The following is a 54,300-nucleotide window of genomic DNA, read 5'->3' on the forward strand; positions in this document are numbered from 1 at the left end:
CGCCGGACCGGACGGCGCGCAGGAGCGGTGCGGGGCCGTGGCCGCCGACCGCGATCACCCGGGCGGTCGGGGCGACCGCCCGGACCGTCCGCGCGATGTCCAGGACCGCCTCGAACGGCAGGTCGTCGAGCTGGGCGCTGACGTTCCAGCCGAGGCCCGGGTCGGCTTCGAGGTTGTCGCCGACGACGGCGCTCCCGTCGACGAGGAGGACGGGGAGGTCGTCCAGCGGACGTGCTGTGTGCCCGGCCGCGCGCAGTGCGGCGGCGACCGTGTCGATGTGGTCGGAGAACAGGGCGAGGGCCGTCCCGCTCATGTCGGTGCCCATCATCGTCTGGTGGCCGCTGAAGGTGTCCGCGCCCGGGTATCCGAGGGCGGACCGTCCCGCGGACGCCCCGGCGGCGATGGGGAAGGCCAGGCTCTCGTGCGGATGCAGCAGCCCGAGTCCCAGGGCGCCGAGTGCGGGAAGGCGCAGTGTCCCGTCGGCGGTGTCCAGGACGTGGCCGAGGGTGTGCGCGGCGGCGTCGCCCGCGCGCACGGCGGACGCGTCCGGCATGGCGCCGATGCCGAGCCCGTCGACCACGAGGACGGCGACGCGCGTCACCAGGGCCTCCCGTGCGAGTCCGCCAGGCCGAGCAGCCGGGGCTTGCCCGAGGAGACCCCTTGCAGGGCGCCCACCGAGCTGCGGGTGACGAAGATCTGGGTGCGGAAGGCGAGGACGGCGGTGTCGCCGACACGGAGCGGCGATCCCGAGGTCGGGGCGCCCAGAAGGCGGTAGTAGTCGATGTTCTCGGGCGGAGCGGGTTCGACGGGGAGGGTGAACGGCTCTCCCGCACCGGGGAACACGAGGGCCTCGTGCGGCCGGCCCCGGGGGTAGAAGCCGCCGCCGAAGACCGCGGGCCGGCCGTCCGGAAGGATGTGCGCGATCTCGGTGACGTACACCATCGCGGGCAGTTCGGGCTGGGTGAGGTCGGTGGCGTGCAGCGGTGTCGTCGCCGTGAGCGCGTGACCGGGCTCCCCGTGGGTGGCCCCGTGCGCGGCCAGCACCGGGATGCTCGCGGCGGCCGTCGCGCTGGGCGCGCTGAGGACGCTGACGGGCGACCCGGCCGCGGCGAGGCGGGACTTGGCGGTCAGGAGCGTCCGGAGGTTCGGGGTGGGTGCGATGGCCGCGGACGACTCGTCGTAGAGCAGGCAGGGGAACGAGGTGACGCCTTCGAGGGACACGGCGTCCATGTCCCCTACCTCGGCGGCGAACTTCTCGACATCGGACACCGGGACGCCGCCTTCCTGCCCCGGGTAGAACCGGTCGCCGTCGTCGACCACCCGGGCCAGCAGCCGCTGCGTGATCCCGAGGTGCCCCGCGGCGGCGGACACCGCGCGGGCCTGGTCGGTTCCGAAGACGGTGACGTACTCGGGGCGCCGGGACAGCACGTCCCGCAGGGCGCCGACCGGAAGCTGGACGAGGTGGCCGACGTTGCCCAGCCCGGCCCCTGCCTCCTGGATAGCGTGGGCGCCGCGCAGGTCGATGGCCGCGGCGAGCGGGAGGTGCTCGGCCACCGTCCGGATCACGTGCGGGTTGCGTCCCACCTGTTTGAACACCGGCCACAGCCGGACGCCGTTCGCGGCGGCGACCGCGGCGAGCGCCGCGGCATTGGCGCCGACCGCGTCCAGGTCGATGAGGTAGGTGTCGGGCGGGATGCGGCCGGTGCGGTGGAGTCCCGCCGCCGCCTCGACGAGCCGCGGATTGCGGGCCAGCGTCGCGGTCAGGAACACCGCACCTCCCGCAGCGCCCCGGCCAGGATCTTCAGGACGAGGTCCGCGCCCGCCCGCATCGGGTTGATCCGGATCGTCCAGTCGGCCAGCTCCGGGGTGCCGGAGAGGAAGGTCTCGGAGAGCCGGTAGAAGAGCGGCGCGATCTCGTAGCGGGAGTTCGCCCCGACCGGATAGGGAGCGGCCCCGAGCCGTGCCGCCGCCTCGATGACCCGACGGGCCACGGGGGCGTCCAGCCGGACGAGCACGCACAGGTCCTGCGCGTTGGCGACGCGGACCTGGGCGACCCCGGGGACCTCGCCGGCCTCCAGCCGCTCGGCGATCTCGGTGACGACGGCGGACTGCACCGCCCACAGCACGGGGACGTGGGTCAGCGCGCGCAGGGCGTCGAGCGCCTGCGGCCCCTGCACCTGCCCGCCGCCCGAGTAGTTGAGCGCGTGCACGTTGTCGACGAGATCGCGCGAGCCCACGACCAGCCCGACGCCTTCGGGGCCGAGCAGCTTGAACAGCGACAGCGCCGACGCCTCCGCGCCCATCTCGACACCCGTCCGGGGGACGCGGAACGCCGCGTAGTTGTCGTCGACCAGCGCGCGGACGCCCACGGCCGCGTACCGGGCGATCACCTCCGCCGGGTCGTACCGATCACCGGGGCTCTGCCGGGCATGCTGGATGTAGACGTGGGTGGCCGCCGCCTCGGCGGACGAGGTGTTGAAGTCGGTCTCGACCAGGTCGAACCCCATGGACCGGAAGGTCGCCGCGGTCGTCGGGTAGAGGGGCCCGGCGTGCACGATCAGGGGCTCGCCCGGTATGAGGGCCGCGGCGAGCATGGCCCTGATCGCGCCGGTGCCCGCACCCTGCACGAGGGCCGCCGCGGGGGCGCCGAAGAAGTCGGCCAGCGCGTCCTCCGTCCGGCGGGTGGCGTCGGGCCGTCCCCACTGCGGCGTCACCCCGACGTCCGCCGAGAACAGCCGGTGCCCGTCGAAATGGGCCGCCACGCACTCCAGCAGCCGGAACTGCCGGGCCATCGCCTCGTCCAGCGGGACGGTCGGCAGCGGGTGGGTCTCGCGCAGCTCCGGCGCGGTCATCGGGCCTCCCCCGAGGTCAGGAACCGGACGGGATTGTCGTGCAGGATCAGGCGCAGGGTCGTCTCTTCGACGCCCGCAGCCGCCAGCCGGGGTGCGAACGAGTGCAGGACGGTGCCGTAACCACCGCCGCCGTGCACCTCCAGGTAGCCGGCGCGGGAGACGTCCGCGCTGAGCAGGAGCCGGTCGGCCCGGCCGGCGTCGATCAGGTCGAGCGCCCGCCGGAGCCGGACGTCGTCGCTCTGGTAGGACGCCTTGCCGACCGTGTCGAAGGCGACGTACGCGCCGGCTTCGGCGATCTTTCGGTGGGTCTGGGCGTCGTCCAGGAGGTCCTGGTGGCCGATGCTGATCCGGCCGGGCGGCAGGCCCTCGCCGGTCAGCGCGTCGAGCTGCGCGAGCCCGCCGCGGCCGAGGTGGGCGTGGGTGGCGAGCGGCAGGCCCGAGCGGAGGGCGGCGCGGGCGGCGGCCCGCAGGCAGCGCTCCTCGTCCTGCGAGGGCGTCGAACCGCTCGTGCCGATCTCGCCGATCACGCCCGGCCGGACGGCGGTGCCGTCCAGGCCGTTCTCGATCTCGCCGAGCAGCCGGCGGGCCAGGTCCGCGACGCTCGATCCGGCGACGTAGGGCGGGTGGAACGCCCCGTGGTAGAACCCGGTCGCCGCGACCACCGCCACACCGGACCGCCGGCTGATCCGGGCGAGCGCGGCGGCGTCCCGTCCCATGCCGAGGCAGGTCAGTTCCACGACGGCCGCGAGGCCGTGGGAGCGGCGCAGCGCCGCGAGCTCGGCGGCGACCGCCGCCTCCTCGTCGAGGAGCGCCGCCGGATCCGGTGCCCGCCCCGCGGGCCCGCGCAGGTCGACGCGCAGATGCTCGTGGGCGAGCACCGGTCCGTCCGGTACTGGGACCTCCCCGAGTACGGTCCGCAGCCTCATGTCATCCCTTCAGCGGAGTGAACAGGTCGAGCCAGTGCAGGACGTTCAGGACGATCCCGGCGACGACGACCGCGGCCGGACCCGCCGCCAGCCGGACGATCGGGCGCCCGAGTGACTCGTTCAGCAGGTAGAGCCCGCCGACGAGGGCGATGCCGAGCCCGCCGCCCATCTTCGCGGCGGCGGCGATCGCGCCGAACAGGATCGCGATCTCCAGCGTCTTGCCGATCGCGTTGCGCAGGTGGTCGGAGGCGTCCCGGATCGACGGGAGCGTCGCCAGGCCCTTGCCGATGTAGGACAGGGCCAGGATCTCCAGCGTGAGCAGCACCGCGCCGCCCAGGGCGGCCACCGCCACGTTGGGCGCGAGGTAGGCCAGCGGATAGATGAAGGTGAATCCCACGATCTGGTACGCGCCGCTGGCCAGCGCGGTCGTGGCGATGAGGGGCAGGAAGCCGAACGCCCGGTAGAAGTCGACCTGCGCGGCCTCCCCGTAGTCCCCCTTGGCCACCAGGAAGCTCGTCGCCTCGCCGCCCCCGAAGATGTGCAGGTTCACCATCGCGGCGAGGGCGGCGCCGAGCACCGCGAACCACGGCAGGTGGCGGCGGAGCCGCTCGGCGTTCGCGCCGAACAGCGACGCGACGGGGTCCCCGGCGGGCTCGCCGTCCGCCGGGATGGTCGCGGCCCCGGGCGCGTCCGCCTTCTCCGCGGCGCCCGCGGCCCGGGCCGTGCGCCGCTCCCGGACGTCCTTGGCCAGGGAGAACCCGAGCAGCATCAGCACCCCCGCGGCCATTGCCAGCGCGCCGGGGAACTGGTCGGGCCACACGTTCATGGACAGCACCACGATGGCGACCTCCACGACGAAGCAGGCGATGCCGTGCACCCGGCCGAACTGGGTCGCGATCGCGATCACCGGGAAGAGCAGGAACATGAACAGGATCGGCGTCGCCATCTCCTGCATCGCGGTGAGGAAGTCCACCGGCAGGTCGTGCGCCGCCTTGTTCGCCCCGGACAGCCCGAAGACGACCAGCGCGCCCCAGGCCCCGCCGAGGATGGGGGCCAGCCAGCGCCGCGGCGCGAAGATGCCGAGGATGTCGGTCGGCAGGAACAGCAGCCAGGGGTTCAGCACCCCGGTCGACAGCGCCATCGGGGCGCCGAGCCCGAAGACGAACCCGGCCGACAGGCCGAACGACACCGCGGTCATCTCGCCGCGGTTGGTGTTGCCCCGGATGAAGTCCAGCAGGAAGGGGCGGACGCCGTCGTTGAAGACGGCGAGCGCCATGTTCGAGACCAGCGCGGTGAGCGCGCAGACGGCGACGACGGTGAGGGCCTGCGGCACGGAGAAGTCGAGCTTGTCCGCCGCGGCGTAGGAGAGGGCGTAGGGCATGGCTGCCTCCGAGGGGAAGGTTCAGGACGGGCCGATCACCCGTTCCGCCGCCGTTCGCTGATGGCGCCGGCCAGGATCGGGACGACCTGGTCGGCCTGGTCGATCGAGAAGCCGAAGGCGACCCTGCCCTCGGCGAGCGCGGCCTCGGCGTCGGCCGCGGTGGCCTGGCCCCGGCCGAAGGTGAAGCAGCGGGCGGCGCCGAGCAGCCCGACGAGCACGCCCAGGGAGCCCCCCGCCCCGGTGTGGCACGTTCCGACGTAGTAGTCGGCCTGCCCCGCCATCAGCCGCGTCGCGGCGTCCATGTCGTTGGTGACGACGACGTCGAAGCCGCCGACCTCCTCCAGCCGCCTCGCGACGTCGGCCTTGCCGACGCCGCCCACCAGGATCGTCGTCATCGTGTCGCCTCCCGTTGTCCGAGCAGGGCCAGGTGCAGGGCGAGGAAGCGCACCTCCTGCTCGGGCAGGCCGGTGCCGACCACCGACCGGGCCCGTGCCGCCAGTGCCCTCGCCCGCTCCACCGCGTCCGGATGGCCGTCCAGTTCGGCCCGGACGGTCTCGTCCGCGGGGAAGTCCGTCAGTGCCGCGCCGTCGCGGGCGCGTTGCAGGGCCATCAGCAGATGGCTGACCAGCGTCCCGGCGGTCTCCTCGGTGACCGCGCCGCCTCCCGCGTCGAGCGCGTGGAGCTCGTCCCGGACGAACCGGCAGATGTCCGGCGCGGCCTGACCGGTCCGTTCGAAGATGCCGAGCCGCTCCTCCAGCAGACGGTCCATGGTGGTCTCCTTCAGTACGAGGGCAGCCGGTCGCCGGTCAGGACGGCCTGCTGGGTGCGGGTCACGAGCTCGGCCGAGATGCGGCCGCGGATCGCGTCCAGCGCCGGGGAGTCGTCGGCGCGGACTGCCAGGACCGCGCTGGAGTTGCGGTCGGCGAGGTCCGCGGACGTCAGCTCGTCGAACGGGATGGTCGTGCAGTCCTCGTCGATGTGCTGGTGGACCTCGTCCAGGTTCCACACCGAGGCGTCCACCTCGCCGCGGCGGAACAGCTCGCCGAGCTGCATGTAGGAGGTCTCGACGTAGCGGACGGGCCGCCCGGAGAAGACCAGCCGGGTGAGCTCCTGCTGGTCGGCGGAGCTGGTGTCGACCGCCACGGCCAGGTCCGGATCGTCCAGCGACACCCCGGCCCGGAGCAGCACCCCGTGCGCGCCGACGTAGGTCCGCGGACCGAGGTCGGCGAGCCTGGCGATGGGGAAGCCCTCGCCGAACTCCTCGAACGCCAGCCGGGACACCGCGATCAGGTCGACCTTCCCGTCCATGAGCGCGTCGAGCCGCGCCTGCGCCCCGCGCATGAACGTCAGCGCGAACGGGATCCCGGCGTCCTCGAACGCCGCCCGCAGGCCCGTCGCGAGCCCCTCGTACCGGCGCGAGTACGGCAGCGGCATCGCGGCGAGCATCGTCCCGAGCCCGGCGAGCTGCCACAGCCCGGCCCGGTCGACCTCGCGGAGGTAGGTGCCGAGGTGGCCGCGCGCCTCCGTCCGCACGGCACCGGTGTTCTCCAGCAGTTGCAGGGCCGCCTGCACCGTGCCGTTGCCGACCCCGAGCCGCTGCGCGTAGTCGCGGATCCTCGGCAGCCGCGAGTCCGGCTGCTGGTTGAGCAGCTCCGCCGCCAGCCGCCGCGCCGCCAGCCCGTTCCGCGTCAGGAACCGTGCGTCCAACATGACACGGGACAATAACCAGGATCCTGTACAAGCACAAGAGGTGCAGGGACGACGCCGGCGGCGGCTGCTGTCAGGGGGCTGGTTCGTAGGTGGCCGCCAGGGCGGTGGCGCGGTCGTGCAGGGAGGTGCGCAGCCACTGCGGAGCCAGGGCTTCGGCGCTCGTGGCGAGCTGCCACAGCGCCCATTCGGCGTGCCTCGAATCCTGGAAGGTCACCTTCAGCCGTAGCCGGCCGTCGGCGTCGGTCTCTTCGGACACGACGGCCAGCGCGGTGTCCAGCAGCTCCTTCCGCCGTGCCGGGTCCAGCCGGACCAGGACGGCGACCTGGTCGCCGCCGGTCCGGAACCGCGTGCTGCGTTCCTGCCAGGCCCGGTCCAGATCGATCCGGTCCGGCCGCTGCGCGGGTTCGTGGAGCTCCTCGGCGGCCACGACCCGGGACAGCCGGTAGGTGCGGTCCTCGCCGGACCTCGTGGCCAGCAGGTAGCCCTGGTCGCGGACGGTGACCAGGCCGACCGGGTCGACCGTGCGCCACCGCGGATCCTGGCCCGCGGCCGCGTAGCGGATGCGCAGCTTGTGGCCGGCGAGCACCGCGCGCCGGATCTCGGCCATCACCGCGTCCGGCGCCTCCTCGGCGGCCACGCGGCGCGCGAGCAGGTCGGTCTCCGGGTCGATGAGCAGCCGCTCGGTCGCGCCGACGGCGGTGTCCCGGTGGCTCTCGGGCAGCGCGTCGACCACCTTGAGCATGGCCGAGGCGAGCGCCGAGCCGAGGCCGAACGCCTGCGCGCCGCGCCGCGACCCGGCGATCAGCAGGGCGAGCGCCTCGTCGTGGTTCAGTCCGGTGAGCTCCGCCTGGAAGCCGGGCAGCAGCGAGAAACCGCCGTGCCGGCCGCGTTCGGCGTAGACGGGGACGCCGGCCGCGGACAGCGCCTCGATGTCGCGCAGGACCGTGCGGGTGGACACCTCCAGCTCGCGGGCGAGCGCGGCCGCCGGCAGCCGGCCGCGCCGGCGGAGCAGCAGCACCAGCGAGACCAGCCGGTCGGCGCGCATGCGAAAACCGTATCGAAATACGTGACACAAGATGTCGTGATTAGTTGCGAGGCTTCCATCACCGCGACGTCGAACGGATGGAGCTGATGTGACCATGGAACGCACGGCGGTCAACCCGTGGACCTGGTCGATCGAGATGGGGTACAACCAGGGCGAGATCGTCTCCGGGCACGCCCGGACTCTGTACTGCGCCGGGCAGACCGCGATGAGCGGCGAGGGCGAGCCCCTGCATGCCGGGGACATGGCCGCGCAGCTGGCGCTGAGCCTCGACAACCTTGAGGCCGTTCTCGGCGAGGCGGGCATGTCCCTCGGCGACCTCGTCCGGCTCAACGTCTACACCACGGACGTCGACCTGCTGTTCCAGCACTACGGGGTGCTGGCATCGCGGCTGGGCGCCGGCGGGGCGGCACCGGCCACCACGATGCTCGGGGTGACGCGGCTCGCGATCCCCGCTCTGATGGTCGAGCTCGAAGGGACCGCCGCCGCCTGACGCGCGCGACCTCGCGGCCTCCGACAGTGGCGGGGGCCGCGAGGGGTCAGGCGACCCTGGCCTCGGCCTCCAGCCGCACGTCGACGTTCGGGGGCGCGAGGAGCGCGTTGTCCACCGTGCAGACTTCGACGGCCGCGAGGAGGCCGTCGGCGTCGCCCTCGGTGAGCCGGGTGGGAGGCCGCAGCCGCAGATCGATGCGCGCGACCCGGGCGGGGACCCCCGGCCCCATCACGTAGCCGGCGGTGACCTCCAGCCCGGTGGCCGGCAGGCCGCGCCGCGCCAGGAACCGCCGCGCGTAGTACGCCGCGCGGGCGGCCAGCGCCGCCACGAAGAGCTCGACCGGCGTCGGGCCGATGTCCATTCCCCCGGCGCCGTACGGCTGGTCCACATGGATGACGTGATCGCGGACGAGCACCGCGAACGCGTCGTTCTCTCGGTGGACCACCAGCATCTCGCCCATCGGGGCCACCTCCTCCCGCTTTCCGGTTCCCTTTCCGACCAGGTTCGTCGGCGGACGTTTGCGCAGGTAGAGCCAAAGGTCCTTTCCTTCGGGACCACTGGACATGAGGCACCTCACCCTGGGCAGACATTCCGCAGGCACCGCTGACGGAAGACCACCGGGTACATGGCCGAGGGGCAGAGAGGGGACCACAGATGGTGCATGTCGAGGTGGTGGAGACCTCGTCGCTGGGCGACCGCAGCTACCTGGCCCACGACGGGGGCGTGGCCCTGGTCGTCGACCCGCAGCGCGACATCGACCGCTTCCTGGCCCTGGCCGGACGGCTGGGCGTCCGCATCACGCACGTGGCCGAGACCCACCTGCACAACGACTACGTCTCAGGCGGACTGGCCCTGGCCAAGGCGACCGGTGCGGCCTACCTGGTCGCCTCCGACGAAGACGTCCGGTTCGACCGGACGGGCATCTCCGACGGGGACCAGATCGCCGCCTCCGACACGCTGGTCCTGCGGGGTGTGGCCACCCCCGGGCACACCTTCCATCACCTGTCCTACATCCTGTCCGGCCCCGGCGGCCCCGAAGGGGTCTTCACCGGCGGCTCACTGCTGTTCGGCACCACCGGCCGCACCGACCTGCTCGGCGCCGAGCACGCCCGCACCCTGGCCCGGCGGCAGCACGCCTCGGCACGGCGCCTGGCCGACCTGCTGCCCGACGGCGCCCACATCTGGCCCACCCACGGTTTCGGGAGCTTCTGCTCGGCCGGCCGGTCCGACGCCGCATCCTCGACCATCGGCCGGGAAAAGCAGACCAACCCGGTCCTGCGGTTGGAAGCCGACGACTTCGTCACCCAGACCCTCGACGAACTGGACGCCTACCCGGCCTACTACGCGCACATGGGCGTCCGCAACCGCGCCGGCGCCGACCTGATCGATCTCACCCCCGCCCAGCCCGCCGACCCCGCGGAGCTGCGCACCCGCATCGCCGCCGGGGAGTGGGTGGTGGACCTGCGCACCCGCACCGCGTTCGCCCGGCGGCACCTGGCCGGGACCCTCAGCTTCGGCCTGGACGGCTCGATGGCCACCTGGCTCGGCTGGCTGACCCCCTGGGGCCGACCCCTCACCCTGCTCGGCGAGAGCCCCGCACAGCTCGCCGAGGCCCAGCGGGAACTGGCCCGCATCGGCATCGACCGGCCCGTCGCCGCCACACCCGGCACACCCGAGCAGTGGGCCGGCGGCGACACCGCACGGCTGGAGGCCACGCCCGTGGCCTCGTTCGCCGACCTCGCCGCGGCCCGCTCCGGCCGCGTCCCCGACCATCTCCCACCGCCGGACGTCGTGCTGGACGTCCGCCTGACCGGCGAATGGAGAGACGGCCACATCGACGGCGCCCTCCACACGCCACTGCCCGAACTGGCCCAGCGGCTGGACGAGATACCCCCAGGAACCGTCTGGGTGCACTGCGCTTCCGGCTACCGGGCCGCCGCCGCCAGCAGCCTGCTCCAACGCGCCGGACGCCGGACCGTCCATATCGACGGCGCCTACTCCGACGCCGTCACCGCGGGCCTGCCCATCACCGAGTCCCGATGACCAGGCGGCAGCACACGCGAAGCCTTCACGGGCCTGCGGGCCGAAGGTCCCGTCGTCGCGGGACGCTCGGCACTGACCCTCGACCCGTGCCGGGCGAGATCGTGAAGGTGACCGAGGGAGGAGCACCATGCGAAGCCGCACCGCCGGGGCCGTCATGACCGGCGAGACCGGGGTGAGGCCGGCGGACGGCGCGGCCCTCGCCGAGACCCACATCGGCGTCGTCTTCTTCGTCGGCGACCGCGCCTACAAGCTCAAGAAGCCCGTCGACCTGGGGTTCCTGGACTTCAGCACCCGTGAGCTGCGCGAGCGCGCATGCCACGAGGAGGTCCGGCTGAACCAGCGGTTCTCCCCCGATGTCTATCTCGGCGTCGCCGACGTGCACGGGCCCGGTGGCGACGTCTGCGACCACCTGGTGGTGATGCGGCGGATGCCCGCCGACCGGCGCCTGTCCACCCTGGTCGCGGCCGGCGCGCCCGTCGAGGACGCGCTGCGGGACGTCGCCCGGATCCTGGCCGCCTGGCATGCCAAGGCGCCGCGCGGGCCGGGCATCTCGGCCCAGGAGACCCGGGACGCCGTCCGCGGCCGCTGGCAGGACGGTGTCGACCAGGTCCGGCCCTTCCACGGCGAGGTCCTGGACGCCGAGGCCGCCGCCGAGACCGAGGAGCTGGCGAAGGAGTTCCTCGCCGGCCGGGAGGCCCTGTTCGACGCGCGCATCGCCGACGAGCGCGTGGTCGACGGCCACGGCGACCTGCTGGCGGGCGACATCTACTGCCTGGACGACGGGCCCCGCATCCTCGACTGCCTGGAGTTCGACGAGAGGCTCCGCTCCCTGGACGGCCTCGACGACGCCGCGTTCCTGGCCATGGACCTCGAACGCCTCGGCGCCACCAAGCTCGCCGAACGCTTCATGGACCGGTACGCCGACTTCGCCGCCGACCCCGCGCCGGCGTCCCTGCGCCACCACTACGTGGCCTACCGCGCGTTCGTCCGCGCCAAGGTCGCCTGCCTGCGGCAGGCGCAAGGCGCTCCGGACGCGGCCGGGGAGGCGCGCGCCTACGCCGAGGTCGCGCTGCGCCACCTGCGCGCCGGGCGGGTGGGGCTGATCCTGGTGGGCGGGCTGCCCGGTACCGGCAAGACCACTCTCGCCGGCGAGCTGGCCGACCGTCTCGGATGCTCGCTTCTCAGCAGCGACCGTATCCGCAAAGAACTCGCCGGGCTGACACCCACCGAGTCGGCCGCCGCACCGTACGGCGACGGCATCTACAGCGCGGAATGGACCCGCCGTACCTACCGCGAGCTGGCCACGCGCGCCACCCGGCTCCTCCGCCTGGGCGAGACGGTCATCCTGGACGCCTCCTGGACCTCGCAGGAGAGTCGCGACCTGCTCGCCGCGGTGGCGGTGCGGGAGCACGCCCACCTCACCGCCCTGCGCTGCGAAGCCCCGCCGTCCGTGTGCGCCGAGCGCATCCGGACCCGTCCGCGCGGCGGCTCCGACGCCGACGCCGAGGTCGCCGCCGCGATGCGCGCGCACGCCGGGCCCTGGGAGGGATCGACCCCCATCGACACCGCGGGCGCCCTGACCGCCGCGGTGGACGCGGCCCTCGCCACCGTCCGCCCGCACGGCGCCGAGCACCTCTGGCCGCACCGCCCGTACATGTCCCCGGACTGAGCACGCCGCGCTGCGCGGCCGGTCAGGACGGTTCCTCCCGGGCGGCCCGGACGATCCGCCGGACGACCGACACGGCTCGTGCCAGGTGCGGTTCCGTCCGGTCGGTCCGGTGGGCGATCGCGAGATCGACCTGCGCGGAGGGCCGTACCAGGGGCCGGAAGACGACGCCGTCGAGGGCCAGGACCGCCACCGGCTCGGGGACGACCGCCACCCCGAGGCCGCCCGCGACGAGGGTGATCAGGGTGGAGGTCTCGCCCACCTCGTGGCGGATCCGGGGCTCGACGCCGGCGTCGCGGAAGAGCCCGAGCACGACGTCGTACATCACCGAGCGGCGGTCCGCGGAGTGCACGATGAGGTGGGCGTCCGCCAGGTCCGCGACCCCCACCCGCGGGAGGGCCGCCCCGGGGTGGTCGGCGGGGACCGCGACGACCAGCCGGTCCCGCCGCAGCGGCAGGACGGTGAGCGAGAGGTCGGCGATCGGCGGCCGCAGCAGCGCCAGGTCGATCCCGCCGGTCCGCAGCGCGGCGACCTGGTCGGGCACGAGCATCTCGCCGCGGAAGGAGAAGTCGACCCCGGGCAGTTCCCGGGAGAGGCCGCGGGAGAGCGCGGGCAGCAGGCTGTAGGTCGCCGATCCGACGCAGCCGACGGCGAGGTGCCCGACCGCTCCGGCCGCGACCCGGCGGGCCTCGTGCGCGGCCTCGTCCACCTCGCCGAGGATCGTGCGGGCGCGGGCCAGGTAGGCGCGGCCCGCGTCGGTGAGGTCGACCCGGCGCGTGCTCCGGTGGAGCAGTTCCACGCCGAGCTCGGTCTCCAGCCTGCGGATCGCCTGTGACAGCGGCGGCTGGGCCATGGTGAGCCGTTCGGCGGCGCGCCCGAAGTGCAGCTCCTCGGCGACGGCGACGAAGTACCGCAGGTGACGCAGATCCATATCGTGACCGTATTAATCGGAGCGCATATTGATACTTCACTGTATCAAGGCAGGTCTCTAGCCTCGATGCCATGACCTCCTACCTGTACTCCGCCGTCCGGACGCCGTTCGGGCGGTTCAACGGCGCGCTGGCCGGCGTCCGGCCGGACGACCTCGCGGCCGGCGTGATCTCCGCGGTGCTGGACCGGGCGCCCCGGCTGGATCCGGCCGACATCGGCGAGGTCGTCTGGGGCAACGCCAACGGCGCGGGCGAGGAGAACCGCAACGTCGGCCGGATGGCCGCGCTGCTGGCCGGGCTGCCGACCAGCGTGCCGGGCACGACCGTCAACCGGCTGTGCGGGTCGAGCCTCGACGCGGCGATGGCGGGCTCCCGGACGATCGAGACGGGCGACGCCGTCATCGTCCTCGCCGGCGGGGTGGAGTCGATGACCCGGGCGCCGTGGGTGCTGCCGAAGCCCGCCAAGGGCTTCCCGCCCGGTGACCTCGCCGCGGTCTCGACCACGCTCGGCTGGCGGCTGGTGAACCCGCGGATGCCGACGGAGTGGACGGTCTCGCTCGGCGAGGCCAACGAGCAGCTCCAGGAGAAGTACGGCATAAGCCGGGAGCGCCAGGACGCGTTCGCGCTGCGCTCCCACCGGCTCGCGGCGGCCGCCTGGGACGAGGGCTTCTACGACGACCTGGTGGTCCCCGCCGGCGAGCTGAAGCGCGACGAGGGCATCCGGGCCGACACCTCGCCGGAGAAGCTGGCCGGTCTGAAGCCGAGCTTCCGGCCGGACGGCACCATCACCGCGGGCAACGCCTCACCGCTCAGCGACGGCGCGTCCGCGCTGCTGCTCGGCTCGGCCGGCGCCGCCGACCGGATCGGCCTCGACCCGGTCGCGCGCATCGCCGGGCGCGGCGCGTTCGCGCTCGACCCGCAGGACTTCGGCTACGCGCCCGTCGAGGCGGCGAACCGCGCCCTCGCGCGGGCCGGGATCGGCTGGGACGCGGTCGGCGCGGTGGAGCTGAACGAGGCCTTCGCCGTGCAGTCGCTGGCCTGCGTCGACGCCTGGGGCGTCGACCCGGAGACCGTCAACACCCGGGGCGGCGCGATCGCGATCGGGCATCCGCTCGGAGCCAGCGGCGGCCGCGTCCTCGGCACGCTCGCGAAGGTGCTCCGCGAGCGCGGCGAGCGCTGGGGCGTCGCCGCGATCTGCATCGGCGTCGGGCAGGGCCTGGCAGTCGTCCTGGAGAACGTGGAGGCGGGAGCGTGAGCCGTGCGGAGATCCTCGGCACCGTCGACGAGGCCGTCCGGGGGATCGAGGACGGCGCCACCGTGCTGGTCGGCGGCTTCGGCTTCGCCGGCATGCCGTTCGACCTCATCGACGGGCTGATCCGGCAGGGCGCGACGGACCTGACCATCGTCTCCAACAACGCCGGCAACGGCGACGTCGGGCTGGCCGCGCTGCTCAAGGCCGGGCGCGTGCGCAAGGTGCTCTGCTCGTTCCCCCGGCAGAGCGACTCCTACGTCTTCGACGAGCTCTACCGGGCCGGGAAGATCGAGCTGGAGGTCGTGCCGCAGGGCACCCTCGCCGAGCGGATGCGCGCCGCCGGCGCGGGCATCGGCGCCTTCTACTGCCCGACCGGCGTGGGCACGCCCCTGGCCGAGGGCAAGGAGACACGGACGATCGACGGGCGGGTCCACGTGCTGGAGTACCCGATCAAGGGCGATGTGGCGCTGATCGGCGCGCACCGCGCCGACACGATGGGCAACCTCGTCTACCGCAAGACCGCCCGCAACTTCGCCCCCGTCATGGCCACGGCCGCGACCACCACGATCGTGCAGGTGGGCGAGGTCGTCCCCGCGGGCGGCATCGATCCGGAGGCGGTCGTCACGCCCGGCATCTTCGTCGACCGCGTGGTGCGGGTCGAGGAGCGGCACTACACCGTCCAAGGAGCGCGCTGACCATGTCCCACACCCCAGGGCCCCTCTCCCCGGACGAGATGGCGGCGATCGTCGCGCGCGACATCCCCGCCGGCTCCTACGTCAACCTCGGCATCGGCCGTCCCACCAAGGTCGCCGACCACCTCCCCGAAGGCTCGGGCGTCGTGCTGCACACCGAGAACGGCATGCTCAACATGGGCCCCGCCGCGACCGGCGACCAGATCGACCCCGACCTCACCAACGCCGGCAAGGTCCCGGTGACCGAACTGCCCGGCGCGTCCTACTTCCACCACGCGGACTCCTTCGCCATGATGCGCGGCGGCCACCTCGACGTGTGCGTGCTGGGCGCGTTCCAGGTCTCGGCGACCGGCGACCTCGCCAACTGGAGCACCGGCGCCCCCGGCGCCATCCCGGCCGTCGGCGGCGCGATGGACCTGGCCATCGGCGCCAAGCAGGTCTTCGTCATGATGACCCTCTTCGACAAGAAGGGCCGGTCCAAGCTGGTGCCCGAGTGCACCTACCCGCTGACCGGCGTCGGCTGCGTCAGCCGGGTCTACACCGACGTCGCCGTCATCGACGTGGGCCCGGACGGGGCGTCGGCCCGCGAGACCTTCGGTATCACGCTCGACGAGCTGCGCGACCGGCTGCCCGTCCCCCTCAAGGGAGACTGATGCACGCTCTCAGCGGCCGGTCGAGGTCACCTCGCCGAAGACGGCGACCTGGTTCAGCAGTTCGCCGCCGCGCAGCCCGTAGTGGACGAAGTGGCAGCGCGGCCCGACGTACACGACGACCTCGCCGAGGTCGACGCCCGCCGCGCGTCCGCTCGACGCGGGCACGGTGCCGCGGCAGGCGACGTACTCCGACGAGATCGGCCGGTCGTCCGCGAAGGGAACGGACGGTCGCGTCAGGGCTTGCGGCCGACACCGCCGAGTGCCCAGACCGCCCGGGGCTCCGCCTCCCGCTCGGCGGCGTCGGGGCGCCACCGGTTCAGCGGCACCAGGCCGGGGGGAAGCAGCTCCAGATTCCGCATGAACTCCGCGACCTCCGCCGCGGTGCGCAGGTTGGAGCGCGTGGTCGAGCCGCGGACCGTCTTCTTCTCCTGGTAGAGCGTGGCGAGCTTGGCGGTCGTGTCGGGGGCGAGGTCGCTGATGGCGTGCGTGAGCAGCAGGTGGCTGCCGGCCGGCACCCGCGCCAGGAGGCCCTGGACGATGTGGTCGGCGACGTCGTCCTCCGGGATCACCGCCAGGACCGAGTGCAGGATCAGGCCGACCGGCTCGTCCAGCTTGATCGTCGAGGCGACGATCGGATCCTCCATCAGGGCGTCGGGGTCGCGGGCGTCGGCCGCCAGGATCCGGGCCGGTCCGCCGATGCCGAACACCGAGGCGGCGTGGGCCGCCACGACGGGGTCGTTGTCCACGCAGACCAGCCGGTAGTGCGGCGCGGTCTTCTGGAGGATCTGGTCGACGCTGCCCTGCGTGGGCAGCCCGCAGCCCACATCGATGAACTGCCGCAGCCCTTCGTCGACGAGCGCGGTCACCGCGCGGCGCAGGAACCGGCGCGACTGCAGGGCGACGGCCCTCAGATCCGGCGCGATCCGCAGCGCCTGCTCGGCGAACTCGCGGTCCACGGCGAAGTGATCCTTGCCGCCCGTGAGGTAGTCGAGGATGCGCGCCTCGTTGGGGATCTCCGGGTGGAAACCGGCGTGTTCGTCGGACCAGCGCGAGGACATTGCCCGAAGGTAGCGCCTCCCTTGGTCCCCGGGTGATTGATTCCGGCGTATCGCCGAAATGGCCACTTGCCGGGCGGGACGCGCGCTCGCCCTTGCGGCGTGTCGCTTGACATCCCCGCGACGAGCGATGACTATGCGCTTAGTCAGGCATTGCGCCGACCCCTGGGGAGACCCATGCGCACCGGAATCGTGGTGACCGCCCGGCCGGGTGTCGAGGAGCTCGCGGTGCTGGCCGAGGAGCTGGGGTTCAGCAGCTTCTGGGTCTACGACACGCCGATGGTCAACGGGGACCCCTTCATCTCGCTCGGGCTGTGCGCGAAGGCGACGAGCCGCATCAGGCTGGGGATCGGGGTCACCTCGCCGGCGCTGCGCTCGTCCCCGGCCGCGGCCGCCGCCGTGGCGAGCCTGAACGCGATCGCCTCGGGCCGCGTGATCTGCGGGATCGGCACCGGCAACACGGCCCGGCGCACCCTCGGCATGCTCCCGACGAAGATGGCGGAGCTGGAGGCCTTCACCGCCTCGATGCAGGACCTCACCGCCGGGCGGGAGACCGGGTACACCGAGGGCGACCTCACGCGGACGATCAAATTCCTGCACGTCGGGCCGTACGTGAACGTCACCGACCCGGTGGAGTTCGTGGTGGCCGCCTTCGGGAGCAAGGCCGCGGGGATCGCCGGGCGCCGCGGTGCGGGAGTGATCTCCTTCGGGGTGCTCGCCCCGGAGGCGTGGACCGCCTTCGACGCGGCCCGCCGGGAGGCCGCGCGCGAGGCCGGCCGGCCCGAGGAGGCCGATTCCTACGTGATGACCTCGCTGCACGTGCTCGGCGACGGCGAGGACCGCTACAGCGACCTGGCCAGGGACAAGGTGGGGCACATCGCGATGGCCCTGCTGACGTTCGCCGCCGACAACCCGTCGTTCGCCGAGTCGCTGGAGCCGGCGGAGACCGACGCCATGCGGCGGCTGCTGGAGCGGCGCGGCACGGCGGCGGGCGACCCCGGCCGGCACGCCACGCTCTACCGCAACTACCTGGGCCGCATCGAGCCCGAGGACCGCGATCTGATCGTCCCGTCGCTGGTCGACAAGCTGGCGCTGGTCGGCGCCCGCGCCGAGCTGCGCGAGCGCATCGCCGCCCTGCAGAAGGCCGGCATCGACGAGATCGTCATCCAGCCCGTGGTCGATCCGGAGGCGGAGATGCGCGAGCTGGCCGGTCTGCGGGCCTGACCCGAGGCCGCCCCGGCGGCCGGGCTCAGGTGCGGGGAAGCCGGACGGTGACCACCGCGCCGCCGAGCGGGCCGCCGTTCGCGGCGGTGACCGTCCCGCGGTGCGCGGCGACCACGGCGTGGACGATGGACAGGCCGAGTCCGGCTCCGCGCGAGCTGCGGGCGCCGTCGCCGCGGGTGAACCGGGCGAAGGCCGCGGTCGCCATGCCGTCCGGGAATCCCGGCCCGTCGTCGGCCACCTGGAGCGTCGTGCCGTCCCCGCCGGTCCGGACCTCGATGCGGACGTTCCGCGCTCCCGCCGCGGCGCTGTTGCCCGCGAGGTTGGCCAGGACCTGGCGGAGCCGCTCCGGGTCGGCCTCGACGACGACCGGGGCGCCGGACGCCTCGATCGTCACGCCGTGCAGCCGGCCGAGCCTGCGGGCCTCCTCGGCGGCGAGGTCGAGCAGGTCCACCGGCTCCGCCCGGACGATCGGCGACCCGGCCCGTGCGCGGGCCAGCAGCAGCAGGTCCTCGGCCAGCCGGGCCAGCCGGTCGGTCTCGCCGAGCGCGGCCCGCAAAGACCGCCGGACGCGGACGACTACCTCACCAAGCCGTTCGCGCTCGCCGAACTCCTCGCCCGGCTGCGCGCGCTGACCCGCCGCGACCCGCTCGAACGCCCGGCCGTGCTCCGCGCCGGCGACCTGGTCCTGGACCCCGGCACCCGGACGGTGCGGCGCGGCGGCACCGATATCCGGCTGTCCCCGAAGGAGTTCGCGCTCCTTCACGAGTTCATGCGGCGGCCCGGCGACGTGCTGAGCCGCACCCACCTCATCGAGCACGTCTGGGACTTCGCCTACGACGGCGGATCCACCGTCGTCGACGTCTACGTCCGCTACCTGCGCGACAAGATCGACCGTCCGTTCGGGCGCGACACGATCCAGACCGTCCGCGGCGCCGGCTACCGCCTCACCGCCGACGCCTGACGCGCGCCGTACGACAGGGCGTTCGGGCTCTCATCTTTCTCTCATCCGGTGCTCGGCACTCTGAATGCGACCGGCACGTCCGGCCCGCCGGACCCGAGAAGGAGACGCCATGAAACGGCTCGCCGCAACCCACGGCACCCGACCACCCCCCGTACGGCCCTCCGGCTTACGCGTACCCGGCGTACGGGTATCCGGCGCAGGGCCGACCCGCCTACGGCCTGCCCGACCCCCGCGGCACCGGCCGCACGCCGCCCCAGGGTCCTGCGCCGGTTCCGCTGGACGGGCGTCCTCCTGACCGGAGTCGCCCTCTACGTGGCCGTCCTCGCCGCGCTGGTCGCCACGCAGGACCCCGTGTACGTGCCGTCGCTGCTGCTCATCGGCGCCGCCCTCGTCCCGGTCACCTTCACCACCTTCGTCGGCGACATCGGCCTGCGCACCACCCTGCCGTTCTCCCGCGTCGCCGCCGCGGCGGTGCTCGGCGGGGTCGTCGGCACCGTGCTCGCCGGCCCGCTGGAGTTCGAGACCGCCCGCGCGTTCGGCTCGCTCCCCACCGCGTTCATCGGAGTGATCGAGGAGTCGGCCAAGCTCGCCGTCCCCGCCCTCATCATCGCCCGCCGTCCCGGCCGCACCATCGACGGCCTGGTCCTCGGCGTCGCCGTCGGCAGCGGCTTCGCCGCGCTGGAGACCATGGGGTACGCCTTCGTCACCCTGCTCGGCACGCACGGCGACCTGCTGTCGGTGACGCACATCCTCCTCACCCGCGCGCTGGCCGAGCCCGGCGGGCACGCCGCCTGGACCGGCCTCGCCACCGCCGCCCTCGTCGCCGTGCGGAACAGCCGGCACCGCGGAGTCGCGCTGCTGCGCTTCGGGCTCGTCTTCGCCGCGGTGGTCACCATGCACGCGCTCTGGGACGCCAGCGCGGGAGGGAACGCCTACCTCGTCATCGGCGGCGTGAGCCTCGCCGCGCTTCTCCTGGTCACCTGGGTCCTGAACCGCAGCGAGCGCGCACGCGCGGGACGATGACGCGGGTACCGCCGCTAGTCGTCAGGCCACTCCGGCGCGGTGCCCGGGGCGCGGAGAACGATCCTGGTCGCGGAGTCCGTCGTGAGGGAGAACTCGACGAGCTGCTCGCCACGCTCGTTGCGGTACGTCTCGGACTCCACGCGGACGTCGCCGGCGACGTCCGCGACCAGGACCTCGACGTCCGTGCCGAGCAGCGGGGTCCAGGTGTTCGGCTGGACGATCTGGAGTTCGCTCATCCCCTCACCATGCCGCGTCCTAGGTGTCGGTGGCGATCTTCCTGTACATCGTCACGACGCATGCGCCACCGAGCCCGATGTTGTGCTGGAGGGCCACGGCCGCTCCGGGCACCTGGCGTTTCCCCGCGACGCCGCGGAGCTGCCAGTTCAGTTCCGCGCACTGCGCGAGCCCTGTGGCTCCCAGCGGGTGGCCCTTGGAGATGAGGCCGCCGGACGGGTTGACCACCCACGTACCGCCGTAGTCGGTCGCCCCCTCGTCGATGAGCGTGCCGCCCTGGCCTTCCGCGCACAGGCCCAGGGCCTCGTACATGATGATCTCGTTGGTCGAGAAGCAGTCGTGCAGCTCGATCACGTCCACGTTCTCGGGGCCGAGCCCGGACTGGTCGTACACCTCGAGGGCGGCGGCCTTCGTCACCTCGCTGCCGACCAGCTTGATCATGCTCTTGTCGTCCCAGGTGCTCGGGAAGTCGGTCGCCATCGCCTGCCCGAGGATCTCGACCGCGGTGGCTTCGAGGCCGTTCTCCCGGACGAAGCGCTCGCTCGCGACGACGGCCGCGGCCGAGCCGTCCGAGGTCGGCGAGCACTGCAGCAGCGTGAGCGGCTCGGCGATCATCCGTGAGGAGAGGACGTCTTCGAAAGTCACCTCGTGCTGGAACTGCGAGTACGGGTTGTTCACCGAGTGCGCGTGGTTCTTCAGGCCCACCTTGGCGAACTGCTCCGCGGTCGTCCCGTGGCGCTCCATGTGCTCTTTGCCCACGTTGGCGAACAGCTGCGGGGCGGGCGGGCCCACGGCGGGCCCGCACAGCTCGGTCATGACGTCGACGAACGGCTCCAAGGGCGAGGTGCGGTCCTGGAACGTCGTCGAGAGCGAGCCCGGTCTCATCTTCTCGAACCCGAGCGCCAGCACGCAGTCGGCGATCCCGCCTTCCACGAGCTGCTTGGCGAGGAAGAGCGCACTGGACGCGGTCGCGCAGTTGTTGTTGACGTTGTAGATGGGGATCCCGGTGCAGCCCAGCTCGTAGACGGCACGCTGCCCGCTCGTCGACTCGCCGTAGCAGTAGCCGGTGACCGCCTGCTGGACGGACGCGAACGAGATTCCGGCGTCGGCCAGGGCCTTGGTCCCGGCCTCCCGGGCCATGTCGGGGTAGTCCCAGTCCCGGCTGCCCGGCTTCTCGAACTTCGTCATGCCGACACCGACGACGAAGACCTTCTGTCCCATGTGCTCGTGGTCCTCTCTCTGGTTAGGCGGCGATCGGCGGGACGCGCAGATGCCAGTCGGTCCGCTGCTGGTAGGCGTCCGCGGCGCGCAGCACCGTCGTCTCCTCCCAGCGGCGGCCGATGATCTGCATCCCGACGGGGAGCCCGGACGCGGTGAAACCGGTCGGGACGCTGATCACCGGGTTCCGCAGCGCGTTCCAGATCGGCGTGAAGATGGGCAGGGCCAGCAGCTTGACGAAGTCCAGCCCGTCGACGTCCGGCGCCCCGGCGCCGACGGTGGGGGTGACGACGAGGTCCACCGAGCGGAAGAGGTCGTCGGCCCGCCGCCGCGCCGCCGCGATCACCCGGCCCGCCTGCACGTGGTCGGCGGCCGAGTAGAGCGCCGCGGAGCCGATGATCAGGCGGGCGTCCCGGCCGTAGTCGGACCAGCGCCGCCGCAGGTTTGCGCGGTGGTAGGCGAACGCCTCGGAGAAGTAGGCGACCGCGGTGGCGCTCCGGACCTCGTCGACGTAGGGGATCGTGATCTCGGTGACCGTCGCCCCGTTCCCTTCGAGGACGTCGAGGGCCCTTTCGAAGCGCTCGACGGCGGACGGGTCCACCCCGTCGACCCTGGTGTGGTGCTCCCGCTCGACCCCGATGCGCAGCCCTTCGAGGCCGCCGTCGAGGGCCGCGGTGTAGTCGGGGACCGGGACGTCCCGGCTCCGGGGGTCGCTCGGCTCGAATCCGGCCATGGCCTGCAGGAGCAGGGCGCAGTCGCGGGCACTGCGGGCGAGGGGCCCGACGTGGTCGAAGGACCGGGAGAGCGGAACGGCGAGCGTCTTGGGGACGCGGCCGTACGTCGGCTTGAGGCCGGTGACGCCGCACATGGCCGCCGGGTTCCGGCAGCTTCCGGCGGTGTCGGTGCCGACGCCGCCGAGGAAGCATCCGGTCGCGATGCCGCTCGCCGTCCCGGAGCTGGAACCGCCCGCCCATTTCGCCAGGTCCCATGGGTTGCGCGGGACGGGGAACGGCTTGTCCGGGTCCGGGCAGCCGGTGACGAACTCCATCGTGGTGTTCTTGCCGGTGAAGATCGCGCCGGCGGACCGGAGCCGCGCCACGACGGCCGCGTCGGCGTCCTCGCCCCACGGCGGTTCGAAGGCCAGGCTCTGCGCGGTCGTGGGCGCGTCCCGCGTCGCGAAGACGTCCTTGAGGGCGAGCGGGATGCCGTGGAGCGGGCCCCGGTCGATTCCCTTCGCCAGGTCGGCGTCGGCCTGCTCGGCGTCGGCGAGCACGTCCCGGTCGCGGCGGTGGAGGTAGACGCCGATCTTCTCGTCGACGCGGTCCGCCTGGGCGATGGCCGCGCGCGCGAGGTCGACGCTGGTGAGGGTGCCCGAGCGCAGCCGTGCGGCGGCGTCGGCGATCGTCAGAGGACGGTCCATCAGACGTCCTCCCCGACCTCGACCGCGTGGAGTTGCTCGGTCATCGCCTGGAGGACGGGGGCCATGGCGACGTACATCGCCATCTCCTCGGGGGCGGGCTTCAGCCCGTGCGCCTCGATGGCCGCCCGGACCCTGGACTCGGTGTCGTCTTGCATGGAGGCCTCCCTGGAGGCGGTGGAGATCCGCGCGGAACGCAGCGCCGAGCGCCGGACCTTTCCGTCGTCGCCGCGGAGCGGTTCCGTGACGCGTTCGAAGGAGCGGGGCAGCTTGTAGGTGACCAGCCGCTCCCGCAGGTGTGCGAGCAGTTCCTCGTCGCTCGCGGTCCCGTCGATCTGGACGATGGCGTGCAGCACGTTCCCCAGGTCGTCGTCCGGGATTCCGACGACACAGCTCGAAGCGACGAGGGGATGTTCTTCCAGCGCCGACTCCACTTCCGCGGGGTAGACGTTCCTTCCGCCCACCAGCACCATGTCGGTTTCCCGGTCGGTGATGTACAGGTATCCGTCGGCGTCGAAGTGGCCGACGTCGCCGAGGGACTCCCAGTTCCCGTCCCTCGCCGTGGCCTCGGCGCCGATGTAGCGGTACTCGGGGGGCGCGTCCTCGCCGCGGCGCATCCAGATGGCGCCCGTCCGCCCGGCGGGGAGCTCGGCCCCGCCGGGGTCCAGCACGCGGATCTCACCGACCGCGACGCGTCCCACGGAGCCCCGGTGCTCCAGCCACTCCCCGCCGGTGATCACGGTGCCCGCCTGGCCCTCGGTGGCGGCGTAGATCTCCCACACGCGGTCCGGTCCCAGCCAGTCGATCCAGGCCTCCTTCAGCCACACCGGGCAGGGAGCGGCGCCGTGGAACAGGGTCCGCAGCGACGACAGGTCGTAGGCGCGGCGGACGTCTTCGGGGAGGCGCCAGATCCGGTGCATCATCGTCGGCACCACGTGCGTCCACTCCACCCGGTGCCGGTCGACGAGGGCGAGGCAGCCCTCCGCGTCGAAGCGGGTCATGACCACCTGGTGGTTGCCGGTCAGGAGCCCGACGACGCCGGTCAGGAACGGCGCGTTGTGGTACAGCGGCCCCGCCACGAGCTGGACCCCGTCCCGCCGCATCCGGAACAGGGCCGCCAGCGTCGCGAGGCCCTCGAAGACCGCCGGCGCCGTCGAGACGATGAGCTTGGGACGGCCGGTGCTCCCCCCGGAGGTCACGGCCTTCCAGGAGGAGGCGGCCCGCGGGGGCAGCGGCGCGCGGGACAGCGCCGGATCGGGCGTGAAGCCGGCCGGGACGGCGGGGCGGCCGGCCCCGCCCACCCCGCCGTCCCCGGCCCCGACGAGCAGGGCCGGGTCCGCCAGCTCGATGATCGCGGAGTGCTCGGCCGCCGGGAGGCGCCAGGAGACCGGCTGCGGCGTCGCGCCCAGCTTGTAGGTCGCGAGGACGGCCTCGAAGAACTCGATCCCGTTCGGCAGCCCGATCGTCACGAACGAGTCCTGGCCGACGCCGAGTTCGCGGTAGGCGCGCGCCAGCCGGTTGGTCCGCTCCTCCAGTTCCCGGTAGGTGCGCGTGACGCCCTCGTGCGTGATCGCCGGCCGGTCCGGCAGCCGCCCGGCCAGCTCCGCCAGCGTCACGCCCAGCGGCGTGCGCCCTTCCGGCGATCGATGCGCCGAGCCGTCGACTTCCGCCATCTCTGCCCTCTTTTGCCAGGGACCGATAAGAATTCCGATCGCCATTTTTCCAGCCGGACAGAATGGATAACAATAGGGAAATGCAATGCATATCGCGGCCGCATCTGTGGAAACCCACAACCCCTAGTCGGCGGATTCGCGGTTTCCCAGGGCACGCCGCTCCAGGGCCCACCAGAGGCCCACGATGTCTTCGATCCTGCTCAGATCGGCACCCGTTTTCTCCTCGAAACGGTGAATCCTGTTGCGGAGGGTGTTCGGGTGGACGACCAGCGCCCGCGCCGTCTGGTCGACGCGCATTCCCTGGGCCAGGAACTCTCTGACCGTGCTCTCCAGCACATCGCCCTGACTCTGCTCGGAATGCAGCGGCCGGAGGAACCGATCTGCGAGGCTGTCCCCGACGAGGTCGTCCGCCAGGACCGCGGCGCGGAGGGCGACGTCCTCGACCCTGAACACTCCGGTCATCCCGAAGGCCGACGCGGTCTCCAGGGCGCGGCTGGCGAGCGGGAAGGACGAGCCGACCGACGACAGTTTCCGCGGTGGACCGATCCCGACGGCGACGGCGGCGCTCCCCGGCCGGGGGGCGTCCGGGAGTATCCCGGCGAGGTCGCCCTGGACGATGCCGAGGAGCCCCGAGCGCGCGTCGGGCACGCCGACCGCGAGCGTCCGCCGCAGGTCCCGCAGCGGCATCTCCGCGCTCGCCCGCGCCCGGAAGCAGATATAGGGACGATCCAGGCTCAGGCCGAACGCGGGGGCCAGCGTGCTCAGCTCGGCGCTGTCCGGCTCGCCGAGCAGCAGGTCGCGCAGGAAGTCGCTCTGCCGCTGCTGATCATGGCGCACCATCGCCAGCTCCGCCTGCCGGTAGGCGACGGCGGCGCTGGTCATCAGCGCGTCGACCCGGTTCCAGACGAGCTTCGCCGCCGCCAGGACGGCATCGGCCGCGACGCCCTCCCGCAGCGCCTGCCGCTCGACGCCCTCCCAGACGGCCTGCCCTCCGAGACGGAACGCGTCGAGGATCGCGTCCAGCGGGAGCCGCTGGTGCACGCGTCCCTCGACCAGCGCCTCGTGGACCGCCAGATCGGCCGCCGTCGGCATCCGCCCCTCCGCCAGCCCGACGAGGGTGCCGCGCACGTTGGTGACCACGGCCGCGCGCAGATCGTGGAGCGGGATCCTCCGGTAGACCGGAATCGACGTGATCACTTGTTCCAGGACGCCGTCCACGATCGCGTCGAGGTTCTCGCGTTCCGCGATCGCGATCCGGCGAATTCCGTCCCAGGAATCCGGCGGACTCATTGTTTCCTTCGTGCGGCCGGGAGGGCCAGCGAGAGCATGAGACCTCCGAACGCCACCGCGGTGGCCGTCGCGAAGCTGATGGTGTAGCCCAGTTCGAGGGCGTTGTCCGTGCCGTGGGGAGTCTTCGAGGCCAGGACGCTGGCGCAGACCTGGGCGCCGAGGGCGCCGCCGATGCTCCTCGCGGTCAGCGGCAGCCCGGCGGCGAACCCCACGTCCTCCTCCGCGACGGAGCAGGTGATCAGGTTGATCAGCGCGGTCAGCGCCAGGTAGATCCCGCTGCCGGACACCGTCACCCCGAGGACGATGTGCCATTTCTCCGTGTGCAGGAAGACGAGGCCGAACAGGCCGAGGGTGAGGGCGGCCATCCCGAGGCGGACGATGGCGCGGGCCCCCATCCGGCGGTCGAGGTAGCCGATGAGCGGGCCGATCAGCGCTCCGGCCACGCCGAGCGGCAGGAGCAGCAGGCCCACCTCGGTGGTGCCGGCGTCGAAACCGATGCCGCCGGAGCGCGGGCGGGCGGCGAGAAGCGGGACCAGGGTCATGCTGGCGAAGATCCCGAATCCGATGGTGAAGCTGACGAGGCCGTTGATCCAGACGCTCCTCTGCCGCAGCAGGCCGAGCGCTATCAGCGGCTCGCGGGAGCGTGCCTCGATGAGCGTCCAGGCGCACAGCACTGCGAGCGCCAGCCCGTAGAGGGCCAGGGTCTTGACGGACAGCCATCCAAGAGCGGGCGAGAGCATCACCGCGAACAGCAGCACGGTCAGGCCGAGCGTCAGCCCCACGGCTCCGAGCCAGTCGACGCGCCGCCTGGCGCCCTTCGGCGGCGTCGCCGGGAGGCATCTCCACGCGACCAGGGTCGCCAGGACGATCGTGAACAGGGGGAGCAGGAAGAGCCATCGGTAGGACAGGACGTCCAGGACGTGACCGGGCAGGACGAACCCGAGGACGCTGCCGACCGCGCTCGCGCTCACGAAGATCCCGATGGCCGAGGTGACGCGGGAGGGCGGGAACATGCCGCGCAGGATCGCCACCGACAGCGGCACCGATCCCATCCCGACGCCCTGCAGCGCCTGCCCGAGCGCGAGGACCTGGATCGAGGTCGCGGCGGCGGCCAGCGCGATGCCCGCGGACAGGACGGCGAGCACGGCGAGCAGGACGGGGCGGAGCCCGTAGACGTCCCCGAGCCGCCCCGCGAGGGTGGTCGAGACGGCGGCGCACACCAGCATGGCCGCGAACACCAGGGCGATGGAGGCGTCCGAGGCGTTCAGCTGCTCCTGGATCACCGGAAGAGCCGGAGAGATCCAGACTTCGAGGGTCGTGTAGGCGAAGAAGGTGATGACGAGGGCGGCGAGCCCGATCCACGTCCGTGTCGGGATGCGGGCGGTGCCGGCGGGGATTTCGGCGGTGACGCTCAAGGAACGCTCCTGCTCTGGGTGATCGAGCTGGGCGGGTGGGGATCGGGGCCGCGGCGCGGGCCGGGTTACGCGGACGGTGTCCCGAGGAACTGCTCGGCCATGAGCGTCCACTCGGTCAGGAGCTGCTCGTCGCTGCTCGGGCTGCCCAGCACCCGCCGGGCCGCCGCCCCCCGCATGGCGTCGAGCAGGACGCCGAGGCAGAGCGCGAACCGGGGATGGGAGGCCGAAGGACCGAACAGGCCCGCGGCCCATTCGTGCGCGGCCGCTCCGAACAGCCGCTCCTGCGGCAGGAGGACCGCCCGGAGGCCGGGGTCGTTGCGCGCGGCCAGCCACAGCTCCAGGGACGCGGAGAACAGGCCCCCCTCGAACACGTTCCACAGCGTCCGCACCGCCCACGCGAGCCGGTCTTCGTCCGGAGGCGGCTCGGTGACGCGCTGGAGCCCGGTGATGCGCTCGCGCATGAGGTGCTCGACGGCGGCCACGATGAGCTCGGTGCGGGACGAGTAGTGGTGCAGCAGGGCGCCCCGGCTGATGCCCGCGCGCTGCTGGACTTCGAGCGTGGTCGTGCCGCCGTAGCCCTTGTCCACCAGCGACGCGATCGTGGCCTCCAGGATCTGCCGGCGCATCACCGCGGACCGCTGGCTGCGCGTCGCAGGCCGGCCTGACGTGTGCGCCACCGATCCTCCTTCGATCCTCGCCCTGGACGGCCGGCACGGCTCCAGCTCCACCCGAGTGTGCCATCGGATGCGCGATGCCGTCTCCACCGCGGGACCCGGGCCCGCTCTTCGGTTCTTAGTGGTCAACTCTGACTCCTTTCTATCCGCAGCTCTTGTCCTGGTGGTCTGCAACTTAGCCGCTCTTGCCAGATTCCAAAAGAGGTGATTACAGTCAGCGCTGACTGCTACATCGGTTCGAGGAGCGACGTCATGCTGAAACAGGCCATCAAGGCCTACAAACGCTGGCAGTACCGCGGCGGCCGCCCGCAGCGGTGGTCGCGCATGGAGAACCGGGTGTGGGCCATCGCCTTCGCCGCGGGCCTCATGCCGAAGCGGGGGGCCGCCCTGGAGCTCCGCGGGCGCAAGTCGGGCCGGCTCATCACCTTCCCGGTGGCCATCGCCGACCACGAGGGCGAGCGGTACCTCGTGGCCATGCTCGGCGAGAAGACGAACTGGGTGCTCAACGCGCGGGCGGCCGGCGGGCGCGCGGTCCTGCGGCACGGCCGCCGCGAGGACGTCCGCCTGGTCGAGGAGTTCTCCGACCGGCGCGCGGCGATCCTCCGCCGCTACCTGGAGGTGGCGCCCGGCGCCCGCCCCCACTTCCCGATCAGCCGGCGAGCGCCCCTGGAGGACTTCGAGGGCATCGTCGGCCGCTACCCGATCTTCCGCATCACCCAGGCGTCCGACCCCGCCCCGTCCACCGCGTCCCCGCACGCCCCCGCGGAGGACCGATGAGCGCCCTCCACGATCTCAGCGCGACGGAGCAGGCGGACCTGATCAGGTCCGGGGAGATCAGCCCGCTCGACCTCATGCGGCACTATCTGGAGCGGATCGAGCGCCACGACCGCCGCCTCGGCGCCTTCATCACCCGCACGCCCGAGGCCGCGCTGGAGGCCGCCGAGCGGGCGACGGCCCGGGTCCGGGAGGCGGCGGACCCGCGGGAGCTGCCTCCCCTCTTCGGGGTCCCGACCGCCATCAAGGACCTCCACCCGACCGCGGGCGTCCGCACGACCCTCGGCTCGGCGGCGCTCTCCGACTGGGTGCCGGCCGCCGACGGCCACGCCGTCGGAGCGATCAGGGACGCCGGGATGATCTCTGTCGGCAAGACCAACGTGCCCGAGTTCGGCATCGTCTGCTACACGGCCAACGACCTGGCACCCGACGCGCGGACCCCGTGGGACGAGACCCGTTCGGCGTCGGGGTCGAGCGGCGGGGCCGCGGCGGCCGTCGCCGCCGGCCTGCTCCCGGTCGCCCACGGCAGCGACGGCGGCGGGTCCATCCGCACGCCCGCCGCGACGTGCGGCCTCATCGGCTTCAAGTCCAGCCGCGGGATGATGTCGACCGCGCCGAGCCTGTCGTGGAGCGCCTACATCTCCGAGGGCCCGCTCGCCCGGACGATGGCGGACGCCGCGGCCTTCCTGGAGATCGTCACCGCGCCCAACCCGGGCGACCCGCACAACCGGCCGCTTCCCCGCGGCTCGTACGTGGCGGCGCTGGAGCGGCCCCCGGGCCGGCTCCGCATCGCGCGCACCGCGCGGCCGGGCGGGGGCGGCGCCGTCCATCCCGACTGCGTGGCCGTGTGGGAGCGGGCGAGCACGGCCCTCGCCGACCTCGGCCACGAGATCGTCGACATCGATCCGCCCGACGGTCCCGTCTTCGACACGATGGCCGACCATCTGCTCACGCTGTTCGGCGTCTCGGTCAAGGTGGCCGCCGACACGGTCATCCCGGCCGAGCGCCGGGACGAGCTGCGGCCCCTGTCGAAGTGGCTGGTGGAGAACGGCGGGCGGACGTCCGCCGCCGAGGTGGAGCTGGCGTACCGCACGCACATGGCCGTCGCGAGCCGGATCCTGCTCGCGCTCGAACCGTACGACGCGCTCCTCACCCCGACGACCGCGGATCCGCCCACCCCGCTCGACTGGCTCAAGGCCGAGGGCGATCCGGTGGAGTCCTACCGCCGCATCGCGTCCTGGTCGGCGTTCACCCCCGCCTACAACCTGAGCGGGCAGCCGGCCGTGAGCCTGCCGTTCGGGCACGGCGCCGGCGGCCTGCCGATCGGCGTGCAGCTCGTCGGCCGCCGTTTCGAGGACGACCGGCTCGTGGCGCTGGCGGCCCAGCTCGAACAGGCCGCGCCGTGGAGGGACCGCCACCCCGCCATCTGGACGGAAGGCTGAGCACCGGCGCTCCCTCCCCCGCAGGCCGTCATGACACGCGAAGAACGGAGATCGTCATGTCCACGCCCAGGCACACCTATCGGGTACTGCCCCCGCAGCGCATCCAAGGGGCCGACCTGCCCTGGCCGCACGAGGTGCACATCGCGCTCCCGCCGTCGTACGACGATGAGCGCACCTTCCCCGTCCTTTGGGTGACGGACGCCTCGCTCGCCTTCCCGCTCACCGTCGGGCTGATGAACGCGCTCGGGATCGTGCAGGAGATCCCCGAGCTCATCGTGATCGGTGTCGGCACCCCCGGGGAGAGCGACCTCGCCGAGTTCAACCTGCGCCGGACGCGCGACTTCTACCCGGCGCCCCGGTGGGTCAACGCGGGGCCGGGCGGCGCGCAGATGGAGGCGGTTCTGTCCGACGACGTCCTGAAGGCCGGAGGGGGCGCCGCCGCGTTCCTGTCCTTCCTGGTCGACGAGCTGCGCCCGCGGCTGGCGGCCGAGCTCCGGTTCGGAGACGACCACGGCCTCGCCGGGTTCTCCGCCGGCGGCCACTTCGTCGGCTACGCCCTGCTCTCCCGTCCGGACGCGTTCGGGCGGTACCTGGCCGGCAGCCCCGCGCTGAGCGGATGCGAGGACCTCCTGTTCACCCTGGAGGCCGAGTACGCCGCGACCCACGACGACCTGCCGGCGAGGGTGTTCCTCGGCGCGGGCGAGGCGGAGCTCGCCGACCCCTACGTGGCCGCGGCCGACGTCGTCGGGTCGATGACCCGCATGGCGCAGGTGCTGCGACTGCGCGGCTACCCGTCCCTGGAGCTCACCTCCCGGCTGTACCCGGGCCAGACCCACGGGTCGGCGGCGTCCTACGCGCTCAGCGAGGGCCTGCGGACGCTGTACCCCATGACTCCCCCGAGCATCGATGAGCGGCTCGGGTCCATCGGCGTGAGCCGGTCGCCGGCCGGCGGCCGGTGAAGCGCCGCCCTCCGCCAGCGGATTTCGAAAGGCGTGTCGACGTGGGAAAGCTGGACGGCAAGGTCGCCATCGTCACCGGGGCCGGGCGCGGCATCGGTGCCGAGACGGCGCGCAAACTCGCCTCCGAGGGCGCGGCGGTCGTGGTCAACGATCTGGACGAGGCACCGGCGCGCGAGACCGTGGCCGCCATCGTGGCGGCCGGCGGCGATGCCGTGACCCGCGTCGGAAGCGTCACCGACGACGGCTTCGCGGACCGTGTCGTCGAGACGGCGGTGCGGTCCTTCGGCGGCCTGGACATCATCGTGAACAACGCCGGCCACACCCGGGACTCCGTCATCCAGAAGATGACGGACGAGCAGTGGGACGCGGTCCTGGACGTGCATCTCAAGGCGCCGTTCCGCGTCCTGCGCGCGGCCCAGCCGGTCATCTCCGCCGCCGTGAAGGCCGCCAGGCAGGCCGGGGAACCCGTTCCCTGCCGCAAGGTCGTCAACGTGTCCTCCATCGCCGGTCTCGCCGGCAACGCCGGGCAGGCCAACTACGCCGCCGCCAAGGCGGGCGTCGCGGGCCTGTCCAGGACGCTGGCGAGAGAATGGGGCCGCTACAACGTCACCGTCAACACCGTCGCCTTCGGGCGGATCGCAACGCGGGACGAGGTGGGCATCAACCCGGGCGTGCTCTCCGCCATGGAGCACATGACCCCGCTCGCCCGGGCAGGCTCCCCGCGGGAAGCGGCCGGCGCCGTCTACCTGCTGTGCGTCCCGGAGTCCGACTACATCACCGGACAGACCCTCGTCTGCGACGGCGGGTTCACCATGTGACGCCGCCACCGGTGGACCTGTGCGGGCGGTTCGGGGACCGTGGGGAATGGGAGGTCGTTGATGCACGACGTGGTGCTGCGGGGCGGGATCGTCCATGACGGGCTGGGCACGGAGCCCCGGACGGCCGATGTCGCGATCGACGGGGACCGGGTCGCGGCCGTGGGCCGGGACGTGGGTGCGGCGCGCCGGGTCATCGACGTCGGCGGGCTGATGGTGGCGCCGGGGTTCATCGACGCCCATTCCCACTCCGACATGGTCCCGCTCCTGCCCGAGCCGCAGCCGTTCAAGCTGTTCCAAGGGGTGACGACCGAGATCGTGGGCAACTGCGGCCTGTCGTTCGCCCCGCTGACCGAGCGTGCCCTGCCGGAGGCGCGGACCAAACTGAGCAACCTGTCCGGCGGCGCGGAGCCGCACGTGCGGACGTTCGGGGACTACCTCGACGAGATCGAGGCGGCGAGACCCACGAACCACATGGCCGCCATGGTCGGTCACGGCATGCTGAGGATGTGCGTGGCCGGCATGGAGCCGCGGCTCCCCGCGGGCGGCCTGGAGGAGATGTCCCGTCTGGCGGACGAGTCCTTCGCCGCGGGAGCGTTCGGCCTGTCGAGCGGTCTCATCTACACCCCCGGCGCCTACGCCGCCACGGGCGAGCTCGTGGCACTGGCCACGGTGGCGCACCGGTGGAACCGCGTCTACGCCACGCACATGCGGGACGAGGGCGAGGCCCTCCTGGCCGCGCTCGACGAGGCGATCGAGATCGCCTCCCGTGCGCAGGTCCGTTTGCAGGTCTCCCACTGCAAGGCCGCGGGCCGGGCCAGCCATGGGAAGGCGCCGCTCCTGCTCGACAGGCTGCACGCCGCGCGTGTCGCCGGAGTGGACGTCCGCGGGGACCAGTACCCGTACCTGGCCGGCGGCACCGGGCTGGCCGCGCTGCTCCCCGCCGCCGCGCACGCCGGCGGTGCCGCCGCGCTGCGCGCCCGCCTGCGCGATCCGGACGAGCGGCGGCGCCTGCGCGAGGCGGCCGAAGACCCGTCCACCACGGCCGGTGTCGGGCTCTGGCGGTCGGCGGCGCCGGCGGACATCCTCGTCACGTCCCACACCGACGCGAGGCTCGTGGGCAGGACGCTGGAGCAGCTCGCCGGCGGGTCCGACCCGTGGGACGTCCTGTGCTCGATGGTCGCTGCCGACCCGGGCGCCGCCATGGTGATCACGCTCATGGCGGAGGACGACGTGCGCACGATCATGGCCGACCCGCTGATCGCCGTCGGGAGCGACAACGGCGTCCCGGGAGACTACGGACATCCCCGCACGTGGGGCTCCTTCCCGCGCTTCCTCGGCACCTACGTCCGCGGGCTGGGCGTCGTCTCCTGGCCGGAGGCCGTGCGCAAGATGACGTCCGCGACGGCGCGGCAGTTCGGCCTGGCGGGGCGCGGGTGGCTCGGGCCCGGCGCGATCGCCGACGTCGCCGTCTTCGACCCCGCGACCGTGGGCCACCGCGGAACCTACGAGGACCCCGCCGTCGCTCCCGACGGCATCCCGTACGTGCTCCTCGCCGGACGTGTCGTCGTGGACGACTCGGCCTTCAGCGGCGGGCGGCACGGGCGGGTGCTGAGAGCCGGGTACCGCTGAGGGCGCGGCACCCGGCGCGCCGTCAGCGGTGCGTGAACACCGGAACCCAGGACCCGTCCCGGTCCGACCTGCGGTAGCCGGTGAGAGGGGTGATCCTCCCCTTCAGGTCGACCAGGAGCAGCCGGTTGCGGAACTCGTGCTTGCCCGTGCACTTCCGCGGGTCGCAGCCGATCGCGAACAGGCGCTGATCGTCCGCCCAGGCCTTGGCCTGCTCGATCGGGAGCACCGCCGCCTTCTTCCCGGTGGCCACGTTCGTGATGGTCACGGCCGGGCCGGGCCTCGGACCGTCCGTGGGCAACAGGGTGCCGTTCGGGGACAGGCCGGCCTCTACCTTGTCCCAGTAGTCGGCCTCGTGGGCGGGCGCCGGCCGCCGCTCACCGGACGGGTTGAAGAAGACCTTGGCCGGCACGGTCGCGGTGGGCGCCCAGATCAGGGTTCCGTCCCGGCTCCACCCCAGGTCCTGCCGGTTGTTCGGGTTGTCGCGCAGGGGCGGCATGGGGTGGAACGCGCCCGGCCGGGACGCGCTCTCGGCGAGGTAGTAGCCGGTTCTGGCGGACGCGTTCCGGCGGTGGCCCTGGACGTCGGGGTTCTTGTCATAGGCGGTCAGGAGCAGCCGGCGGCCATCGGGCGACCAGGCCGCCCCGCCGACGGGGTGGTCGACCGGGATCCAGCCGGTGACCTTCTGCGTCCTCATGTCGAGCACCCCGACCCGGGTCGTGGGGAGGGGCCCCTGCAGGACGGCCGCCCGCGCCATTCCGGGGGCGACGCTGACGTACGCCCAGCGGGTCCGCTCGTACGTGCCGGTCGACGGGTTGTACAGGTGCCACGTGCGTTCGAGCGTCCGCCGGCCGTCGTCCGTGCGCGTGCGGAACGTGAAGTAGGCGGCCACGGCCGTGTGCCCGGCGGCGACGAGGTGGCGGGGGAAGGCGCTGCCCGGGTCCGTGCGAAGCGTCGTGTCCGACGACAGGGCCACCGGTTCGAACGCGGGCGCCGAGGGCCGGTGCTCCTGGGCCGGGCCGCCGGCGGACGAGACGACGGCCACGGCCGCCGCACCGACGAGGAGCGCCGTCGCCCCTCCCGTCAGCGCCATCTTGAAGGGGCGGCGCCGGGGGCGTGCGCGCAGCGCCCGGTCGGCCAGGTCGGCGGGAACCCGTGCCTCCGCGGCCCAGTCCTCGCACGCGCTCTTGACGATCGATTCCGTCTTCATCGCCCGACCTCCTCGGCCAGTCCGGATTCGTCCAGTTCGGGAGCCAGCCGGCGCAGGCGCGCGAGGGAGCGGTGGGTCGTGCTGCGCACCGTGCCGATGCTGCATCCGAGGATCTGCGCCACCTCCGCCTCGGGCCGGTCTTCCAGGAAGCGGAGCGCCAACACCATCCGCTGCCGGGGAGTGAGCCGGGCCAGGGCGCCGCGGACGGCGAGCTTCAGATCGACCGCCGACAGCTCGTCCCGTGCGATCTCCTCGGGAAGCACCCCTCGCCGCGTCTCGCGCTGCCTCCACTTCAGCCGCCTGAAACTGGCCTGCTGCCTGTACATCACCCGCCGTACGTAGGCCTCCGGGTTCTCCACGGCGGTCCAGCGGGCGGCTGTCTTCGCCAGGGCGATCTGCAGGACGTCCTCCGCCGCGTGCTGGTCGCCCCCGGTGAGCAGGTACGCCAGGCGCATCAGCGCCGCCGATCTCAAAGTCACGAACTCACGGAAATGTCGCTCTGTGGCGGCATCCATCGTCACCTCCGGAATGATGTCGTCCCCTGAGACGCCTCCGGAGGCTCGCCACTATGCCTGCGCCGCGGAACTTTTCCGCGGGCGTCCTCAGAAGTGCGCCGGGTCGCGGAGGGTGGCCTCGGCGCCGCCGTCCACGTAGACGACCTGGCCGGTCATGTGGGTGTTGGCCGGGGAGACCAGCCAGCGGAGCGCCTCGGCGATCACCTCCGGTTCGGCGTGGCCGTTCAGCGGCATCGGGACGGCCTCCTTCATGATCTCCAGCATCGCCGCGTCCTCGAACAGCGGACGGGTCATCGGCGTCCTGACGACGCCGGGCGCGATCGCGTTCAGCGGGATGCCCGCGCCCGCCCACTCGGGCGTGGTGCAGGCGCGGCGCAGCCACTGGGCGAGGGCCGACTTCGACGACGGGTACAGCAGGCCGCCCGCGCCGCTCTCCTCGACCTTCGTCGCCGCCGCGATCGCCGCCGGCTCGTCCCGGTCGAGGCACGCGCGGACGACGTCGTCGTCCACCGGATGCGTGCCGGAGATCGAGGCGACCACCGCGGCGCGCGGCGCCTCGGCCTCCGCCAGGAGGTGGCGCAGCCCCTCCAGCAGCTCGACGGCGCCGAAGAAGTTCACCCTGACCGGCGTGACGGTGAAGTCGGAGACGCCGGCGCAGGCCACGGCCGCGTCGAGCCGCCCGCCCGCTTTCTCTAGCGTCTCCTCGACCGCGCGCGCCCGGCCGTCGGGGACGCCGAGCTCGGCGCACACGTCGGTGCGGTGTAGATCGATCCCGATGACGGTGTCGCCCGATTCCCGGAGGATCGTGCTGAGGGCCTCGCCGATGCCGGAGGCCGCGCCGCTGACGGCGATGGTGCGTGCCATGGCGGCACGGTAGCCGCGGCCCTGACGGTGCGCCGGAACCGTCCCGATCACCGGGAGCTCACCACCGACCTGGGCCTGCTCCACTGCCCACACTGCTGCGCAATCGCACCGTCCGACGCATGGGCCGTATGTGGCCACGCTGATGGTCATCTTCCCCTCGCGGTGATACGAGTGACGTGATTGACAACGTTGTCGTACACCGGACGGTGCGCAGTGCGATCCCGCCATTCCCTCACCCGCAGAAGTGTTCTCGCCGCCACGGCGGGCCTGGTCGCCGCCGGCGCGGTCCCGGCACCCGCCCACGCGGAACGGCTCTCCCCCGGCCGCCCGAAGGACTGGCGGCCGGTGGCCAAGGACGTGCGCCGCGAGATGCTGCACACCTGGAACTCCTACAAGCGGCTCGCCTGGGGGCACGATCACCTGCTGCCGGTGAGCGGCGGGCACAGCGAGTTCTTCGACCAAGAGCATCCCGTGGGGCTGACCATCGTCGAGGCCCTCGACACGCTCTACCTGATGGAGCTGGACGACGAACTGGCCGAGGGCGTCGCCTGGGTGAAGCAGAACCTCGATTTCTCCGCCGTGAACGCCGACGTCCAGGTTTTCGAGACCAACATCCGGATGGTGGGCGGTCTGCTGTCCGGCCACCTCGCCACCGGTGAGCGGGCGCTGCTCCGGCATGCCAAGCAGATCGCCGACATCCTCATGCCCTGCTTCGACCGGTCGCCGACCGGCATCCCGTACCGCTTCGTCAACCCGAGCACGGGCGAGATCAGCGGGGTGACCAACCCGCTGGCGGAGGTCGGCACCATCATCACCGAGTTCGGCACGCTCTCCCGGCTGACCGGCGACCGCAGATACCACAAGGCGGCCAGGAAGGCGATGAAGGCGGTCATCGAGCGGCGTTCCGACCTGGACCTGCTCGGCACGGAGATCAATGTCGAGACCGGGGAGTGGGTCAACGACACCGCGACCGTCCACCCGCCGGTCGACTCGTTCTACGAGTACGTCTGGGACGCCTGGGAACTGTTCGGCGACAGGGAGTTCCGCGACCTGTACCGGATGCTGACCCGGGCCATCATCAAGCACGAGGCCACCACCATCAACGGTCACCTGTGGTTCGCCCAGGTCGACAAGGACGACGCCGGGCAGGTCACGGCCGAGCAGTCCGAGCTCGGTTCGTTCTATGCGGGCCTTCTCGGCCAGAGCGGCGAGCGGCGGCTCGCCGACGCCTACCTCGCCTCGTGGACCTCCGTGCTCGACCGGTTCCCGGTGCTTCCCGAGGGCTACGACCCCTCGACCGGTGCCGCGACCTCGAAGGGCAACCAGCTGCGGCCCGAGTACGTCGACTCCTGTTTCAACCTGTGGCTGGTCGCCGGGCCGGGTCATCCCGCGTCGGAGCGGTACCGGAAGCTCGCGTACGACTACTACCTGCGGCAGAAGAAGCACTCCCGCGTCCCCAACGGGTGGACCATCATCGACGACGTCACCGCCTCGCCCGTGACGCACGGCGATCTCACGTCGGGTTACTGGTGGTCGGAGCAGATGAAGTACTGGTACCTCATGTTCGCCAAGGCACCGCGCTTCGACTACCGGAAGAACTACCTCTCCACGGAGGGCAACGCTTTCCGGGGACTGCGCCGACGCTAAGGCCTACCCTTGCCACCATGTCGTTCGCCGCTCTGCCCTCGGTCGCGTCCTGGCGGCACGAGGGAGCCCGCGAGGGGTTCGAGGTCGCGTTCTTCTCCGCCGACTCCCGTGGTGCCCGGGTCGAGGGCACCACGGCGGCCACGGAGGACGGCACGTCCTGGATCGTGGACTACGCGATCCAGCTGGACGCCTCATGGCTGACCAGGTCGGGGCGGATCACCGGACGCAGCGGCGGCTCCACCACCGTCACGGTCATCGAGGCCGATGGTGCGGGGAACTGGCAGGTCGACGGGATCGAGGCACCCCACCTGCAGGGGTGCCTCGACCTGGACCTGGAGGCGTCGGCGATGACCAACACCTTCCCGGTGCACCGGTTGCGCTTCCCCGGCGAGCGGCCGGTCGCCGCACCGGCGGCCTACGTCCGCGCGGTCGGGCTGGACGTGGAGCGGCTGGAACAGACCTACTCCCGTTCGAGCGAACGGGAGTACGACTACGCCGCCCCCGTCTTCGACTTCGCCTGCCGCCTGGTCTACGACCGGCACGGCCTCATCGTCGACTACCCCGGCATCGCCACCCGAGTCCGGTGACCTCGCGGCGCGCCTGACCGGCCCCGGGGGCGGCTCAGCCCAGTGCCGCTCCGAAGCGGGCCGCGTCCGCGGGGATCCCGCCCTGGCCTGGGACGAACAGCTGCGGCGTCCCGGACGTCCCCGGCCACGGGACTCCGTGGACGGCGCCCTTGCCGTAGGTCACGTCATCGGGGGTGCCGACGAGCAGCCGGCCGTAGCGGCCGGAGAGCGCGGCGCCGAAATGGTCCCCGGCCTGCGGGACCAGGCCGATGCTCTCCTGGGTGAGGACAACGTCGCCGTCCCCGGGCGCGCTCGCCGCCTCGCCGAAGATCTGCACCCTGCCGGCGTCCGCGGCGGTGCCGACGTCCTCGCGGGGGACGCCGACCGCCAGCGGCTCACCGAGGCCGTCCCGCCACGGGCCGCCGATCTCCAGCACGGACCCGAACCGGTCCCCGGTCTCGGCGGCCCCGGCGACGCCGGCGCTGTCCTGGGTGACGCTCCACCGCTGGGGCAGGGGCAGTTCGTCGTCGTCCGTGGCGAAGAGGTGGACCGTGCCGGCGTCTCCGGCCGAGCCGATGTCCTCCAACGGGACGCCGACCGCCAGCCTGACGTGCGACGGGCCGTCGTGCTCGCAGAACGAGTCGAGCGCGAGGCCGGCACCGAACTGGTCGCCGGGTTCGGTCGCGCCGTCCACCCCAGCAGAGTCCTGCGTCAGGGGCGTGTCGCTGTTCAGGTCTCTGGCCAGGTGCACCATGCCGGCCTCGCGGTCGCCACTCAGATCCTCGCCCGGCGCACCCACGACCAGCGTGAAGCCGTCGACGCCGGTGACTCCGCAACTGAAGCCCCCGGGCCCCTGGAACAACTCGACCGCGGCACCGAACCTGTCACCGGCCTCCACGCCGCCGCCGATGCCCGGACTGTCCTGGGTGAGCGCCCCGACGGTCGCCACGTCGCCGGTGTCCCCGTCGAACGTCACGACGCCCGCGGCGCCGGCGTCCGCGTCGCTCCCCACGTCCTCGCCGGGCACGCCGAACGCGAGCGCGGGAGCGGGCCGGAAATCGCCGCCGGTCCTGTTGACGGCGACCCCGGCACCGAACCGGTCCCCCGCTTCAGGACCGCCGGGTATGCCGTGGGTGCCCTGGCGGAGCACGATCCCCGCGCGGCCGCCGCCCAGCCCCTCGGGCGATCCGAAGATCACCTGGATGATCCCCGCGTCGCCGGCGTCGCCGACGGACTCCGAGGGCAGGCCCACCACCAGATCGGCGCGGTCGTCGGAGTCGACGTCCATCGTCCGGATCACGGCGCCGAACCCGTCACCTGACTCGGGGCTCTCACCGACCCCCGGCCCTCCCTGCGCCAGGACGGCCTTCTCACCGGCCCCGGGGCCGCCTTCCGCGCCGTAGAGCACGGTGATCCGGCCTGCCCCCTGCACGCCCCCGACGGCGGCATCGGGGTCGCCGACCACGATGTCGCCGCACCGGTCCCCGTTGAAGTCGGGTCCCTGCGGGGTGCACGCCGCCGCCCGGCCGGGCGCTTGCGCGACCGCCGCTCCGGGCGCCGCCGCCGTTACCGCCGCGACGGCCAACGCCGCGGTCACCACTGCCAGCCCGTCGCGTCCCACCGGAACCCCGTCCGCTCGGTGACGTTCGTCACTTGGGTGACGGGCCAGAAGGTGAAGTGGTTTACCGATCCCGGTACACCACGGGCTAGAGGCGCAGGCGGTAGCCGGTGCCGCGGACCGTTTCGAACCGGTCGGCCCCGAGCTTGCGGCGCAGGTAGCGGACGTAGACGTCCACGACGTTGGAGCCGGGATCGAAGTCGAAGCCCCACACGTGCGCCAGCATCTGCTCGCGGGTCAGCACCTGGTCGGGGTTGCGGCAGAACATCTCGGCGAGGGCGAACTCCCGGGAGGTCAGCTCGACGGTCCGGCCCGGCACGTGGGCCCGGCGGGTGCGCAGGTCCAGCACGAGGTCGCCGACCCGCAGCAGCGTCGGCTCGCGCCCCCCGTCGGCGCGCAGCCGCAGCCGCACCCGGGCGAGGAGCTCGGCGAAGGCGAACGGCTTCGCGATGTAGTCGTCGGCGCCGCCCTCCAGCCCCGCGACGGTGTCGGCCACCCCGTCCCGGGCGGTGAGGATGATGACGGGAAGCGTGACGCGCTCCTCGCGGAGCCGGCGCAGGACGGTGAACCCGTCGCGCAGCGGCAGGCCGACGTCCAGGATCATCAGGTTGAACGCGCCGCCGCGGGCCAGCTCGTAGGCGGTGATCCCGTCCGCCGCCACGGCGGTGCGGAAGCCGGCGCCGCCGAGGCCCTTCTCCAGGAACGAGGTGATGCGCGGCTCGTCCTCGGCGATCAGGATCCGGCCCATGCCGCCTCCTCCCGCGGCTCGGCGTCCAGGACGTCGGGCTCGCCCTGCGGGATGCACAGCGGCAGCTCCAGGACGAAGCGGGCGCCCCCGCCGGGCGGGTGCTCGACCCGGGCACCGCCCCCGTGGGCGCGGGCGATCGAGGCGACGATGGCCAGCCCGAGGCCGGCGCCCTCGGTCGGCCGGGGGCCGGGGGCGCCCCGGACGAACCGGCCGAAGATGCGGGCGGCGTCCTCCTCCGCCACGCCCGGGCCGGTGTCGCGGACCCAGAGCGTCACCGTGGACCCGCGCACCGCCGAGCCCACCTCGATGGTGTCGTCCGGGACGGTGTGCTGGACGGCGTTGGCGGCCAGCTGCATGAGCGCCTGGGTGAGCCGCTGCCGGTCGGCGATCACCCGCACCTCCGCCACCTCGTCCACCCGCCACCGCCGCGTGCCCAGCCCGCGCGCCTTGGCGACCGTCTCGACCGTGAGGTCGGCGAGGTCGACCTCGGACGGGGTGAGGAAGTCCGGGCGCTCGGCCTTGGCCAGGATCAGCAGGTCGTCGACGATGCGGTTCATCCGGTCGAGCTCGTCGATGAGCAGTTCGCGCGTCTCGGCCCGCTCGCCGGGGTCCTCGCCCATCAGCTCCAGATGGCCCCGGATCACCGTCAGCGGCGTGCGCAGCTCGTGCCCCGCGTCGTCGACGAACCGGCGCTGCGCGGCGAAGGAGGCCTCCAGCCGGTCGAGCATCACGTTGAACGTCGAGGCCAGGGCGGAGACGTCGTCGGTGCCGCGCACCTCCAGCCGCCGGGCCAGGTCGGACGCGCCGATCCGCTCCGCCGTCCGGCGCACCATCCGGATCGGCGCCAGCACCCGGCCCGCGATCAGCCAGCCGGCCAGCCCGGCGACGGCGAGCGCGCCGAACGCGGTGACGGCGAGGACCCGCGTCGTCTCGGCCACCTCGTCCCGCTGCGCGTCGCGGAACTCGGCGACGACCAGGGCGGCGCGGGCGGGGTCGCCGTCCATCCGCACCGGGATGACGGCGTACCGGACGCGTCCCGCCGTGCTGTCCGCCCAGCCGTGCTCGGGCCCGTCCGCGCTCGCGACCCGGGCGACGAACGCGGCGTCGTGGTCGAGCCTGGCGGGCGGCGGGTAGGGGCTGCGGCGGTCGGCGCGGCCGTCGACGACGGTGAAGAACGTCTCGCCGTCGTCCGGGAGGTTGTGCCCCAGGTAGGCGGTGAGCAGGGTGCGGACGTCCCGGACCGGACGGCCGGTCTCCGGGTCGACGCCGTTCTGGGCGAACTCGCGCAGCTTCTCGGCCTCATGGCCCAGCTCGGCGGCGATCCGGTCGTCCAGGCGGGCCGACAGCACCGACCAGGTGACCGACACCGACCCGCCGAGCGCCAGCGCGACCAGCAGCAGCATCCAGCCGACGATGCGGGCGCGGGCGCTCAGGCCGCGCCGCGCCTCCCGCGCGCCCTCAGTCGTCGCTGTCTCGGTCATCGGCCTCCACCTCCACCTCGTCATCGTCGTCGCTGGCCGGCGGCACCGGGGACGGAACCGCCCGGACGTCCTCCCGCGGGGCCGGGCCTTCGGAGCGGGCGGGGCCGGTGGGGCCGGTGGGGCCGGTGGGGCCGGCGGTGCCGGCGGCGCCGGTAGGGCCGGTGGGCGGCCTCGCCGGGCGGGAGGCGGCCGGGGCACGGCCGCCGGGCGCGGGCGGCGGGGACACCTGGACGGTGTCGCCGAGCCGCGGCGGATGCGAGTTCTGGGCGTGGGCGAATCCGGCGGCGAGGCCGAGGGTGGCCACGGCCGCCGCCGTCATGCCGGCGATCGCCGCGCGGGTGGCCATGGGGCAACTATCTCCCGGTGGCCCGCCGCTCACGACGGCTCGGCGATGAGAACCCTCTCATTGTGTGCGGATGAAAGTGCTCTCATGGTCATCTCATGGTGATCTCACCCGGCGGGGGCAGTCTCCCCTGAGCAGCAATCCGCCGTCCGAAGGGGTTCGACCGTGCGCACGGATGTCATCTACGGCCTGGCCGTGGACCTGGTCGCGATCACGATCCTCGCGCACCTGATCTACTTCTACCGCCACTACCGGCGGGACCTGCGGCTCGCCTACGTCGCGGTCAACATCGGCGTCTTCACGGTCGTGACGCTGCTGCTCGTCCAGCGGGCGGACCTCGCGATCGGCTTCGGCCTGTTCGGGGTGCTGTCGATCATCCGGCTGCGGTCCAGCTCGCTGACCCAGGAGGAGGTCGGCTACTACTTCGTCTCGCTCGCCCTCGGGCTGGTCAACGGCCTGGCGGCCCAGGCGCCGTGGGTGGCGCTCCCGCTGGACGCGGTGCTGCTCGCCGTGATGTACCTGGCGGACCATCCCCGGCTGCCGCCCCGCACGATGCACCGCGTCGTGACGCTGGACGTCGTGCACCCCCACGAGGGGGCGCTGCGCGCCGACCTTGAGAACCGGCTCGGCGGCACCCTGCTGCGGTGCTCGGTGATCGAGGTCGACTACGTCCGGGACATCACCGTGGTGGACGTGCGCTTCCTTCCCCGCGCCCCGCGGCGCGAGCCCGTGCGCGTGCCGGCCACCAGGGCCTCCGCCCCGGAGGACTCGCTGTCGAGGAGCACCACGTGACGGACACCGCCGCGCTGGTCCGCGCCGCCACGGCGCGCCTGCCCGGCATCGGGCTCGACGGCGTGCTGGCCCGGTCGGCGCTGCAGCTCCGCATGGACCGCAAGTACATCCTGCCGGCGCGCCTGGCGCCCGAACTGCTCGACAGGATCGCCGAGACGCACGCGGTGCTGGAGATCGACGGGCTGCGCTCGTTCCGGTACACCTCGACCTACTTCGACACCCCCGGCCTGCTCACCTACCGGCAGCACGTGCAGGACCGGCGCCGGCGATTCAAGATCCGCACCCGGACGTACCTGGACAGCGAGGAGTGCATGTTCGAGGTGAAGGTGAACGGGGCGCGCGACGCCACCGACAAGCGCCGGATGCCGTACGACCCGGCCTGCCGCACGCGGATCACGCCGCGCGCCGAGGACTTCCTCTGGGAGACGCTGCTGGGCGCCTACCGGCTGAACCCGCCCGCCCCGCTGGTCTCCTCGGCGACCACGTCGTACCGGCGGGTGACGCTCGCCCAGCGCCGCGGCACCGGGCGCGTCACGCTCGACTTCGGGCTCGTCTGCACCCGGCAGGGTGCGCGGGTCCGGAGCCGCGACGACTGGCTGCTGGTGGAGTCCAAGTCGGCGGCGGCGGACTCCCCGGCCGACCGGCTGCTGCGCCGGATGGGCGCCCGCCCGGTCAGCATCAGCAAGTACTGCCTGGCGGTGGCCGTCCTGTACCCGGGAGCGGTCGCCAACCCGTGGCACCGCGTCCTGCGCCGCTGTTTCGACCCCGCCGACGCCGTCTTCGACCGTGCCGGGCACGTCCCCCATTCCGGCGGCTCCGTCTGCGACCGCGGCGCCGGCCGGTCGGCCGCGGGCGTCACGCCGGGCCACTGACCTGCGCCTCCACGAGGGCGTTCCCGGCGGCCGTCCGGTAGTAGGCGGCGCCGGCGCGGTGAAGAGGGCTACTCCTGGAAGCCCCGGCCGAGGGCGCGCAGGGACGTGTCGAGCAGGTCGCCGAGGTCGCTTCCGGGGCGCCGGAGCCACTGCTCGTAGGCGGCGACGGCGGCGCCGAGGCAGGCGGCCGCGACCGCCTGGGGCATCAGGTCGTCCACGGGACGTCCGAGGCGGGCGGCGGCGAACCCGGCGACGACGGCGCGCCAGTCCGCGTAGCGGAGGGTCGAGTGCGCCTGGAGCGCGGGGACCTGGAGGATCAGCGTCATCCGCAGCCGGTGCCAGGGGACCTCGGCCGGGTCGAGCCGGTTGAACTCCACGATCGCCTCGCGCAGCGCGTCCATCATCGGGGCCTGCGGCGGCCAGGCGGCGAACCGCTCGCGCATGCGCTCGAGCTCGCCCTCGAAGTCACCCCAGACCACGTCGTTCTTCGAGCCGTAGTACCGGAAGAAGGTGCGGCGGCCGATGCCGGCGGCGGACGCGATGTCGTCGACCGTCGTCTCCTCGAAGCCGTGCTCGGCGAAGAGCCGCAGCGCGACGCGCTCCAGCTCGGTGCGGGACGTGCGCGGGCGGCGCCCGACGCGGGGCGCGGACGGTCCTGCCACCGGGGCACCCCCTTCCTTTCGGCACTCAGTGCCATTATTGTGGCGGCCACGACACGCGATCGGGCGTGCACGATTTCCAGGGAGTCTCCCATGAGCGACGCTTCCCAGGCCGCGACCGCCTCCACCGCCCCCGCCGACGACGACACCGCCACCGGTCCGGAACTCGTCGAGGAGGACCTGCTCGTCGAGGAGGTCTCGATCGACGGCATGTGCGGCGTCTACTGACCCGCCGATGGCCCGGACACCTGCCGCGAACGACTTCGACCTGGACGCCGCCTGGGATCTGCATCCCCAGGTGGCGGTGCGGCCGGAGCCGTTCGGGGCACTGCTCTACCACTACGGCACGCGGCGGCTGTCGTTCCTGAAGGACCGCAGACTGCTGGACGCCGTCCGCGCCCTGGCCGACCAGCCCCGGGCCCGGGACGCCCTGCTCGGGGCCGGCGTGCCCGAGGACGACCTCGGCCGGTACCGGACCGCGCTGTCCACGCTGGCGTCCTCCGACATGCTCGTCCGGCGGCCCTGAGCCGTCCCACCGAAGGAGCACCATGGTGAGCAGCACCGCGACGGCATCCCGGCCGGCCACCGGCCGGCTGGTGGACCACTTCCAGCACGGGCTCCAGGCCCCGATCTGCCTGACGTGGGAGCTGACGTACGCGTGCAACCTGGCGTGCGTCCACTGCCTGTCCAGCTCGGGCCGCCGGGACCCGCGGGAGCTGACCACCGCCGAGGCGAAGAGCGTCATCGACGAGCTGCAGCGGATGCAGGTCTTCTACGTCAACATCGGCGGCGGCGAGCCCACGGTCCGGTCCGACTTCTGGGAGCTGGTCGACTACGCCACCGAGCGCGGCGTCGGCGTGAAGTTCTCCACCAACGGCGTGAAGATCACGCCGGAGGTGGCGGCGAGGCTGGCCCGCAGCGACTACGTGGACGTCCAGATCTCGCTGGACGGCGCGACGGCGGACGTCAACGACGCGGTCCGCGGCCAGGGCTCCTACGCCACCGCGATCCGCGCGATGGAGAACCTGCACGAGGCCGGGTTCCGCGAGTTCAAGGTGTCGGTCGTGGTGACCCGGCACAACGCCGGCCAGCTGGACGCGTTCAAGGCGATCGCCGACCGGTACGGCGCCCAGCTGCGGCTGACGAGGCTCCGGCCGTCCGGGCGCGGCGCCGACGTGTGGGACGAGCTGCACCCCACCGCGGCCCAGCAGGAGGACCTGTACCACTGGCTCGTCGAGCACGGCGAGCGCGTCCTGACCGGCGACTCCTTCTTCCACCTGTCGGCGTTCGGGTCGGCGCTGCCGGGGCTGAACCTGTGCGGCGCGGGCCGGGTGGTGTGCCTGATCGACCCGGTCGGCGACGTGTACGCCTGCCCGTTCGCCATCCATGACCGGTTCCTGGCGGGCAACGTGCGGGACGAGGGCGGCTTCGCCGCGGTCTGGCGGGAGTCGGAGCTGTTCACCGAGCTGCGGCGTCCCGACACCGGCGGCGCCTGCACGCGGTGCTCCGCCTACGACGCCTGCCGGGGCGGCTGCATGGCGGCCAAGTTCTTCACCGGGCTCCCGCTCGACGGCCCCGACCCCGAGTGCGTCAAGGGACACGGCGAGGCGGCGCTGCGGTCGGCCGACCGCACCGGGGCGCCGCGTCCGAGCGGCGACCACTCCCACACCGGGCCGGTGCGGGCGCGGCCGGTCGCGCTCGGCATGCCCGCGATGCCCGCCGGGCGCCCGGACCGCTTCTGCGACGAGAGCCCGCTCGCCGGGCACGACACAAGAGGACGATCATGAGCGGTGGATGGTTCGAGACGGTCGTCGAGGCGCGGCGGCGAGCGAAACGGCGCCTCCCGAAGTCGGTGTACAGCGCGCTGCTGGCGGGGTCCGAGCGCGGTGTGTCCTACGACGACAACACCAAGGCGTTCGCCGAGCTGGGGTTCGCCCCGCACGTGGCCGGCCTGTCGGCCAAGCGCGATCTGGAGACCACCGTCCTCGGCCAGCAGATCTCGCTGCCGGTGATCATCTCCCCGACCGGTGTCCAGGCCGTGCACCCCGAGGGCGAGGTGGCGGTGGCGCGGGCCGCCGCCGCGCGCGGGACGGCGATGGGGCTCAGCTCGTTCGCGAGCAGGCCTCTGGACGAGGTCGTCGCGGCCAACCCCCAGGTGTTCTTCCAGATGTACTGGATGGGCACCAAGGACGAGATGGCCCGGCGGATGGAGCAGGCGCGCGCGGCCGGGGCGAAGGGCCTCATCGCCACGCTCGACTGGTCGTTCTCCCACAGCCGCGACTGGGGCAGCCCGTGGATCCCCGAGCGCCTCGACCTCAAGGCCATGGCGAAGCTCGCCCCGCAGGCGGTGACGCGCCCGCGCTGGCTCTACGAGTACGCCAAGACCAGGCGCCTTCCCGACCTCACCACGCCGAACCTCGCCGATCCAGGTGCGGAGCCTCCGACGTTCTTCGGCGCCTACGGGCAGTGGATGCAGACCCCTCCCCCGTCGTGGGAGGACGTCCGCTGGCTGCGCGAGCAGTGGGACGGGCCGTTCATGCTCAAGGGCGTGTGCCGGGTGGACGACGCCCTGCGCGCGGTGGACGCCGGGGTGAGCGCGATCTCGGTGTCCAACCACGGCGGCAACAACCTCGACGGGACGCCGGCGCCGATCCGCGCGCTGCCCGCCGTCGCGGACGCGGTGGGCGGGCAGGTCGAGGTCCTGCTCGACGGCGGCGTCCGGCGCGGCGGCGACGTGGTCAAGGCGCTGGCCCTCGGCGCGAAGGCCGTCATGATCGGGCGCGCCTACCTGTGGGGCCTCGCCGCGAACGGGCAGGCCGGCGTGGAGAACGTGCTCGACATCCTGCGCGCCGGGATCGACTCGTCCCTGCTGGCGCTCGGCCGCTCGTCCGTCCACGAGCTGACGCCCGGCGACGTGCTCGTCCCGCCGGGGTTCACGCGGGCGCTCGGCGCCGTGGAGGAACCGCGGCCGTGAGCGCGGCGGGGCGCCCGGTCGCGGTGGTCACCGGCGCCGCCCGGGGCATCGGCGCGGCGGTCGCCGGCGCGCTCGCCTCCGCGGGCTACGACCTCGTGCTCGGCGACGTCCCGAACCCCGGCGCGGTCGAGGGGCTCGCCTACCCGCTGGCGACGGCGCACGACCTCGCCGAGGTGGAGAAGCACTGCCGTGGGCTCGGCGCGGGGGTCGCGGCGCTGCCCTGCGACGTCCGGTCGCCGGCGGACGTCGCGCGGCTCGTGGACGCCGCGGACGGCCGGCTCGTCGCCGCCGTGGCCGTCGCCGGGATCATCGGCGCCGACGGACCCGCCTGGGAGCTGGACCCGTCCGACCTCGACCGCGACCTGTCGGTCAACCTGCACGGGGTGGCCAACCTCGCCCGGGCGGCCGTGCCGCGCCTGCTGGACGCCCCGCGCGGCCGGGGCCGCTTCGTCGCCGTCGTCTCCTCGGCCGGGGAGCGGGGGCTGCCGCGGCTCGCGTCCTACGTCGCCGCGAAGCACGCGGCGCTCGGGTACGTCCGCGCGCTGGCGGCCGACCTCGGGCCGACCGGTGTCACGGCCAACGCCGTCCTGCCCGGCAGCACCGCCACCGTGCTGCTCGACCGCACCGCCGGCGTCTACGGGCTCTCCGGCACCGGCGAGCTGGCCCGGCACCAGCGGCTGGAGCGGCTGCTCGACCCCGCCGAGATCGCCTCGGCGGTGGTGTGGCTGTGCTCGGACGGCGCGTCGGCCACCACCGGCGCGGCCCTCCACGTCGACGGCGGTTTCACGGGATGAGCCGCCCGCTCGTCGACGCGACCTGGCCGGAGGCGGAGAGGCCGGGCCGGGTCCTGCTCGTCCCGGCGGGCTCCCTTGAGCAGCACGGTCCGCACCTGCCGCTGGACACCGACACCCGCATCGCCTCCGCCGTCGCGGCGCACGCGCACCGGGCCCGCCCGGCGGCCGACCTCGGCCCCGCCCTCCCCTACGGCGCGAGCGGGGAGCACGCCGGCTTCCCCGGGACGCTCAGCATCGGCACCGAGGCGCTCACGCGGCAGGTCGTCGAACTGGTGCGGGACGCGTCCCGGCACTGGCCCGCGCTCGTGGTCGTCAACGGGCACGGCGGCAACGTCGACGCCCTCCGGCAGGCGGCCGAGCTGTGCTCTTGGGAGGGGCGGCGCCTCCTCGTCCACCACCTGGACGTCCGCGGCGGCGACGCGCACGCCGGGCGCACCGAGACCTCGCTCCTGCTGCATCTGGCGCCCGAGGCGGTCCGCCTGGAGCGCGCCGAGAAGGGGGCCACCGAGCCGCTGCCCGCCCTCATGCCCCGGCTGCGGGCGGGCGGGGTGCGCGCGGTCAGCCCCAACGGCGTCCTCGGCGACCCGGCCGGCGCGAGCGCCGCCGAGGGCGCGCGCCTCTTCCAAGCCCTGACCCGGTCACTTCTCGACAGGCTCGACGATGAACTCGGCTAAGACCCCGATGCCCGCCGATTTCCGGCTCCGCCCCGACCCGGGCCTGGCCCCCCTTGAGGACGGGCGGGTGCTGCTGGGCGGCGCGCCCGCGCGCATCGTCCGGCTGACCCCGGACGGCGCCGCCCTCGTGCGGAGGTGGTGCGACGGCGCCCCGGTGGGGCCCGGTCGCGGCGGCGGGCTCCTCGCCCGGCGGCTCGTGCAGGCGGGCATGATGCACCCGGTCCCGCCGGAACGGGCGGCCGACCCGGCCGAGGTGACGATCGTCGTCCCCGCCTACGGGCGGGCCGAGCAGCTCGCCGGATGCCTGGCCGGGCTGGGGGCGGACCACCCGGTCATCGTGGTGGACGACGGCTCCCCCGATCCCCGGCCCATCGCCGAGGCGGCGGACCGCGCGGGCGCCCGGCTGATCCGCCGCGACGCGAACGGCGGGGCGGGCGCGGCCCGCAACACCGGCGCACGCGCGGCCCGGACGCCCTTCATCGCGTTCGTCGACTCCGACTGCGTGCCCGAGCCGGGCTGGCTCGGGGCGCTGCTGCCGCACGTCGCCGACCCGGCCGTCGCGGCGGTCGCGCCCCGCATCACCTCGCATGTCACCGGCTCCGGGGTGCTGGCCCGCTACGAGGCCGAGGGCTCGGCCCTGGACATGGGCGGCGCCGAGAGCATCGTCCGGCCGCGCTCGGCCGTCTCCTACGTGCCGAGCGCCGCCCTGGTCGTCCGGCGCGCCGCGTTCGGGGCGGGCTTCGACGAGGGCATGCGCGTCGGCGAGGACGTCGACTTCGTGTGGCGGCTCGCGGCCGGGGGCCACCACGTCCGCTACGTCCCCGAGGCCGTGGTGGCGCACCGGCACCGGACGCGGCTGCGGGCCTGGCTCGCCCGCAGGCACGACTACGGGACGTCGGCCGCGCCGCTGGCGGTCCGGCACCCCGAGGAGCTCCCCGCGCTGACCATGTCCGGGTGGAGCGCGCTGGCCTGGGGCCTCGCGGCGGCCGGCTCCCCGGTGGCGGGGCTCGCCGTCACCGCGGGCGGCACGGCCCTGCTGGCCCGCAAGTTCGCCGCCTGGACGGACCGGCCGTGGCCGCTGGCGGTCCGCATGGCGTCCGGCGGCACCCTCGCGGCCGGGGAGGTCCTCGGCCGCACGGTGACCCGGACCTGGTGGCCGCTGGCCGTCCCGGTCGCGGTCGCCGTCCCGCGCCTGCGCCTCCCCTTCGCGGCGGCCGTCCTCGGGCCCGCGGCCGCCGCGCTCCGCCGGCAGGGCGGCTCGTCCCTCGGCCCCCTGACGTGGACGGGCCTGCGCGTCCTGGACGAGTTCGCCTACGGCCTCGGCGTCTGGCGCGGCTGCGTCGAGGAACGCACCATCGCCCCGCTCGTCCCGCGGCTGTGGTGGACGTCCAAGGACGGGCTCGGCTCCCGCTCCGGGTGAGGCCCCGCCGTACACGGGACACCGGTAGCGTCGGGGCCATGCGGCTTCATGTGGGGTGCGCGATGTGGACGCACGCGCGGTGGCAGGGGCGCTTCGTGCCGCCGTCGCTGCCGCCGGGCGAGCGGCTCAGGGCCTATGCGAGCTGGTGCGACGCGGTGGAGGGCAACACGACCTTCTACGCGACGCCGTCGCGCGCCACGGTGGAGTCGTGGGCGGAGCAGACCGCCGCGGACTTCCGCTTCGTCCTCAAGCTGCCGAAGCAGGTCACGCACCAGGGCCGGCTCGCCGGGGGCGGCGAGGAACTGCGGACGTTCCTTCACGCGATCGAGCCCCTGCGGTCGCGGGCGCACGCCCTCTGGGTGCAACTGCCCGGATCGTTCGGCCCCGGAGATCTCGGGACGCTGGCCGGCTTCCTGCGCGGGCTCCCCGCGGAGCACAGGTACGCGGTCGAGGTGCGCCACCGCGCGTTCTTCGAGGACGCCGGGTGCGTCCGCGACCTCGAACGGGTGCTCTCGCGGGTGGGAGCCGAGTGGGTTCCGTTCGACACGACCGTGTTCTTCCAGAGCCGTCCGACCAGCGACGCCGAACGCGACGCGTGGACGAAGAAGCCGCGCGTACCGCGCCGTTCGGAGGCGCTGACGGACCGTCCGATCGTCCGCTATCTCGGACGGGACGACACCGAGCGCACCATCGAGGGCTGGCGGTTCTGGGTCGGGCGGGTCACCGAATGGCTGCGGGAGGGACGCTCACCGACCGTGTTCGTCCACACCCCGGACAACGCCGACGCGCTCGACCTCGCCCGCCGTTTTCACGCCGAGGTGAGGGCCGGCGTGCCGGAGCTGGAACCGCTACCGGAACCCGTTCCGGCGGAGCCGCCCACGCTCTTCTGACGGGCGCCGCGGTCAGGGCGGGTTTCCGTCAGTCGCGCGGATCCAGCATCGCCTGGGTCGCCTCGTCGACGATGTCGCGCATGGCCCGCTCGGCGGCTTCCGCGTCGCCGGACTGGACGGCCTGCGCCACCTCCGCGTGCCAGCGGATCGCGATCGGCTCGGGATGCGCGGGCATCAGGTGGTGGTGGGTGCGGCCGGCCAGGACGGCGGCGACCACGCCGCTCAGCGCGCCGATCATCTCGTTGCCGGACGCCTCCAGGAGCGTCCGGTGGAAGAGGATGTCCGCGGTCAGGTACGCCTCCAGGTCGCCGGACTTGCCGTGCACGGCCATCTCCATGACGGCGCCGGTCAGCGTCCCGCACTGCGCGGGGGTCGCGCGGCGGGCGGCCAGGGCGGCGGCCATCGGCTCCAGCCCGCGGCGCAGCTCCCCGAGGGAGCGCAGCTGCTCGTCCCGCCCGTCGCCGTCGAGCCGCCACCCGATGATCTGCGGGTCGAAGAGGTTCCATCCCTGCCGCGGAGCGACCGTGACGCCGACCCGGCGGCGGCTGGTCACCATGCCCATCGACTCCAGGACCCGGATCGCCTCCCGGACCACCGACCGGGACACCCCGAGCCGGGACTCCAGCTGCTCGATTCGCAGCACCTCGCCCGCGGGCAGCTCCCCGGACGTGATCAGCGTGCCGAGCGTGTCGAGGACGCTGCCGTGCAGTCCGGTCTGAGGGGTCTCCGTCATGCCCCAATCATCACACGAAGCAGGGGGTCCACCCCATAAAGATATGTTTTTTCCGGCTTCATCCCTTGTAAAGAGCAGGTCATAAGCGTCACACTCGGGCGACCATCGTCATTTGCACCGCTCCCAGGAGGATGACGCCATGCACTCGATCGTGCTGGCCGCGGAGCCGGCCGCGTCGAGCGGGCGGCTGGTGCCGGCCGCGCTCGCCGGCATCGCGCTGATCGTCGTACTGATCACCTACTTCAAGGTGCACCCGTTCCTCAGCCTCACGCTCGGCTCGGTGCTGGTCGGAGCCATCGCGGGGCTGCCGATGGCCGACACCATCGAGGGGTTCGGCAAGGGGTTCGGCGACACCGCGGCCGGCGTCGGCGCGCTGATCGCGCTCGGCGCGATGTTCGGCAAGCTGCTGGCCGACTCCGGCGGCGCGGACCAGATCGTCGACACCATCGTCGGGCGGTCCGGGCGCCGGTTCCTGCCGTGGGCGATGGCCCTCGTCGGCGCGCTGATCGGCCTGCCGATGTTCTTCGAGATCGGCCTGGTCCTGCTGATGCCGGTCATCTACCTGGTCGCGCGGCGCTCCGGCCTGTCGATCATCGCGGTCGGCATCCCCGCCCTGGCCGGACTGTCGGCCATGCACGGGCTCGTCCCGCCGCACCCCGGCCCGCTCGTCGCCATCGACGCCCTCAAGGCCGACCTCGGCCTCACGCTCGGCCTCGGCGTGCTGGTCGCGCTGCCGACCGTCGCGGTGTCCGGCCCCGTCTTCGCCCGGTACGCGTCCCGCTGGGTGGACGTGGCGCCGCCGGAGTTGTACGTCACCGACGCCGCGGACGACGACGAGGAGGTCACCAAGGGCGAGGTCACCAAGGGCGAGGTCACCAAGGGCGAGGTCACCAAGGGCGAGGTCACCAAGGGCGAGGTCACCAAGGGCGAGGTCACCAAGGGCGAGGTCACCAAGGGCGAGGGGCGGCGGCGCCCGTCGTTCGCCGTCACGCTGCTCACCGTGCTGCTCCCCGTCGTCCTGATGATGGGCAAGGCGTTCGCCGACATCCTGCTGGACGAGGGCGACCGCGTCCGGACCGTCCTGGACGACCTCGGCACCCCGCTGGTCGCGCTCCTCATCGCGGTCGTCGTCGCGATGTTCACCCTCGGCCTCGGCGCCGGCATGAACCGGCAGTCGATCTCCGCCTCGGTCACCGCGTCGCTGCCGCCCATCGCCGGGATCCTGCTGATCGTCGCGGCGGGCGGCGGCTTCAAGCAGACGCTCATCGACACCGGGATCGGCGACCTCGTCGCCGACTGGGTCAAGGACAGCGGGTTCTCCGTGCTGTTCCTGGCCTGGCTGGTCGCCGTCCTCATCCGGCTCGCCACCGGGTCGGCGACCGTCGCCACGGTGACCGCGGCCGGCATCCTCGCCCCGCTGGTCAGCGGCCTGGACAGCGGCGAGACGTCGCTGCTCGTCCTCGCCATCGGGGCCGGCTCGCTGTTCTTCTCCCACGTCAACGACGCCGGCTTCTGGCTGGTCAAGGAGTATTTCGGGCTCACCGTCGGGCAGAACATCAAGACGTGGTCGCTGATGGAGACCGTGATCTCGGTGTGCGGCCTGGTGTTCGTCCTCCTGCTTAACCTGGTGGTGTAGATGACCTATCCCGAGCCCCGCTACTTCGCAGACGGCGGCGAGGCGAGCGCGACGCTGCGCCCCGCCGGTGCGCCGCCCGACCTGCTCGTCGGCCCGGCCGACGACGACCGCGTCCACCGCGGCACGCAGGTCCACTACCTGGCGACGGGCGGCACCACGAAGGGCGCGTTCGGGCTCTACCGGTGGGAGATGGGGCCGCGGCCGTCCGGCCCGATGCCCCACTTCCACCGGACGATCACCGAGTCGTTCCACATCCTGTCCGGCACGGTCCGGCTGCACGACGGGACGGGCTGGAGGGACGCCCATCCGGGCGACTTCCTGTTCGTCCCCGAAGGGGGCGTACACGGGTTCCGCAACGAGTCGGGCGAGCCGGCGTCGATGCTCCTGCTGTTCACGCCGGGCGCGCCGCGCGAGGCGTACTT

The 54,300-nt window shown here is 73.3% G+C and carries 58 protein-coding genes (2 of these 58 cut by a window edge); 28 read left to right on the forward strand and 30 right to left on the reverse strand.

The features are described from left to right. From ABGB11_RS34235 to ABGB11_RS34275, 9 genes are all read right to left on the reverse strand, one after another. Nucleotides 1-601 carry the 5' portion of a phosphopentomutase gene (locus ABGB11_RS34235; protein WP_347639619.1) on the reverse strand. Its footprint begins 572 nt before the window's first position, so the window shows 601 of its 1,173 coding nt (coding positions 1-601); the start codon lies at nucleotides 599-601; its stop codon lies beyond the left edge, outside the window. After that, the gene (locus ABGB11_RS34240; RefSeq protein ID WP_347639620.1) at nucleotides 598-1,770 is read right to left on the reverse strand and encodes an alanine racemase; all 1,173 of its coding nucleotides are present in this window, start codon (nucleotides 1,768-1,770) and stop codon (nucleotides 598-600) included. The genes ABGB11_RS34235 and ABGB11_RS34240 overlap by 4 nt, the downstream gene beginning before the upstream one ends. Then, entirely contained in the window at nucleotides 1,761-2,852 is a 1,092-nt protein-coding gene (locus ABGB11_RS34245) for an aminotransferase class V-fold PLP-dependent enzyme (protein ID WP_347639621.1), read from the reverse strand. Before ABGB11_RS34245 ends, ABGB11_RS34240 begins: the two co-directional genes overlap by 10 nt. After that, nucleotides 2,849-3,778, reverse strand: a complete 930-nt coding sequence (locus tag ABGB11_RS34250; RefSeq protein WP_347639622.1) for an aryldialkylphosphatase — start codon at nucleotides 3,776-3,778, stop codon at nucleotides 2,849-2,851. Before ABGB11_RS34250 ends, ABGB11_RS34245 begins: the two co-directional genes overlap by 4 nt. A 1-nt stretch (nucleotide 3,779) precedes the next feature. Next, nucleotides 3,780-5,159 carry a YhfT family protein gene (locus ABGB11_RS34255; protein WP_347639623.1) on the reverse strand — a complete coding sequence of 460 codons (1,380 nt, stop codon included), beginning with the start codon at nucleotides 5,157-5,159 and terminating at the stop codon, nucleotides 3,780-3,782. Between the two features lie 35 nt (nucleotides 5,160-5,194). Further along, nucleotides 5,195-5,554: a DUF2620 family protein gene (locus ABGB11_RS34260; protein ID WP_347639624.1), complete on the reverse strand. Its 360-nt coding sequence runs from the start codon at nucleotides 5,552-5,554 to the stop codon at nucleotides 5,195-5,197. After that, a complete protein-coding gene (locus tag ABGB11_RS34265; RefSeq protein WP_347639625.1) occupies nucleotides 5,551-5,928 on the reverse strand; it encodes a hypothetical protein in 378 nt (125 codons plus the stop codon). The genes ABGB11_RS34260 and ABGB11_RS34265 overlap by 4 nt, the downstream gene beginning before the upstream one ends. A gap of 11 nt (nucleotides 5,929-5,939) precedes the next feature. Beyond that, nucleotides 5,940-6,869 carry a GntR family transcriptional regulator YhfZ gene (gene yhfZ, locus ABGB11_RS34270; protein ID WP_347639626.1) on the reverse strand — a complete coding sequence of 310 codons (930 nt, stop codon included), beginning with the start codon at nucleotides 6,867-6,869 and terminating at the stop codon, nucleotides 5,940-5,942. 70 nt (nucleotides 6,870-6,939) lie between these two features. Then, nucleotides 6,940-7,914 (reverse strand): WYL domain-containing protein, encoded by a 975-nt coding sequence (locus ABGB11_RS34275; protein WP_347639627.1) that lies wholly within the window; start codon nucleotides 7,912-7,914, stop codon nucleotides 6,940-6,942. Between the two features lie 94 nt (nucleotides 7,915-8,008). Between ABGB11_RS34275 and ABGB11_RS34280 the strand changes: the two genes are divergently transcribed. Further along, nucleotides 8,009-8,404, forward strand: coding sequence for a RidA family protein (locus ABGB11_RS34280; RefSeq protein WP_347639687.1), 396 nt, complete (start codon nucleotides 8,009-8,011; stop codon nucleotides 8,402-8,404). 46 nt (nucleotides 8,405-8,450) lie between these two features. Here ABGB11_RS34280 and ABGB11_RS34285 read toward each other — a convergent pair whose 3' ends face one another. Beyond that, entirely contained in the window at nucleotides 8,451-8,864 is a 414-nt protein-coding gene (locus ABGB11_RS34285) for an OsmC family protein (protein ID WP_347639628.1), read from the reverse strand. A 194-nt stretch (nucleotides 8,865-9,058) separates the two neighbouring features. On the opposite strand from ABGB11_RS34285, the gene ABGB11_RS34290 reads away from it, so the two are divergent. Both ABGB11_RS34290 and ABGB11_RS34295 read left to right on the forward strand, forming a co-directional pair. Continuing rightward, nucleotides 9,059-10,447 carry a rhodanese-like domain-containing protein gene (locus ABGB11_RS34290; RefSeq protein ID WP_347639629.1) on the forward strand — a complete coding sequence of 463 codons (1,389 nt, stop codon included), beginning with the start codon at nucleotides 9,059-9,061 and terminating at the stop codon, nucleotides 10,445-10,447. Between the two features lie 127 nt (nucleotides 10,448-10,574). After that, the gene (locus ABGB11_RS34295) at nucleotides 10,575-12,116 is read left to right on the forward strand and encodes an AAA family ATPase (protein ID WP_347639630.1); all 1,542 of its coding nucleotides are present in this window, start codon (nucleotides 10,575-10,577) and stop codon (nucleotides 12,114-12,116) included. Between the two features lie 22 nt (nucleotides 12,117-12,138). Here the strand turns inward: ABGB11_RS34295 and ABGB11_RS34300 are convergent, their stop codons facing one another. Next, on the reverse strand, nucleotides 12,139-13,044 hold the full coding sequence (locus ABGB11_RS34300; RefSeq protein WP_347639631.1) for a LysR substrate-binding domain-containing protein: 906 nt from the start codon (nucleotides 13,042-13,044) through the stop codon (nucleotides 12,139-12,141). Between the two features lie 71 nt (nucleotides 13,045-13,115). On the opposite strand from ABGB11_RS34300, the gene ABGB11_RS34305 reads away from it, so the two are divergent. The 3 genes from ABGB11_RS34305 to ABGB11_RS34315 are packed head-to-tail and all read left to right on the forward strand — an operon-like array spanning nucleotide 13,116 to nucleotide 15,639. Next, nucleotides 13,116-14,297, forward strand: coding sequence for a thiolase family protein (locus ABGB11_RS34305; protein ID WP_347639632.1), 1,182 nt, complete (start codon nucleotides 13,116-13,118; stop codon nucleotides 14,295-14,297). Next, the gene (locus tag ABGB11_RS34310) at nucleotides 14,294-14,989 is read left to right on the forward strand and encodes a 3-oxoacid CoA-transferase subunit A (protein WP_347639633.1); all 696 of its coding nucleotides are present in this window, start codon (nucleotides 14,294-14,296) and stop codon (nucleotides 14,987-14,989) included. The genes ABGB11_RS34305 and ABGB11_RS34310 overlap by 4 nt, the downstream gene beginning before the upstream one ends. 2 nt (nucleotides 14,990-14,991) lie before the next feature. Beyond that, nucleotides 14,992-15,639 carry a 3-oxoacid CoA-transferase subunit B gene (locus ABGB11_RS34315; RefSeq protein WP_347639634.1) on the forward strand — a complete coding sequence of 216 codons (648 nt, stop codon included), beginning with the start codon at nucleotides 14,992-14,994 and terminating at the stop codon, nucleotides 15,637-15,639. A gap of 9 nt (nucleotides 15,640-15,648) precedes the next feature. On the opposite strand, the gene ABGB11_RS34320 is transcribed toward ABGB11_RS34315, so the two are convergent. Then, nucleotides 15,649-15,804 (reverse strand): hypothetical protein, encoded by a 156-nt coding sequence (locus ABGB11_RS34320; protein WP_347639635.1) that lies wholly within the window; start codon nucleotides 15,802-15,804, stop codon nucleotides 15,649-15,651. A 68-nt stretch (nucleotides 15,805-15,872) separates the two neighbouring features. Next, nucleotides 15,873-16,697 carry an SAM-dependent methyltransferase gene (locus ABGB11_RS34325; RefSeq protein WP_347639636.1) on the reverse strand — a complete coding sequence of 275 codons (825 nt, stop codon included), beginning with the start codon at nucleotides 16,695-16,697 and terminating at the stop codon, nucleotides 15,873-15,875. 174 nt (nucleotides 16,698-16,871) lie between these two features. On the opposite strand from ABGB11_RS34325, the gene ABGB11_RS34330 reads away from it, so the two are divergent. Beyond that, entirely contained in the window at nucleotides 16,872-17,918 is a 1,047-nt protein-coding gene (locus ABGB11_RS34330) for an LLM class flavin-dependent oxidoreductase (protein ID WP_347639637.1), read from the forward strand. 25 nt (nucleotides 17,919-17,943) lie between these two features. Here ABGB11_RS34330 and ABGB11_RS34335 read toward each other — a convergent pair whose 3' ends face one another. Further along, nucleotides 17,944-18,369: a HAMP domain-containing sensor histidine kinase gene (locus ABGB11_RS34335; RefSeq protein WP_347639638.1), complete on the reverse strand. Its 426-nt coding sequence runs from the start codon at nucleotides 18,367-18,369 to the stop codon at nucleotides 17,944-17,946. Between ABGB11_RS34335 and ABGB11_RS34340 the strand changes: the two genes are divergently transcribed. Both ABGB11_RS34340 and ABGB11_RS34345 read left to right on the forward strand, forming a co-directional pair. Next, complete coding sequence (locus ABGB11_RS34340; RefSeq protein WP_347639639.1) at nucleotides 18,316-18,879, forward strand: response regulator transcription factor; 564 nt, start codon at nucleotides 18,316-18,318, stop codon at nucleotides 18,877-18,879. The genes ABGB11_RS34335 and ABGB11_RS34340 overlap by 54 nt on opposite strands. A 312-nt stretch (nucleotides 18,880-19,191) precedes the next feature. Further along, nucleotides 19,192-19,902: a PrsW family glutamic-type intramembrane protease gene (locus ABGB11_RS34345; protein ID WP_347639640.1), complete on the forward strand. Its 711-nt coding sequence runs from the start codon at nucleotides 19,192-19,194 to the stop codon at nucleotides 19,900-19,902. Nucleotides 19,903-19,916: 14 nt separating this feature from the next. Here the strand turns inward: ABGB11_RS34345 and ABGB11_RS34350 are convergent, their stop codons facing one another. The 7 genes from ABGB11_RS34350 to ABGB11_RS34380 form a co-directional block, all read right to left on the reverse strand. Next, a complete protein-coding gene (locus ABGB11_RS34350; RefSeq protein ID WP_347639641.1) occupies nucleotides 19,917-20,138 on the reverse strand; it encodes a hypothetical protein in 222 nt (73 codons plus the stop codon). Between the two features lie 19 nt (nucleotides 20,139-20,157). Then, nucleotides 20,158-21,357, reverse strand: a complete 1,200-nt coding sequence (locus tag ABGB11_RS34355; protein WP_347639642.1) for a lipid-transfer protein — start codon at nucleotides 21,355-21,357, stop codon at nucleotides 20,158-20,160. Between the two features lie 22 nt (nucleotides 21,358-21,379). Beyond that, complete coding sequence (locus tag ABGB11_RS34360) at nucleotides 21,380-22,774, reverse strand: amidase (RefSeq protein WP_347639643.1); 1,395 nt, start codon at nucleotides 22,772-22,774, stop codon at nucleotides 21,380-21,382. Continuing rightward, entirely contained in the window at nucleotides 22,774-24,444 is a 1,671-nt protein-coding gene (locus ABGB11_RS34365) for an AMP-binding protein (protein ID WP_347639644.1), read from the reverse strand. The genes ABGB11_RS34360 and ABGB11_RS34365 overlap by 1 nt, the downstream gene beginning before the upstream one ends. A 123-nt stretch (nucleotides 24,445-24,567) precedes the next feature. Further along, complete coding sequence (locus ABGB11_RS34370) at nucleotides 24,568-25,734, reverse strand: helix-turn-helix domain-containing protein (RefSeq protein WP_347639645.1); 1,167 nt, start codon at nucleotides 25,732-25,734, stop codon at nucleotides 24,568-24,570. After that, the gene (locus ABGB11_RS34375) at nucleotides 25,731-27,149 is read right to left on the reverse strand and encodes an MFS transporter (RefSeq protein ID WP_347639646.1); all 1,419 of its coding nucleotides are present in this window, start codon (nucleotides 27,147-27,149) and stop codon (nucleotides 25,731-25,733) included. Before ABGB11_RS34375 ends, ABGB11_RS34370 begins: the two co-directional genes overlap by 4 nt. A gap of 65 nt (nucleotides 27,150-27,214) precedes the next feature. Next, nucleotides 27,215-27,826, reverse strand: a complete 612-nt coding sequence (locus ABGB11_RS34380) for a TetR/AcrR family transcriptional regulator (RefSeq protein WP_347639647.1) — start codon at nucleotides 27,824-27,826, stop codon at nucleotides 27,215-27,217. A gap of 249 nt (nucleotides 27,827-28,075) precedes the next feature. On the opposite strand from ABGB11_RS34380, the gene ABGB11_RS34385 reads away from it, so the two are divergent. From ABGB11_RS34385 to ABGB11_RS34405, 5 genes are read left to right on the forward strand one after another with little or no spacing between them, the layout of a single operon-like run. After that, the gene (locus tag ABGB11_RS34385) at nucleotides 28,076-28,600 is read left to right on the forward strand and encodes a nitroreductase/quinone reductase family protein (RefSeq protein WP_347639648.1); all 525 of its coding nucleotides are present in this window, start codon (nucleotides 28,076-28,078) and stop codon (nucleotides 28,598-28,600) included. Beyond that, entirely contained in the window at nucleotides 28,597-30,039 is a 1,443-nt protein-coding gene (locus ABGB11_RS34390; RefSeq protein WP_347639649.1) for an amidase, read from the forward strand. Before ABGB11_RS34385 ends, ABGB11_RS34390 begins: the two co-directional genes overlap by 4 nt. Nucleotides 30,040-30,095: 56 nt before the next feature. After that, the gene (locus ABGB11_RS34395) at nucleotides 30,096-30,998 is read left to right on the forward strand and encodes an alpha/beta hydrolase-fold protein (protein WP_347639650.1); all 903 of its coding nucleotides are present in this window, start codon (nucleotides 30,096-30,098) and stop codon (nucleotides 30,996-30,998) included. A gap of 41 nt (nucleotides 30,999-31,039) precedes the next feature. Next, entirely contained in the window at nucleotides 31,040-31,816 is a 777-nt protein-coding gene (locus ABGB11_RS34400) for an SDR family oxidoreductase (protein WP_347639651.1), read from the forward strand. Nucleotides 31,817-31,876: 60 nt separating this feature from the next. Further along, nucleotides 31,877-33,445 carry a D-aminoacylase gene (locus ABGB11_RS34405; protein ID WP_347639652.1) on the forward strand — a complete coding sequence of 523 codons (1,569 nt, stop codon included), beginning with the start codon at nucleotides 31,877-31,879 and terminating at the stop codon, nucleotides 33,443-33,445. A gap of 22 nt (nucleotides 33,446-33,467) precedes the next feature. On the opposite strand, the gene ABGB11_RS34410 is transcribed toward ABGB11_RS34405, so the two are convergent. From ABGB11_RS34410 to ABGB11_RS34420, 3 genes are all read right to left on the reverse strand, one after another. Continuing rightward, a complete protein-coding gene (locus ABGB11_RS34410; RefSeq protein WP_347639653.1) occupies nucleotides 33,468-34,652 on the reverse strand; it encodes a hypothetical protein in 1,185 nt (394 codons plus the stop codon). Continuing rightward, the gene (locus ABGB11_RS34415) at nucleotides 34,649-35,167 is read right to left on the reverse strand and encodes a SigE family RNA polymerase sigma factor (RefSeq protein WP_347639654.1); all 519 of its coding nucleotides are present in this window, start codon (nucleotides 35,165-35,167) and stop codon (nucleotides 34,649-34,651) included. Before ABGB11_RS34415 ends, ABGB11_RS34410 begins: the two co-directional genes overlap by 4 nt. A gap of 87 nt (nucleotides 35,168-35,254) precedes the next feature. Continuing rightward, on the reverse strand, nucleotides 35,255-36,031 hold the full coding sequence (locus ABGB11_RS34420) for an SDR family oxidoreductase (protein WP_347639655.1): 777 nt from the start codon (nucleotides 36,029-36,031) through the stop codon (nucleotides 35,255-35,257). A 213-nt stretch (nucleotides 36,032-36,244) separates the two neighbouring features. Here ABGB11_RS34420 and ABGB11_RS34425 point away from each other — a divergent pair, with 213 nt between their 5' ends. Together ABGB11_RS34425 and ABGB11_RS34430 are read left to right on the forward strand one after the other, a co-directional pair. After that, entirely contained in the window at nucleotides 36,245-37,678 is a 1,434-nt protein-coding gene (locus tag ABGB11_RS34425) for a glycoside hydrolase family 47 protein (RefSeq protein ID WP_347639656.1), read from the forward strand. 17 nt (nucleotides 37,679-37,695) lie between these two features. Further along, nucleotides 37,696-38,265, forward strand: a complete 570-nt coding sequence (locus tag ABGB11_RS34430; protein WP_347639657.1) for a putative glycolipid-binding domain-containing protein — start codon at nucleotides 37,696-37,698, stop codon at nucleotides 38,263-38,265. A 34-nt stretch (nucleotides 38,266-38,299) separates the two neighbouring features. Here the strand turns inward: ABGB11_RS34430 and ABGB11_RS34435 are convergent, their stop codons facing one another. From ABGB11_RS34435 to ABGB11_RS34450, 4 genes are all read right to left on the reverse strand, one after another. Further along, complete coding sequence (locus ABGB11_RS34435; protein ID WP_347639658.1) at nucleotides 38,300-39,865, reverse strand: hypothetical protein; 1,566 nt, start codon at nucleotides 39,863-39,865, stop codon at nucleotides 38,300-38,302. 85 nt (nucleotides 39,866-39,950) lie between these two features. Further along, nucleotides 39,951-40,610 (reverse strand): response regulator transcription factor, encoded by a 660-nt coding sequence (locus ABGB11_RS34440; protein ID WP_347639659.1) that lies wholly within the window; start codon nucleotides 40,608-40,610, stop codon nucleotides 39,951-39,953. Further along, nucleotides 40,595-42,091 carry a HAMP domain-containing sensor histidine kinase gene (locus tag ABGB11_RS34445; protein WP_347639660.1) on the reverse strand — a complete coding sequence of 499 codons (1,497 nt, stop codon included), beginning with the start codon at nucleotides 42,089-42,091 and terminating at the stop codon, nucleotides 40,595-40,597. Before ABGB11_RS34445 ends, ABGB11_RS34440 begins: the two co-directional genes overlap by 16 nt. Continuing rightward, nucleotides 42,069-42,437, reverse strand: a complete 369-nt coding sequence (locus ABGB11_RS34450; protein WP_347639661.1) for a hypothetical protein — start codon at nucleotides 42,435-42,437, stop codon at nucleotides 42,069-42,071. The genes ABGB11_RS34445 and ABGB11_RS34450 overlap by 23 nt, the downstream gene beginning before the upstream one ends. 162 nt (nucleotides 42,438-42,599) lie before the next feature. Here ABGB11_RS34450 and ABGB11_RS34455 point away from each other — a divergent pair, with 162 nt between their 5' ends. Beyond that, nucleotides 42,600-43,226: a DUF4956 domain-containing protein gene (locus ABGB11_RS34455; RefSeq protein ID WP_347639662.1), complete on the forward strand. Its 627-nt coding sequence runs from the start codon at nucleotides 42,600-42,602 to the stop codon at nucleotides 43,224-43,226. Continuing rightward, nucleotides 43,223-44,098, forward strand: coding sequence for a polyphosphate polymerase domain-containing protein (locus tag ABGB11_RS34460; protein WP_347639663.1), 876 nt, complete (start codon nucleotides 43,223-43,225; stop codon nucleotides 44,096-44,098). Before ABGB11_RS34455 ends, ABGB11_RS34460 begins: the two co-directional genes overlap by 4 nt. Nucleotides 44,099-44,166: 68 nt before the next feature. On the opposite strand, the gene mftR is transcribed toward ABGB11_RS34460, so the two are convergent. Further along, nucleotides 44,167-44,760 (reverse strand): mycofactocin system transcriptional regulator, encoded by a 594-nt coding sequence (gene mftR / locus ABGB11_RS34465; protein WP_347639664.1) that lies wholly within the window; start codon nucleotides 44,758-44,760, stop codon nucleotides 44,167-44,169. Nucleotides 44,761-44,850: 90 nt separating this feature from the next. Here mftR and mftA point away from each other — a divergent pair, with 90 nt between their 5' ends. Genes mftA through ABGB11_RS34505 form a run of 8 tightly spaced genes read left to right on the forward strand, consistent with a single transcriptional unit; the run spans nucleotide 44,851 to nucleotide 51,509 of the window. Continuing rightward, nucleotides 44,851-44,985 (forward strand): mycofactocin precursor MftA, encoded by a 135-nt coding sequence (gene mftA, locus ABGB11_RS34470; protein ID WP_347639665.1) that lies wholly within the window; start codon nucleotides 44,851-44,853, stop codon nucleotides 44,983-44,985. 7 nt (nucleotides 44,986-44,992) lie between these two features. Beyond that, nucleotides 44,993-45,283 (forward strand): mycofactocin biosynthesis chaperone MftB, encoded by a 291-nt coding sequence (gene mftB, locus ABGB11_RS34475; RefSeq protein WP_347639666.1) that lies wholly within the window; start codon nucleotides 44,993-44,995, stop codon nucleotides 45,281-45,283. A 22-nt stretch (nucleotides 45,284-45,305) separates the two neighbouring features. Beyond that, on the forward strand, nucleotides 45,306-46,544 hold the full coding sequence (gene mftC, locus ABGB11_RS34480; protein ID WP_347639667.1) for a mycofactocin radical SAM maturase: 1,239 nt from the start codon (nucleotides 45,306-45,308) through the stop codon (nucleotides 46,542-46,544). Further along, on the forward strand, nucleotides 46,541-47,731 hold the full coding sequence (mftD, locus tag ABGB11_RS34485; protein ID WP_347639668.1) for a pre-mycofactocin synthase MftD: 1,191 nt from the start codon (nucleotides 46,541-46,543) through the stop codon (nucleotides 47,729-47,731). Before mftC ends, mftD begins: the two co-directional genes overlap by 4 nt. Then, nucleotides 47,728-48,525, forward strand: a complete 798-nt coding sequence (locus ABGB11_RS34490) for a mycofactocin-coupled SDR family oxidoreductase (RefSeq protein ID WP_347639669.1) — start codon at nucleotides 47,728-47,730, stop codon at nucleotides 48,523-48,525. Before mftD ends, ABGB11_RS34490 begins: the two co-directional genes overlap by 4 nt. Then, nucleotides 48,522-49,199 carry a mycofactocin biosynthesis peptidyl-dipeptidase MftE gene (gene mftE / locus ABGB11_RS34495; RefSeq protein WP_347639670.1) on the forward strand — a complete coding sequence of 226 codons (678 nt, stop codon included), beginning with the start codon at nucleotides 48,522-48,524 and terminating at the stop codon, nucleotides 49,197-49,199. The genes ABGB11_RS34490 and mftE overlap by 4 nt, the downstream gene beginning before the upstream one ends. Continuing rightward, a complete protein-coding gene (gene mftF / locus ABGB11_RS34500) occupies nucleotides 49,186-50,619 on the forward strand; it encodes a mycofactocin biosynthesis glycosyltransferase MftF (RefSeq protein ID WP_347639671.1) in 1,434 nt (477 codons plus the stop codon). Before mftE ends, mftF begins: the two co-directional genes overlap by 14 nt. 38 nt (nucleotides 50,620-50,657) lie before the next feature. Then, nucleotides 50,658-51,509 (forward strand): DUF72 domain-containing protein, encoded by an 852-nt coding sequence (locus tag ABGB11_RS34505; RefSeq protein WP_347639672.1) that lies wholly within the window; start codon nucleotides 50,658-50,660, stop codon nucleotides 51,507-51,509. Between the two features lie 28 nt (nucleotides 51,510-51,537). Here the strand turns inward: ABGB11_RS34505 and ABGB11_RS34510 are convergent, their stop codons facing one another. Then, nucleotides 51,538-52,242 carry a FadR/GntR family transcriptional regulator gene (locus ABGB11_RS34510; RefSeq protein WP_347639673.1) on the reverse strand — a complete coding sequence of 235 codons (705 nt, stop codon included), beginning with the start codon at nucleotides 52,240-52,242 and terminating at the stop codon, nucleotides 51,538-51,540. A 139-nt stretch (nucleotides 52,243-52,381) separates the two neighbouring features. Between ABGB11_RS34510 and ABGB11_RS34515 the strand changes: the two genes are divergently transcribed. Continuing rightward, nucleotides 52,382-53,878 (forward strand): SLC13 family permease, encoded by a 1,497-nt coding sequence (locus tag ABGB11_RS34515; RefSeq protein WP_347639674.1) that lies wholly within the window; start codon nucleotides 52,382-52,384, stop codon nucleotides 53,876-53,878. Beyond that, nucleotides 53,879-54,300, forward strand: partial view of a cupin domain-containing protein gene (locus tag ABGB11_RS34520; RefSeq protein WP_347639675.1) — the 5' portion only. The gene runs 94 nt beyond the window's last position; only the first 422 of its 516 coding nucleotides appear in the window; its start codon is at nucleotides 53,879-53,881; its stop codon lies beyond the right edge, outside the window.

The sequence above is a fragment of the Actinomadura sp. B10D3 genome (genome assembly GCF_039871695.1).
GTDB classification, from domain to species: Bacteria; Actinomycetota; Actinomycetes; order Streptosporangiales; family Streptosporangiaceae; genus Spirillospora; species Spirillospora madurae.

Coding starts and splice junctions, on each gene's coding strand:
- ABGB11_RS34350 (WP_347639641.1), bottom strand. CDS start 20,138: ATGAGCGAACTCCAGATCGTCCAGCCGAACACCTGGACCCCGCTGCTC.
- ABGB11_RS34355 (WP_347639642.1), bottom strand. CDS start 21,357: ATGGGACAGAAGGTCTTCGTCGTCGGTGTCGGCATGACGAAGTTCGAG.
- ABGB11_RS34385 (WP_347639648.1), top strand. CDS start 28,076: ATGCTGAAACAGGCCATCAAGGCCTACAAACGCTGGCAGTACCGCGGC.
- ABGB11_RS34255 (WP_347639623.1), bottom strand. CDS start 5,159: ATGCCCTACGCCCTCTCCTACGCCGCGGCGGACAAGCTCGACTTCTCC.
- ABGB11_RS34505 (WP_347639672.1), top strand. CDS start 50,658: ATGCGGCTTCATGTGGGGTGCGCGATGTGGACGCACGCGCGGTGGCAG.
- ABGB11_RS34330 (WP_347639637.1), top strand. CDS start 16,872: ATGCGCACCGGAATCGTGGTGACCGCCCGGCCGGGTGTCGAGGAGCTC.
- ABGB11_RS34290 (WP_347639629.1), top strand. CDS start 9,059: ATGGTGCATGTCGAGGTGGTGGAGACCTCGTCGCTGGGCGACCGCAGC.
- ABGB11_RS34415 (WP_347639654.1), bottom strand. CDS start 35,167: ATGGATGCCGCCACAGAGCGACATTTCCGTGAGTTCGTGACTTTGAGA.
- ABGB11_RS34445 (WP_347639660.1), bottom strand. CDS start 42,091: ATGACCGAGACAGCGACGACTGAGGGCGCGCGGGAGGCGCGGCGCGGC.
- mftC (WP_347639667.1), top strand. CDS start 45,306: ATGGTGAGCAGCACCGCGACGGCATCCCGGCCGGCCACCGGCCGGCTG.
- mftD (WP_347639668.1), top strand. CDS start 46,541: ATGAGCGGTGGATGGTTCGAGACGGTCGTCGAGGCGCGGCGGCGAGCG.
- ABGB11_RS34515 (WP_347639674.1), top strand. CDS start 52,382: ATGCACTCGATCGTGCTGGCCGCGGAGCCGGCCGCGTCGAGCGGGCGG.
- ABGB11_RS34430 (WP_347639657.1), top strand. CDS start 37,696: ATGTCGTTCGCCGCTCTGCCCTCGGTCGCGTCCTGGCGGCACGAGGGA.
- ABGB11_RS34410 (WP_347639653.1), bottom strand. CDS start 34,652: ATGAAGACGGAATCGATCGTCAAGAGCGCGTGCGAGGACTGGGCCGCG.
- mftB (WP_347639666.1), top strand. CDS start 44,993: ATGGCCCGGACACCTGCCGCGAACGACTTCGACCTGGACGCCGCCTGG.
- ABGB11_RS34360 (WP_347639643.1), bottom strand. CDS start 22,774: ATGGACCGTCCTCTGACGATCGCCGACGCCGCCGCACGGCTGCGCTCG.
- ABGB11_RS34450 (WP_347639661.1), bottom strand. CDS start 42,437: ATGGCCACCCGCGCGGCGATCGCCGGCATGACGGCGGCGGCCGTGGCC.
- ABGB11_RS34390 (WP_347639649.1), top strand. CDS start 28,597: ATGAGCGCCCTCCACGATCTCAGCGCGACGGAGCAGGCGGACCTGATC.
- ABGB11_RS34370 (WP_347639645.1), bottom strand. CDS start 25,734: ATGAGTCCGCCGGATTCCTGGGACGGAATTCGCCGGATCGCGATCGCG.
- ABGB11_RS34300 (WP_347639631.1), bottom strand. CDS start 13,044: ATGGATCTGCGTCACCTGCGGTACTTCGTCGCCGTCGCCGAGGAGCTG.
- ABGB11_RS34365 (WP_347639644.1), bottom strand. CDS start 24,444: ATGGCGGAAGTCGACGGCTCGGCGCATCGATCGCCGGAAGGGCGCACG.
- ABGB11_RS34275 (WP_347639627.1), bottom strand. CDS start 7,914: ATGCGCGCCGACCGGCTGGTCTCGCTGGTGCTGCTGCTCCGCCGGCGC.
- yhfZ (WP_347639626.1), bottom strand. CDS start 6,869: ATGTTGGACGCACGGTTCCTGACGCGGAACGGGCTGGCGGCGCGGCGG.
- ABGB11_RS34510 (WP_347639673.1), bottom strand. CDS start 52,242: ATGACGGAGACCCCTCAGACCGGACTGCACGGCAGCGTCCTCGACACG.
- ABGB11_RS34265 (WP_347639625.1), bottom strand. CDS start 5,928: ATGGACCGTCTGCTGGAGGAGCGGCTCGGCATCTTCGAACGGACCGGT.
- ABGB11_RS34305 (WP_347639632.1), top strand. CDS start 13,116: ATGACCTCCTACCTGTACTCCGCCGTCCGGACGCCGTTCGGGCGGTTC.
- ABGB11_RS34295 (WP_347639630.1), top strand. CDS start 10,575: ATGCGAAGCCGCACCGCCGGGGCCGTCATGACCGGCGAGACCGGGGTG.
- ABGB11_RS34245 (WP_347639621.1), bottom strand. CDS start 2,852: ATGACCGCGCCGGAGCTGCGCGAGACCCACCCGCTGCCGACCGTCCCG.
- mftF (WP_347639671.1), top strand. CDS start 49,186: ATGAACTCGGCTAAGACCCCGATGCCCGCCGATTTCCGGCTCCGCCCC.
- ABGB11_RS34285 (WP_347639628.1), bottom strand. CDS start 8,864: ATGGGCGAGATGCTGGTGGTCCACCGAGAGAACGACGCGTTCGCGGTG.
- ABGB11_RS34440 (WP_347639659.1), bottom strand. CDS start 40,610: ATGGGCCGGATCCTGATCGCCGAGGACGAGCCGCGCATCACCTCGTTC.
- ABGB11_RS34260 (WP_347639624.1), bottom strand. CDS start 5,554: ATGACGACGATCCTGGTGGGCGGCGTCGGCAAGGCCGACGTCGCGAGG.
- ABGB11_RS34280 (WP_347639687.1), top strand. CDS start 8,009: ATGGAACGCACGGCGGTCAACCCGTGGACCTGGTCGATCGAGATGGGG.
- ABGB11_RS34395 (WP_347639650.1), top strand. CDS start 30,096: ATGTCCACGCCCAGGCACACCTATCGGGTACTGCCCCCGCAGCGCATC.
- ABGB11_RS34325 (WP_347639636.1), bottom strand. CDS start 16,697: ATGTCCTCGCGCTGGTCCGACGAACACGCCGGTTTCCACCCGGAGATC.
- mftE (WP_347639670.1), top strand. CDS start 48,522: ATGAGCCGCCCGCTCGTCGACGCGACCTGGCCGGAGGCGGAGAGGCCG.
- ABGB11_RS34405 (WP_347639652.1), top strand. CDS start 31,877: ATGCACGACGTGGTGCTGCGGGGCGGGATCGTCCATGACGGGCTGGGC.
- ABGB11_RS34420 (WP_347639655.1), bottom strand. CDS start 36,031: ATGGCACGCACCATCGCCGTCAGCGGCGCGGCCTCCGGCATCGGCGAG.
- ABGB11_RS34315 (WP_347639634.1), top strand. CDS start 14,992: ATGTCCCACACCCCAGGGCCCCTCTCCCCGGACGAGATGGCGGCGATC.
- mftA (WP_347639665.1), top strand. CDS start 44,851: ATGAGCGACGCTTCCCAGGCCGCGACCGCCTCCACCGCCCCCGCCGAC.
- ABGB11_RS34250 (WP_347639622.1), bottom strand. CDS start 3,778: ATGAGGCTGCGGACCGTACTCGGGGAGGTCCCAGTACCGGACGGACCG.